Source organism: Microbacterium sp. EYE_78 (assembly GCF_023149035.1).
In the GTDB taxonomy this organism is placed as follows: domain Bacteria; phylum Actinomycetota; class Actinomycetes; order Actinomycetales; family Microbacteriaceae; genus Microbacterium.
Genome location: NZ_JAHXMY010000002.1, coordinates 339,801 through 396,725, shown reverse-complemented (window position 1 = coordinate 396,725; position 56,925 = coordinate 339,801). Strand labels below are relative to the sequence as shown.

Here is a 56,925-nt window from a genome sequence, read left to right as displayed (position 1 = left end):
TCGGCGAGGAGGGCGATCTTCTGGTCGACGCTGACCAGCGCCTCCGGGCACCGGTCGGGGCGCAGCAGCGCCAGCGGATTGCGGTCGAACGTCACCGCGACGACCCGGGCCCCGGCATCCATCGCCGTGACCCGCGCCCTGTCGATCACCGCGCGGTGGCCGGAGTGCACGCCGTCGAACTTGCCGATCGCGACGATGCTCGGCCCGAAGTCCGCCGGGACCTCCGACGGGTCACGGAAGACGATCACGTCGCGACCTCGCGCGGAGCGGTGGGCGTGCGGTGGGTGATCAGCCACCACAGTCCCAGGAAGGGCAGGACGAGCGGGATCAGGAGGTAGCCGATGCCGAACCCCGACCAGACGGTGGGGTGGTCGAACAGCTCGGGGTGCGTGAGCGAGAGCGTCCCCACCACGAGGACGCCGACGAGCTCGAAGACGATCGCGATCCAGGCCAGCCGGTACCAGCGCTCGGACGCGCTGAAGATCAGCGCGAGCGTCGCGAGGATGTAGACGAGCGCAGCCGCCGCCGAGAGGGTGTAGGCGAGCGGGGCCTCGTCGAACTCCCGCACGATCTGCACGAACGAGCGCCCCGTCGCACCGAGCGCCATGATCGCGTAGACGACGACCAGCACGCGCCCGACGCCGGTCATCCGACGCGGCTTCGGGGTGAGGGCCGCCGAGGCGGGCGGGGTCGACGCGGTCTCAGGCATGGCAGACCAATCCTACGTCCGCCCCGGGACGGCGATCGCAGGACTCAGGCGAGCTGCACGGTCCAGATGACCTGCATCCGCCACAGCATGACGGCGATCGCGAAGGCCGCCACCCCCATGACGACGGTGCTCCATCGTCCTCGCTCGATGAGCGCCCAGACGACGGCCGCAGGCGGGATCAGCACGGCCGACACCAGGTAGACCCAGAACTCCAGCAGGTCCCCGGTCGGCGGGTTGCCCGCGAACGGCGCGATGATCGCGATGACGACCTGGACGATGAGCAGGAGGAGCACGAGCGCCTGCGTGCCGACCGACAGATCGCTCGGCCGACGTCCCGCGAGCCCGAGGGCCGTGCACAGCAGGCCGGCCGCGCACGCGACGGCGATCTGCCCGATGGTGAACCACAGGATCACGGCTGCTCCTCGGGCATGTTCATGAGGCTCTTGACGTCGTCGCCTCGGCGACCGAGGATGCCGACGAGCTCGCCGGCCGGGTCGATCGCCGCCGGGGTCTCGGTGCCGAGTCGCGTCGCCGCGCCGACGAGGCGCTTGCCGTGCCGCAGATCGCGGGCCTCGTCCGCGGTGACGTGGAAGGCGCCGAGGAGGGATGCCGCTACCTCCGCCGCGGGCAGGAGCGGGGCATCCGCGGCCACCTCGGCGACCGCATCCGCGACCGAGAAGGGACCGATCCGGGTGCGCCGGAGTGCAGTGAGGTGACCGCCGACGCCGAGGTGCGCACCCAGATCGCGCGCCAGCGCGCGGATGTACGTGCCGCTCGAGCAGTCGACGACGACGTCCACGTCGATCGTGCGGTCGCCGCGTCGGATGCCGAGCACGTCGAACCTGCTGACGACGACGTCGCGCGCCTGCAGCTCCACCTGCTCCCCCGCCCGCGCGAGGTCGTAGGCCCGTCGTCCCGCGACCTTGATCGCCGAGACCGTGCTCGGCACCTGCGAGATGGGTCCCGTGAGCGGCCGGATGCCGTCGAGGATGGCGTCGTCCGAGGTCGCCGACGCGTCCGTCCGGGAGGTCTCCGTGCCATCGGCATCGTCGGAATCGGTCGTCACGCCGAGGCGGATCGTCGCCTCGTACGTCTTGTCGAGTCCGACGACGTAGGTCAGCAGTCGGGTCGAGTGGCCCACGCCGAGCACGAGGAGGCCGGTCGCCATCGGGTCCAGCGTCCCGGCGTGGCCGATCTTGCGGGTGTGCAATGCCCGGCGGGCGCGTGCGACGACATCGTGGCTGGTGAGTCCGCCCGGCTTGTCGACGAGGAGGATCCCGCCCCGCGCACTCGCCCCGTGGTCCTGCTGCATGACCTCCAGCCTAGGCTGGACGCCGTGCCCGACCTCGCCCCGCCCCTCATCGCGTGGTACCGCGAGCACGCCCGGGACCTGCCGTGGCGGCGGGAGGGCTTCGGCGCCTGGGGCACGCTCGTGAGCGAGTTCATGCTCCAGCAGACGCAGGTGGCGCGTGTCATCCCCCGCCTCGAGGAATGGCTCGCACGCTGGCCGACGCCCGCCGACCTGGCGGCGGCTCCTCCCGCCGATGCGGTGCGCCTCTGGGCGAACCTCGGCTACCCCCGGCGCGCCCTGTGGCTGCACCGCGCGGCGACCGAGATCCGCGATCGGCACGACGGGGCGGTGCCGCGGGACGTCGATGCGCTCCTGGCGCTGACGGGGATCGGCGACTACACCGCGCGGGCCGTCGCCGTGTTCGCCTTCGGGGACCGGCATCCCGTCGTCGACACCAACACGCGGCGCGTGCTGGCGCGCGCCGTCGACGGCAGGTCCCAGCCGGGAGCGCCCGGGAAGCGCGACCTGGCGGCGATGACGGCCGTCCTCCCCGAGGACGACGGGGACGCCGCGGTCATCAACGCCGCCGCGATGGAGCTGGGGGCCGTCGTCTGCACCGCCCGGTCACCCCGATGCGACGCCTGCCCGATCGCGCAGGCATGCGCGTGGCGGGCGGCGGGCTACCCCGACACGGGCGACGAGCGTCGCAAGCAGGCGCGGTTCGAGGGCAGTGACCGTCAGGCGCGCGGCGCCGTCATGAAGGTGCTGCGGGATGCCGTCGGTCACGTCGCCGTCGCCGACGACGTGCTGGCCGACTGGCCCGACCCGGGTCAGCGCGACCGGGCCATCGACTCGCTCATCGCCGACGGCCTCGTGGAGGCCGCCGACGGAGCGCTGCACCTGCCGCGTTGAGGCGGCTCAGTCCTCGTCGTCCTCGCGGGGCTTGACGTAAGGATCCGCTTCTCCGGCGTAGCTGCCGGATGCCGCGATCCCCGCCACCGCCGCGTCGCGCTCGCGGGCCTCGCGGAGAAGGTCCTCGATGTGACCGGCGTTCTCGGGGAGGCCGTCGAGGATGAACTCGAGGGTCGGCGTCAGCCGCGTGCCGAGCTGTCGCCCGACCTCGCTGCGCAGCATCCCCGTCGCGGCCTTCAGCGCCGCGGCCGAGTCGGCACGGGCGGCGTCGTCGCCGTAGACGGTGTAGAACACGGACGCGTGCTGCAGGTCACCGGTGACGCGGACGTCGGTGATGGTGACGAAACCGAGCCGCGGGTCGCGCAGCCCCTTCTCGAGGCGCTCCGCGATGAGCACGCGGATGCGGTCCGCCAGCCGTGCCTGCCGTTCCCCGGCCATAGTCCTTCTCCTTCTGTTCTCCCCCGCCCGCGATCAGCTGACGGAGGAAGTGCGGAGGCGATGGATGCCGCCGGGATAGTCGGGGTCTTGGGGGTCCCGTTATCCCGGCGGCATCCATCGCCGTAGCAACGCCGTGGATCAGCCGCGCGGCTTCTCCACCATTTCGGTCGTCTCGATCTCGTCGCCGACCTGGATGTCGTTGTACTTGCCGAGACCGATACCGGCCTCGAAGTCCGTACGGACCTCGGTGACGTCGTCCTTGAAGCGGCGCAGCGACTCGATGGCCAGGCCGTCGGCGAGCACGACACCGTCGCGGATGACCCGCGCCTTGGCGTTTCGCGTGATCGTTCCCGAGCGGACGATGACACCGGCGATGTTGCCGAACTTCGAGGAGCGGAACACCTCGCGGATCTCGGCGACACCCGACTGGACCTCTTCGAACTCCGGCTTGAGCATGCCCTGGAGGGACTGCTCGACGTCGTCGATCGCGTTGTAGATGACCGAGTAGAACCGGACGTCCACACCCTCGCGGGCGGCACGCTCGCGGGCCTTCGTGTCGGGCCGGACGTTGAAGCCGATGACGATCGCGTTGTCGATCGTCGCCAGGTTGATGTCCGACTCGGTGACGGCACCCACACCGCGGTGGATGATGCGCAGCTGCACGCTGTCGTCGACCTCGATCTTGAGGAGCGACTCCTCGAGGGCCTCGACGGCACCCGAGACGTCACCCTTGATGATGAGGTTGAGCGACTCGACCTTGCCCTCTTCGAGCGCGCGGGTGAAGTCCTCGAGCGAGATGCGCTTGCGGGCCTTGGCCAGCTGGGCATTGCGCTCGACCGCTTCACGCTTCTCAGCGATCTGGCGGGCCATGCGGTCCTCTTCGGTGACGATGAAGACGTCACCGGCGCGGGGCACGGAGTTCAGACCCTGCACCTGCACGGGACGCGACGGGTAGGCCTCGTCCACGGCGTCGCCGTTCTCGTCGATCATGGCGCGGACGCGGCCGTAGGCCGTTCCTGCGACGATCGCGTCACCGACGCGGAGCGTTCCGGACTGGATCAGCACCGTGGCGACCGAACCGCGACCCTTGTCGAGCTTGGCTTCGATCGCGACACCACGAGCCGCCTTGTTCGGGTTGGCCGTGAGGTCCAGACCCGCATCGGCGGTGAGGAGGACGGCATCCAGCAGTTCCTGGATGTTGGTGCCCTGGCGAGCCGACACGTCGACGAACATGACGTCGCCGCCGTACTCCTCGGCGACCAGGCCGTACTCGGTGAGCTGCTGACGGACCTTCGCGGGGTTCGCGTCGGGCTTGTCGACCTTGTTGACCGCGACCACGATCGGGACATTCGCCGCCTGCGCGTGGTTCAGTGCCTCGACCGTCTGCGGCATGATGCCGTCGTCGGCCGCGACCACGAGGATCGCGAGGTCGGTCACCTGCGCACCACGGGCACGCATGGCGGTGAACGCCTCGTGACCCGGGGTGTCGATGAAGGTGATCGCACGCTCGATGCCCTCGTGCTCGGTCCACACCTGGTAGGCACCGATGTGCTGGGTGATGCCACCCGCCTCACCGGCGACGACGTTGGTCTGACGGATCGCGTCGAGCAGTCGCGTCTTACCGTGGTCGACGTGGCCCATGACGGTGACCACGGGAGGACGGATCTCGAGGTCGTCCTCGCTCTCCGCCTCCAGCTCGGCCTCGAGGTCGAGGCCGAAGCCCTCGAGGAGCTCTTTGTCCTCGTCCTCGGGAGACACCATCTGGATCTTGTAGCCGAGCTCCTCACCGAGGATCTCGAACGTCGCCTCATCCAGCGACTCGGTGGCCGTGGCCATCTCGCCGAGGTTGAAGAGGATCGTCACGAGCGTGCCGGGCTGCACGTTGTAGCCGCGCAGGGCCTCGAGCTTATCGGCGAAGTCCGAGATCGACGCGCCGCGACGCAGGCGGATGATCTCGCCGTTGCCCTTGGAGACGTTGACGCCGCCGACGACCGGCGCCGACCGCATCTCGAATTCCTGCCGCTTCGCCCGACGCGACTTGCGCTGCTTGGACTTGCCGCCGCCCTTGCCGAAGGCTCCTGCGGTACCGCCGCCGGGTCCACGGCCGCGGCCGCCGCCGCCACCGGGACGACCGGCGAAACCGCCGCCGGGCGCGCCACCGGGGCGCGCAGCACCGAAGCCACCGGCGCCGCCGGGACGTCCGGGACCGCCGGGACGCTGCTGGAACGGAGCACCGGGACGACCGCCGCCACCGGGACGACCCGCGCCACCGGGACGCGGTGCACCCGGACGGGGTGCGCCGGGACGCGGAGCCTGCGGCCGCGGGATGTTGCCGGGCGTGGGACGCTGGCCCATGCCCTGCGCCGAGGCGAAGGGGTTGTTGCCCGGACGCGGGCCGGCGGGACGCTGGCCCATGCCCTGCGAGCTGGCGAAGGGGTTGTTGCCGGGGCGCGGAGCGCCGCCCGGACGAGGCGGCTGGGAGCCGGGCTTGCCGGGTGCCGGCGCGGGCGACGGGGCGCCCGGCTTCGGCGCGCCGGAGTCTGCTGCGGCCGGCGCGGCCGGAGCAGGCGTCTGCGCGACCGGCTCAGCCGCGGCGGCGGGCGCCGCCGGCTCGGGAGCCGGAGCGGGCTTGGGAGCCGACGGACGAGGGCCGGGGGTGGCACCGGATGCCGGTGCCTTGGCGGCGGGCTTCGCGGGCGCGACGGCAGACGCCTTCACACCTTCCGCCTCGAGGGCGGCACGGAGCTTGCGAGCCACGGGGGGCTCGATGGTGGACGAAGGGCTCTTGACGAATTCGCCGAGCTCCTTCAGCTTCGCGAGGGCGATCTTGCTGTCGACGCCGAGCTCGGAAGCGATCTCATGCACGCGTGGTTTTGCCACAATTCTCCTGTCTGGGGCCCGCCCCGGACAGGGCGGACCGTCATTCGCGGACGGGTCTCATTTCGAGCCGTTCACTTTGTGTCCATAGCCGTTCAGCCGTTTCGCTGGAGGGATTCTCTGGTGGTCCGCGCATCCACGGCCGCTGTCGCCAGCGGAGCGGATACCCGTAGTGCTCGTCCGAATGCGCGCCGCTTGAGGGCGGTGCTCACGCATGTGTCCGTGTCATGCACCCACGCGCCCCGACCCGGCAGGACGGCCTTCTCGTCGATGACGAGGGCACCGTCCCTGGCCACGATGCGGAGCAACGAGGACCGGGGGGCACGCGCGCGGCATCCCACGCACGTTCGAACAGGTTCCATCCTACCGCGTCAGGACTCGTCGAGAATGCTGTCGGGCTGGATGTCGATCTTCGCGCCGGTCAATTTCGCGGCCAGCCGGGCGTTCTGCCCTTCCTTGCCGATCGCGAGCGACAGCTGGTAGTCCGGAACCAGCGCCCGGACGGCCTTGGTCGCCTGGTCGAGGACGAAGCTCGAGGTCACCTTGGCCGGCGACAGCGCGTTCGCGACGAACTTCGGCAGCGTCTCGTCGTAGTCGACGATGTCGATCTTCTCGCCGCCGAGTTCCTCCGTCACGGCGCGCACCCGACGGCCGAGCTCGCCGATGCAGGCGCCCTTGGCGTTGATGGACGGGTCGTTCGCCTTCACGGCGATCTTGGTGCGGTGCCCCGCCTCACGTGCGAGCGAGACGATCTCGACGACGCCGGACGCGATCTCGGGCACCTCGAGGGCGAAGAGCTTGCGGACGAGGCCCGGGTGGGTGCGCGAGACGGTGATCTGCGGTCCCTTCAGACCCTTGGACACGGAGGTCACGTAGACGCGGACACGCGAGCCGTGGGCATAGGTCTCGCCGGGAACCTGCTCCTCCGGCGGGAGGATCGCCTCCACCGTCCCGAGGTCGACGTGCACCATTCGCGGGTTCGGTCCCTGCTGGACGACGCCCGCGACGATGTCGCCTTCCTTGCCCTTGAACTCGCCGAGCACCGCGTCGTCGGCGATGTCGCGGAGGCGCTGGCTGATGACCTGCTTCGCGGCGAAGGCCGCGATGCGGCCGAAGTCGTCGGGCGTGGACTCCTCCTCGCCGATGACGACGTCGTCCTCATCGCGCAGGGGGACGTAGACGGCGACGTGGCCGGTCTTGCGGTCCAGGTGGGCGCGGGCGCCCTCGGGGAGTTCGCCGTCGGGAGACGTGTGCTTCGCGTACGCGGTCAGGATGGCCTGCTCGATGATCCGGATCAGTTCATCGAACGGGATCTCCCGCTCTCGCTCGACAGTCCGCAGCAGCCCCAGGTCGATGTCCATAGGTGCCTCCCTTGTTCAGTTGCTCAACACGTCGCCGCGAACGCGTCCGGTCATCCGGTGCGTCGCGGCATCCCATCAACGTTACTCGATCCGGCGTGGCGCGACCTGAGAAGATCGACGGATGACGGATGCCGCCGAAGACGCCGCCCGGACGGTGCAGCGCTCGCCCGTGGCGAAGGGACTCGCCCGAGGCGGGTACGCGGCCAACGGCGTCGTGCACCTGCTGTTCGGCGTGCTCGTCATCGTGATCGCCTTCGGCGGCCGCGGCGAGTCGGACCAGGCGGGGGTGTTCAAGGCGCTCGTCGCCGCCCCGCTCGGCCTCGCCGCCGTCTGGATCCTGGGGCTGCTCCTCGCCGCCCTGGGGCTGTACCAACTGCTGCGCGGGGTGCTCGCGCGAGGCACGGACGGTGCGGCCTGGGGCCGGCGGCTGAGCGCGCTCGGGCAGGCGGTCGTGTACACCGGTCTCGCCGCGATCGCCGTCACGGTCGCGCTCGGCGCGCGGCCCGACGGCGACCGCAGCGCGCAGGAGGTGACCCGGGGACTGCTCGCCACGCCAGGCGGCGTCTTCGTCGTCGCGGCGGCGGGCGTCGGCCTCGGCGTCGGCGGCCTCGTGTTCGCCTCGATCGGCGTCAGGCGCTCGTTCGACAAGCAGGTCCGCATTCCTCCCGGGCCCATGGGCGCGGTGGTGACGTGGACCGGTGTCGTCGGCTACCTCGGCAAAGGTGCGTCGGTGACGATCGTCGGCGTGCTCCTCGTCGTGGCCGCGGTCAAGCAGGAACCCGCCGCGGCGGGTGGCTTCGACGCCGCCATCCAGGCACTGCTCGAACAGATGCTGGGACCGTTCCTCGTCTTCCTGATCGGTCTCGGGCTGGTGGTCTACGCCGCCTTCTGCTTCCTGCGCTCCCGCTACGCCAAACTCTGAGCGTCAGCGACCGAAGCCGCAGACCTCGGCGACCCAGCTGAGGATGCGTCCGCGGCCCCGCTCCCCCGCCGCGACCTCGATCTCGCCGGCACGGCCGGCCAGCTCCACCTCGACGGTGAAGACAGTCCCCCGCTTGTCCTCCGCGACGACGTGCGGGTCGCAGCGCTGCGGCACGAGCGGCACGTCCACGACCGACGCGCCCTGCGGCACGGGGAACCGGGAGACGCCGGGCCCGAACTGCAGCAGATTCGTCGACTGCACGGCCACGATCCGCGCGGCGTCCGCACCGCCGACGCGCTCGATCCGGAGCGGGAGGACCGCACGGTCGTCGCCCGCGACGCGGAGCTCGCCCCACGCCACCCGCACCGACCGCTGCACGTCGGCGGCGAGACACTCGCGCTCGTGCAGTCGACCCAGGAAGCCGAGCGAGTCGTGCAGGTCGCCCCGGAGCACCGTGCCGTCGGTCAGGGTGAGCTCCCACAGGCGAGCGCGGTCAGCCTCCCCGCACGCGACCCCGGGCAGCAGCACCGCGAAGTCGTAGGACTCACCCTCCCCCAGCGGTCGCGCGTCGCGCGTGATCTCGTCGCGGAGCCGGTCGTCGACGAGGCGCAGTCGGGCGATGTCGAGCGTCGCATCGGAGTCGTTCGCCACGCGCAGCTGCGCTTTGCGCTGCGGCTCGTCCGACCGGTTCTGGTGCAGGAAGACGGTCACGGCGGCACCGGTCGACGGCACGGGCGCGGGTTCGCCCGGCCCGCACGACGCGAGCATCAGCGCACCGGCCGCGACGGCCGCTGCGACGAGGGTGGGACGCGGCGTCCGTGGCATGCGCTCAGGCTACGGTGTGAGGCTCCGTCGGCGGGGTGGCGACCGGAGCCGATTCGAGCGCGTTGATCGCGCGGATGAGGTGGTGGAGCTCGCCGATGCGGCGGCGGTCGAAGTCCATCATCAGGCGCGGCAGATGCAGGCGGTCCTTGTCCTGGCGCTCCCGGCGCAGCGGCGACGTGCGTTCGATGCGACCGCCGGCCAGGAGGTGCGAGAAGCGTTCGCTGAGCTCCGCGACCTCGGCGTCGGTGGGCTCTGCGCAGAGTCGGAGGATGAGGCGGGAACCGATCCAGCGCAGCGAGTCGTAGTTGCGCCAGAAGCCGGTGATCTCCGATGCCGCGGTCTCCACCGAGTCCGTGACGAGGACGCGGTCGAGATCGTCGGGCGAGATCACACCGGACGGGATCAGGTGGTCGTCGGCGAACCGTTCGAGCCCGCTCCAGAACGTCCCGCCCGGGGCATCCAGGAGCACGATCGGGGTCGGCTCGGCTTTGCCCGTCTGCTGGAGGGTGAGCAGCTCGAACAGCTCGTCGAGCGTGCCGAATCCGCCCGGAACGCAGACGAACCCGCGCGACTCCTTCACGAGCATGAGCTTGCGCGTGAAGAAGTACTTCATCGCGACGACCCGGTCGGCCTCGGCGATGACGGCGTTCGGCTTCTCCTCGAACGGCAGGCGGATCGACACCCCCAGCGAGTGGTCGGGACCGGCGCCCTCCGCGGCGGCCTGCATGATGCCGGGTCCGGCGCCGGTGACGACCATCCAGCCCTGCGCCGCCAGGGCCGAGGCGACCTCGGCCGCGGCACGGTAGAGCGGATCGTTCGCCCGCGTCCGGGCAGACCCGAAGATCGTGACCTTCGGCGAGGACCGGTAGGGGGCGAAGAGTCCGAACGCGGAGCGCATCTCGCCGAGCGCCGCCGACGCGATCTTCAGGTCGAGACGGTCGGTGGCGTCCACACCGAGCCCGACGCCCGTCGCGATGATGCGCGCGACGAGGTCGGCGTTCTCCTCGACGCCGGCATCGGTGAGGAGGGTGCGGATGGCGTCCGTGACGTCACCGTCGAGAGAGGATGCGGAACTCGGCGACATCCACCCAGGCTGTCACGATCCGGGAGCCCGCGGGTGAACGGAGGCCCTGTGTCCGGTGACGGAAGGTCAGCGCGTGAGGGCGGAGACCGCCTCGTCGGCGGCGACCGAGGTGCGCTCGCCCGTCCGGCGGTCCCAGAGCTCGACCTGACCCTCGGCAGCGCCGCGGCCGACGATGACGATGTGCGGCACGCCGACCAGCTCGGCGTCGCCGAACTTCACGCCCGGAGACACCTTCGGGCGGTCGTCGAGGAGCACGTCCTTGCCGGCTGCCTCGAGGTCCGCACTGAGCTTCTCCGCCAGGTCGAACGCCACGGCGTCTCGCCCGGTGGCGACGACGTGCACGTCGAAGGGGGCGACCGACTCGGGCCAGACGAGACCGCGGTCGTCGTTGTTCAGCTCAGCGAGGATCGCGAGGATGCGGGTCACGCCGATGCCGTAGGAGCCCATCGTGACCGTCACGAGCTTGCCGTTCTCGTCGAGCACCTTGAGTCCGAGCGCCTCGGCGAAGAAGCGGCCGAGCTGGAAGACGTGACCGATCTCCATGCCGCGGGCGAGCTCGACCGGGCCCGAACCGTCCGGCGCGGGGTCCCCCGCGCGCACCGAGGCGATGTCGATGACGCCGTCAGCGGTGAAGTCGCGGCCGAACACGACCGAGTGCGCGTGCTGCTCGTGCACGTTCGCACCGGTGACCCAGGCGGTGCCCACGGCGACGCGGGGATCGACGAGATAGCGGATGCCGGTGGCCGATTCCTCGCCGAGCACGGCGCCCTCGGTCGACCACGGTCCGATGTACCCCTTGACCAGGCCGGGGTGCTTCGCGAAGTCCGCCTCGGTGGCGGCTTCGACGGCTGCGGGGGCGAAGGCGACCTCGGCGCGCTTGTCGTCGACGTCGCGATCGCCGGGCAGCCCCACGACGACCAGCTGGCGCGTGCCGTCCAGGTGGGTCAGGGCGAGGACGACGTTCTTCAGCGTGTGCGCCGCCGTCCACGCGGTGGCGCCGTCGGTGGCGGGACCGGCGACACCCGGGGCGGGGGCGTCGAGGTGCGCGTTGCTGTGGGCGACGAGGGTCTCGATCGTCGGCGTGTTCGGCGAGTCGAAGACGACGGGCTGTCCGTCGGGCACCGGCAGCGCCTCCGGAGCGACGGTCACGAAGGCCTCGACGTTGGCCGCGTATCCACCGGCGGAACGCACGAACGTGTCCTCGCCGACGGGGATGGGGTGAAGGAACTCCTCGCTCCGCGCACCGCCCATGAGGCCGTTGTCGGCCGCGACGATGACGTACTCCATCCCGAGGCGCTGGAAGATGCGCTCGTAGGCGTCGCGCTGCGACTGGTACGAGGCATCCTGCCCCTCGTCGGTGTAGTCGAACGAGTAGGCGTCCTTCATCGTGAACTCGCGTCCACGCAGGAGGCCCGCGCGGGGACGGGCTTCGTCGCGGTACTTGTCCTGGATCTGGAAGATCGTCAGCGGCAGATCCTTGTACGACGAGTACAGGTCCTTCACGAGGAGGGTGAACATCTCCTCGTGGGTCGGCGCGAGCAGGTAGTCGGCGCCCCTGCGGTCCTGCAGGCGGAAGATGCCGTCGCCGTACGAGGTCCAGCGGCCCGACGCCTCGTAGGGCTCTCGGGGCAGCAGCGCCGGGAAGTGGACTTCGAAGGCTCCCGCTGCCGCCATCTCGTCACGGATGATCTGCTCGAGCTTGGCCTTCACACGCAGGCCCAGCGGCAGCCACGTGAAGATGCCTGGCGCGGCGCGACGGATGTATCCGGCGCGGACCAGCAGGCGGTGGCTGGTGACCTCGGCGTCGGCCGGGTCGTCGCGGAGCGTGCGGAGGAAGTATGTCGAGAGACGGGTGACCACGAGGGTCAAGTCTAGATGCGCGGGGACTGCGCACGTGGCGACGGGACGCCTAGCCTGGAGGGATGCGGACCGTCCTGCTGACCGGATTCGAGCCCTTCGCCGGCGATGCCGTGAACCCGTCCGGGGACGCGGTCCGTGCGGTCGCCGAACGTTGGGCCGGGCCGGAGCGTCTGGTCGTCGAGGTCCTGCCGGTGACCTTCGACGGCGCGACGGCACGGCTGGCCGCACTCCTCGAGGAGCAGCGACCCGAGATCGTCATCGCCACCGGACTGGCGGGCGGGCGGCACGCGGTGACCCCCGAGCGCGTCGCGGTCAACCTCGCCGACGCGTGGCTCCCGGACAACGCCGGCGCCCGCCCGCAGGATGCGCCGGTCGTCGAGGGCGGCCCGACGGCCTACTTCGCGACCCTCCCCGTCAAGGCGATCCGGGCCGCGATCGGCGCTGCCGACATCCCCGCGTCGGTCTCGCACACCGCCGGCACGTTCGTCTGCAACGCGACGATGTACGCCGCGCTCCACGCGACCGCGGGTACGTCCGTCCGCGCGGGCTTCGTCCACGTGCCGTGGGCCGCGGAGACGGCGCCTGAGGGGATGCCGTCGCTCCCCTTCGACGAGATCGTCGACGCCGTCACGATCGCCGTCCGCGTGTCCCTCGACGTCGAGGTCGACGCGGCCGCACCCGGCGGGGCGGTGTTCTGACGAGACGCCGCGCTCAGCGCCCGAAGATGTCGCCGAGGCCCGCGATCTCGAAGCCGCCGAGGTTCTCACCGAATCCCGACACCTGCTCGCCGAGACCCGAGACCTGGTCGCCGACGCCGGAGAGCGCATCCCCCGCGAGACCCTCCAGATCGGCTCCCTGTGCGAGTGCATCGAGGTCGACACCCTGCGCGAGCGCGTCGAAGTCGACCCCGAGCCCGGCGGCCTGGGCGAGCAGCGGTCCTGCGACGGCGGTGACGATCGCACCGCCCGCGACCGCGCCGAGGATGCCTGCGCCTGCACCGAGCGCGGCGCCGCCGGCGACGCGTCCCATACCGGAACCGGTGCCCCCTCGGCCGCTCGCATGGGCCAACAGCCCTTTCAGCATCCCGGGCCGGGAGGCCTCGGTCCGCGCGGCGGCGCGCGCCAGATCAGCCGGGTCGGCGGAACGCGGCTGCTCGTGCGCCGGGAGCTCCGCCGCCATCCGCGCCTGTACGTGCGCCCGCTGCTCAGGGGTCAGCCGCCCGAAGGCCTCGTGGTGGATCTGCTCGACCTGATGCGGGTCAGCGGTCTGCATGAGGTAGTCGTACCGCGCGATCGCCTGACGGTCCGCCGGCGCGAGGGCACCGGCCGAACCGGACGCGGGCGGGGGTGCGTAGCGGCCGTGCGAGGCGGATGCCGCCGGCGCAGGCGGCGGGGTGTATGCGCCCCGCGAGCCGGGCGACGTGTGCCCCTGCGCCGGCGGCGCACCCTGGGAGCGGCTGTCACCCGTGATGGCGTCTGCGGCGGATCGGACGACCGACCGCCAATCTCCGGACGCACCGGACGTGCGGCCGGCTTCGGACGAGCCGGACGTCTTGTCGAGGGCCTTCGAGGCCATGCCGATCAGTCGAGAGAGCTTGCTCATGCCGACGACGGTATGCGTCCGCGTTATGCACCCGCTGGACAGACGACCTCAATCGCCTCCGATCGCATCCCGAGTCCTACACTGGCCGCGTGCCCCACCGTCGTGCTCGCCTCGTCTCCCCGGCCCAATCGGAGCTCAAGGATGCGCTCGGCGCCCTCCGCGACGAGCTCGCGCTGCCGGACGCATTCCCCGCAGACGTGCAGGCCGAGGCCGAGCACGCCGCGACCGCCGTGCCGACCGATCCGGCGGCGGCGGGGCTCGTCGACCTGCGCGGCATCCCGTTCCTGACGATCGACCCGGAGGGCTCGACCGACCTCGACCAGGCGATGCACATCGAGCGCACGGGCGACGGCGCGGTCCTGCACTACGCGATCGCCGACGTCCCCGCCTACGTCACCCTCGGGGGCGCGGTGGATGCCGAGGCCCGCCGACGGGGGCAGACGATCTACGCCCCGGACGGTCGCGTGCCCCTGCATCCCGCCGTCCTGAGCGAGGACGCGGCCTCCCTGCTGCCGGACCGCGACCGCCGCGCCTTCGTCTGGCGCTTCGAGATGGATGCCGGTGCCCGCCCCACATCGACGACCCTTACTCGAGCGATCATCCGCTCTCGGGCGCAGTGGTCGTACGTCGACGCCCAGCGCGCAGTGGAGGACGGGACCGCGCCAGACACGTTGCGACACCTCGTCTGGTTCGGGGAGGAGCGAGCGCGTCGCGAGAGCGAGCGGGGCGGGGCGAGTCTGAACCTCCCCGAGACCCGCATCGCCCCGTCGGCGGACGGCTACACGCTCGAAGTCGACGATGGGGTGGCCCTCGAGGACGCGAACGCGCAGGTCTCGCTCATGACCGGCATGGCGGCCGCCGAGCTGATGATCGCGGGGCGGGTGGGGATCCTCCGGACGATGCCCCCGGCATCCGATGAGGACGTCGCGGCCTTCCGTGCGCAGACCGTGGGATTCGGCCTCCCGTGGGTTGAGGGCGTCTCGTACGGCGACTACCTCCGGGACCTGCCGCGGACGCCGCTCGGCCGCGTCGTCCGCGAGCACGCCGCGGGGTTGTTCCGAGGCGCCGGCTACGCCGCGTTCGACGGCGAGCTGCCCGAGCTCACGGTGCAGGCGGCGATCGCCGCCCCGTACGCGCACGTGACGGCACCACTGCGACGCCTCGTCGATCGCTGGGCGCTGCTGGTCTGCGAGGCGCTCGCGAACGGGCGGGAGGTCCCGAACGAGGTGCGGTCGACGCTCGATGAGCTGCCCTCGATCATGGGGCGGTCGTCGCAGCTCGCCGGGCGTCTGGACGCCGGCGCCGTCGATCGTGTCGAGGCCGCGCTCCTGCACGGCCGAGAGGGCGAGGTCTTCGAGGCCGTGGTGCTCCGGCGCCTCGACGACGGTGCGCGCATCGCCCTGACGCAACCGCCCGTCGAGGCGACTGTGGCACAAGGTCATGGCGCACCGGGGAGCCTGGTGCGAGTGCGCCTGACGCGGACCGACATCGCCACGGGGACGACGGAGTTCACGGCGGTCTGAGGCGGCAGGATTTGCATCGCGGCGTCGAACCCGCTGCAATATATTGCATGCCGGTTCCCGCCACAGCCTCGCCGCCGCGCCCGCTGCTGCGCGATGAGGTCCGCACGCGCCTCCGCGACGCCATCGTCGACGGGACGCTGGCGCCCGGCGAGCAGCTCCGCGACGCCGAGCTCGCCGTCTGGCTCGGCGTCTCCCGCACCCCCGTCCGCGAGGCGCTCCTCGACCTCGCCCGCTCCGGGCTCGTCCAGGCGCTCCCCGGGCGGTCGACCGTCGTCTCCCCTGTCGAGGGTCGGGACGTGCAGGACGCCGCCGCGGTCGTCGCCGCCATGCATCGCGTCGCGGTCGTCGAGGCGACCCCGTTGCTCACCGACGGCGACATCCAGCGGATGCGGGAGGCCAACGACGCCTTCGTCGCTGCGCACGCCGCCGGTGACACCGACGCAGCCCTCGCTGCGGACCGTGCGTTCCACGCCGTCGCGGTGGAGCGTGCCTCGAACGCAGCGGTGCGCACCGTCCTCGCCCTTTACGGTCCCGTCCTCGAACGCGCCGAGCGTCTGCGCTTCGGATCTCATGACGCGTCAGCATCCGCGTCCCGACATGCCGACCTCATCCGACACTGCACTGCCCGTGACGCGCACGCCGCGGCATCCGTCGCCGAAGGCCTCTGGCTCGACCTGCTCACCGACACCACACCCCAGGAGACCCCGTGATCCTCGACCAGTTCCCCCGCCACCCGCTGACCTTCGGGCCGAGCCCCCTGCAGCACCTGAAGCGACTGACGCAGCACCTCGGCGGCGCGCAGGTGTGGGCCAAGCGCGAGGACGTCTCGAGCGGCCTCGCTTTCGGCGGCAACAAGACGCGCAAGCTCGAGTACATCGTCCCGGACGTGCTCGCGAGCGGTGCCGACACGATCGTCTCGATCGGCGGCTACCAGTCGAACCACACCCGACAGGTCGCGGCCGTCGCCGCGCACCTCGGACTCAAGGCGCGCCTCGTGCAGGAGAAGTGGGTGCCGTGGGACGAGCCAGTCAACGACAAGGTCGGCAACATCCTGCTCTCGCGCATGATGGGCGCTGACTCGCGCCTCGACGACGCCGGGTTCGACATCGGCATCCGGGACTCCTGGAAGCAGGCACTGCAGGACGTGGAGGATGCCGGTGGCACCCCCTACCCGATCCCTGCCGGCGCATCCGAGCACCGCCTCGGCGGCCTCGGCTTCGCGAACTGGGCCTTCGAGGTCGCTGAGCAGGAGCAGCAGTTCGGCGTCTTCTTCGACACGATCGTCGTCTGCACAGTCACCGGATCCACCCACGCCGGGATGATCGCCGGGTTCGCGGCACTCGAGGAGCTCACCGGCGTCCGGCGTCGTGTCATCGGCATCGACGCATCCGCCACCCTGCAGAAGACCCGCGACCAGGTGGCCCGCATCGCGCGGAACACCGCAGAGCTCATCGAACTCGGGCGGGACCTGCGCGACGACGAGATCCAGGTGCTCGAGGGCTGGGCGGGCGAGCTGTACGGTCTCCCGGTCGAATCGACCTTGGATGCCATGGCCCTCGGCGCGCAGCTCGAAGCGATGATCACCGACCCGGTCTACGAGGGCAAGTCGCTCGCCGGGCTCATCGACCTCGTGCAGAGCGGCGACATCCCGAAGGACTCCACGGTCCTATACGCGCACCTCGGCGGACAGCCGGCGATCAACGCGTACCACTCCCTCTGGAGCTGACGAGCGCGGCGAGTGGAGTCGGCGCTACTCGACTGAGCGCGCGAGGACCCGTTCTGCAACGTCGATGTTGAAGGCGACGTCTGCACCTCCGACGATGAGGATGTTCACGCCGTCGGTCACGTACAGGTCGCCCGCCTCGTCGTCGGCCGTCGCGAAGGATGCGGCCGCGGCGGCGCCGTCGACCTCGACCGCGGTCGCGCCGTCGACGAGATCGGACCACATCCACTGCCCGCCGGGGTAGGACGACACCGTGAAGATCCGGAACGTCTCATCCTCGGGAATGGTCTCGCTGTCGCTGTACATAGGGCAGTCCTGCGCGACCCCGGCTTCGGCGAACAGCGTCTGCTCGGGTTGCTCGGACCCTTCCCAGTACCCCGCGGAGAAGGTGCCGTCGGTCAGATCCGCCACAGCGCCGCCGACCTCGTCGCACGTCCCGTTCGTCGACCACGCGTCAGTGGGCGTGACGGGCTCAGCCGTGACGCCCTGTTCGCGAGCCGACGCCGCCACCGCGTCGATCCCGCGGGTCAGCGCGTCGCCGTGGCGCTCTTCTTCGCTCGCTGCGAGCGTCGCGGCGAGGATCGCGACGCCGTCCTCCACGCGGACGAGTCGGCAGACGAGCGAGTCGTACGAGGCATCGCACGCGGGAGTCGCGAACGCCTGCACGAAGGACGCCGGCATGGCCCCTGCCGGCAGCGCCAGCACGCGGAGGTCGAACAGCCCCGACGCGGATTCGTCGGGCGCCTTCCATCGGCATTCGACGCCACCGAGGGTTCCCTCGGGCGCCGCGGCGACGCGGTCGGGGATACCTGGACCATCCTCGGCCAGCCACTGGTCGTAGTCCTTCCATCCGTCGCCGAGGAGCGCGTCGAGGGTCTCGGACGCGATCACCGAGCCGCAGTCACCGTCGAACAGGCGGATCGGTTCCGTCCGAGGCGTGGCCGTCGGCGTCGGAGACGGCTGTTCGGGGGATGCCGCCACCGACGCAGGAGACGACGGCTGCGGCGCGACCTCATCTGCGGGTGCGCACCCCGTCAGCAGAGCCAAGGCGACGAGCGGAACGACGATGCGAGCGATTCGGGGCACATGTCGAGCATGGCACCCGCCGGAATCGCATCGCGATCCCGGCATGCAACGATCCGATATCGCCCGGGACGGATCCTCAGGAGGTGACGACCTGCGCCGTCCCGACGGGGGCATCCGGCCCCATCGCGTCGGCGATGCGGTTCGCCTCCTCGATGAGCGTCTGCACGATCTCGGCCTCGGGGACGGTCTTGATGACCTCGCCCTTGACGAAGATCTGCCCCTTGCCGTTGCCGGACGCGACGCCGAGGTCCGCTTCGCGGGCTTCACCCGGGCCATTCACGACGCAGCCCATGACGGCGACGCGCAGCGGCACGGTCATGTCCTTCAGGCCCTCCGTCACGTTGTCGGCGAGCGTGTAGACGTCGACCTGCGCGCGGCCGCACGACGGGCACGAGACGATCTCGAGCTTGCGCTCGCGGAGGTTCAGCGACTGCAGGATCTGGTGACCGACCTTGACCTCTTCCGCGGGCGGCGCAGACAGCGAGACACGGATGGTGTCGCCGATCCCCTCGCCGAGGAGGATGCCGAATGCCGTCGCGCTCTTGATCGTGCCCTGGAACGCGGGCCCGGCCTCGGTCACGCCGAGGTGCAGCGGCCAGTCGCCCCGCTCAGCGAGCATGCGGTACGCCTTGACCATGACGACGGGGTCGTTGTGCTTGACCGAGATCTTGAAGTCGTGGAAGTCGTGCTCCTCGAAGAGGGATGCCTCCCAGACGGCGCTCTCGACGAGAGCCTCCGCCGTCGCCTTGCCGTACTTCTCGAGCAGTCGTTTGTCGAGCGAACCGGCGTTGACGCCGATGCGCAGCGACACCCCCGCGGCCTTGGCGGCAGCGGCGATCTGGCCGACGTTGCCGTCGAACTCGCGGATGTTGCCCGGGTTGACCCGGACGGCACCGCAGCCCGCGTCGATCGCGGTGTAGATGTAGCGCGGCTGGAAGTGGATGTCGGCGATCACGGGGATCTGACTCTTCGCCGCGATGATGTGGAGCACGTCGGCGTCGGCCTGATGCGGCACCGCGACGCGGACGATCTCGCAGCCCGATGCCGTCAGCTCGGCGATCTGCTGCAGCGTGGCGTTGATGTTCGTCGTGGGCGTCGTCGTCATCGACTGCACGCTGACGGGGGCGTCGCCGCCGACGAGGACCTTGCCGACCTTGATCTGACGACTCTTGCGGCGAGGCGCGAGGGTCTCCGGCACGCGGGGCATCCCGATGTTGACTGCTGGCACGACACCAGCCTAGGCCGCGCCGGCTGACCCGGCGCTGTGGGTGCGCGCGGCGGGTCCAGGGCCGGGTCGCTGTGGTAGGTTCGCCCCATGTTCGCGAACCGCACGTGGTGGCGCCCCGCCTGAGGCGGACGCCATGTGCACCCGACGACCGCCCGAGCTGACAGCCGGCGGTCGTTTCTCTTTGCGGCGACCGCCCCGAACGGAAGATCCCCCATGACCGGCACCGCCCCGATCATCCTCGCCGACCTCGCCGCGCGCGGCGTCCCCTTCGCCCTCCTCGCCCGCGACGGCGCGACGGTCGAGGTGCTCACCGGTGACGTCGTCGACGTCGAGCTGCTCGCGGACATCCCCCTGACCGACGCGACCGGCACGCCCCGCGAGGTGCTGGCCCTCGTGCCGTTCCGCCAGGTCGTCGAACGCGGCTTCGCGTGCCACGACGATCGTGCACCGCTGCGCTGTCTCATCATCGGGGAGCGCGTCGCGCTCCCCCTCGCCGAGGCACTCGCGCAGCTCCCCACCGACCGCGTGCCGCTCGCCGACGCCGGGTTCGACGTCGACGACGAGGACTACGCCGAGATCGTCCGGCAGGTCATCGCCGACGAGATCGGTCGCGGCGAGGGTGCGAACTTCGTCATCCGGCGCGACTACACCGCGGCGGTGGGCGGTGACCCGGTGACGGCCGCCCTCACGTGGTTCCGCGCGCTCCTCGAGCACGAGCGCGGTGCGTACTGGACCTTCCTCGTGTCGACGCCCGACCACCTCGCTGTCGGCGCGAGCCCCGAGGCGCACGTGAGCGCCAGGGACGGCGTCGTGACGATGAACCCGATCTCGGGCACCTTCCGGCATCCCGCCGGCGGCGCGACGGCCGAGACGCTGACCGAGTTCCTCTCCTCCACGAAGGAGACCGAGGAGCTGTTCATGGTCGTCGACGAGGAGCTGAAGATGATGTCGGCCGTCTGCAGCGACGGCGGACGCATCACCGGGCCCCACCTCAAGGAGATGTCGCGGCTCACCCACACCGAGTACATGCTCCGCGGGTCGAGCACGATGGACCCCCGGGACATCCTCCGCGAGACGATGTTCGCTCCGACCGTGACGGGCTCCCCCATGCAGAACGCCTGCACCGTCATCGCCCGCCACGAGCAGCACCCGCGCGGCTACTACTCGGGCGTCGCGGCCCTGTTCACCCCGCGTCCGGACGGCGGGCACGACCTCGACGCCCCGATCCTCATCCGCACGGCGTACCTGGTGGACGGTCGCGTCCGCGTCCCCGTCGGAGCGACGCTCGTGCGTCACTCCGACCCCTACGGCGAGGTGGGCGAGACCCACGGCAAGGCGGCGGGCGTGCTGGGCGCCATCGGGGCGATCGAGCGCGACCGGGTCGCCGAGGCGGTCGATGAGGATGCCCCGACCGCCGAGCGACGCAGGCTCGCCGACGATCCCGCGATCGCCGAGCTGCTCTCCTCGCGCAACGCCCGCCTCGCGGCCTTCTGGCTGAATCCGCAGGGCGACGCCGGCGACGGCCCCTACGCCGGCCGGACCGCACTCGTCGTCGACGCCGAGGACCGGTTCACGACGATGCTCGCCCACCAGCTTCGTCACCTCGGCTTCGAGGTGGCCATCGCCCACTGGTCCGAGGCCTCGAGCGAGCGGGTCGCCGCGGCGGATCTCGTCGTCTCGGGCCCGGGACCCGGCGATCCGCGCGACGCGACGAGCGCACGCATCTCGCGCGTGCGCGACGTCGTGGCGGCCCGAGTGGGCGCCGGCGCTCCGCTGCTCGCGGTCTGCCTCAGCCACCAGGTCCTGGCGGACTTTCAGGGCATCGACCTCGCCCCGCTCGCGAGCCCGCACCAGGGACTGCAGAAGACCGTCGACGTGTTCGGGACCCCGGCATCCATCGGCTTCTACAACACCTTCACCGCGCGCGTCGCGCCGGGGACGGTGCGCGTCGGCGGCACGGACGTGGCCGCCGACGGGACCACCGGCGACGTGTACGCGCTCCGCGGTCCCGCCTACGCGTCGGTGCAGGGACACCTCGAGTCGATCCTGTCCCGCGACGGCCTGACGACGCTCGAGCGCCTCGTGGCGCACGCCCTCGCCCCTGTGGAGGTGTGACCCTCAGGTCAGCCCAGCAGCTGCACCGGGTTGACGATGTCGGCGAGGATGAGCGTCCCACCCATGATGATGAGGCCGATCACGACGACGTAGGTGATCGGGACGAGTTTCGTCGCGTCGACCGGGCGCGGCGCGCGACGGCCCGTCAGCCTCGCCCACGCCCGCTTCACGCCGTCCCACAGTGCGACGACCACGTGCCCGCCATCGAGCGGCAGCAGCGGGATGAGGTTGAAGACGAAGAGGGCGATGTTGAGCGAGCCGAGGAGCGCCAGGATGCCGGACACCCGGTTGACGATCGGCGCCTCGGTCGCGGCGACCTCTCCGGCGAGACGTCCTGCGCCGACGACCGACAGCGGTCCGTTCGGGTCGCGACCCGCGCCGGTGACCGTGTCGACGGCGGTCTGGTAGACCCGCGCGGGGAGCTGCCAGATGATGCCGACCACCCGGCCGGTCTGATCGATCGCGGCCTCCGGACCCTCCCAGATCGGCTGCGGGACGAACGCGACCGTCGCCGACATCCCGACGAACCCGACCTCGGCCGTCGCGGTCGACCCGTCCTCCCGGGCGATCTCGCGTTCGGCCAGGACCGGCGTCACCTCGAGGGTCTGCTCGGCACCGTCCCGCGACACGACGATGGGCACCGCCTCGCCGGGCGACTCCTGGATGATCGAGGACGCCTGCGCGAACGTGTCGACGGGGGTCCCGTCCACCGAGAGGATCACATCACCGGGGCGGATGCCGGCGGCCGCCGCCGGTGCGACGGTGTCGCCCGGCGCGCACTCGGTCTGCGACGAGCCGGCGGGCAGGACGCATTCGTTGACGGACGCGACGGTGGTCGTGGCGGTCTGGACGCCGATCCCCGAGAACATGATCGCGAAGAGCACGATCGCCAGGATGAGGTTCATGGCAGGCCCGCCGAGCATGATGACCACGCGCTTCCAGACGGACAGCTGATAGAAGGCCCGCCCGGCGCCGTCGCCCTCGAGGGTCTGATCGTTCACGGTCCGCGCATCCTGGATGAGTGTCTCGAACAGACGGCGACGGCGAGGCGGGCGTCCCTTGCGGGCGTCCGCGGCGTCGCGCGACGGAGGGTACATGCCGGCCATCGAGATGTATCCACCCAGCGGCAGGAGCTTGAATCCGTATTCGGTCTCGCCGATCCGGCGCGACCAGACGGTCGGTCCGAACCCGATCATGTACTGCCCCACGCGGACCCCGAAGGCCTTGGCCGGAGCGAGATGCCCGATCTCGTGCAGCGCGATGGACACGGCGAGGCCGACCACCAGCACGAGGACGCCGATGACGAATGCGAGAACGGTCACGAGCCGACACGCTACCCCCGCCCGCTATGAATGCGCCGCTGGGACAGGCGCGCGAGACGCCGCGAGCGTCGCCGGAAACTAGTGTGGAGTGCGTGACCCCCGGAGCGCGCGACACCCGACGCGGCCGGGCGATCCGCGCCGGCGCGGCGGCCGCCGTCGCGACCGTGGCCGCAGCGGCCGCGCACACGGTGGCCGGCGGATCCGCACCGCCGCCGTGGCTCGTCGCGGCGGTCATCCTCCTGGCCTGGCCCGTCGCGCTCGTGATCGTCGGCCGCGCCGCCTCGGCACCCCGGACGGGTCTGGCCGTCGTCGCGGCGCAGGCGATGCTGCACGGCGCCTTCGCGATGGTCGGCGACGCCGCACCGAGCGCCGCCGGCGCGCACGGACACCTCCACGCACCGCTCCTGCTCGCGCCCGGTGCCGCCTCGCCCGCCCCGGACGCAGCCATGCTCGGCGGACACGCGATCGCAGCGGTCGTGACCGTCCTGGCCGTCTGCCACGGCGAACGGATGCTGCGAGCCGTCGCCGCGGGCATCCGGAGCCTCCTGCGACGAACGCTCCCCACCTCGCCCCACCCGGCCGTCCCGCTCGCCGTCCCGGCGACCGTCGCACCGGCTCCGGTCCCGGCACTCTTCGTCTCCGATCTCTCCCGGCGCGGACCGCCCTGCTGAGCGCGTCGCCGACCGGCGACGAACCGCTCATCACCCCCGGCGGCACCCCGCCGCCCCGCTCTGGAGAGAAACCCATGACCACTCGTGCCCCGCGCCGTTCGGCGCTCGCCCTCACCGGTGCCGCCATCGGCGGTGCCCTCGTCCTCGCTGCACCACTCGCGGCATCCGCCCACGTCCACGTCCACGCCGATGGCGCGGCGGCGGGCGCCACCAGCAGACTCGACTTCACCTTCAGCCACGGCTGCGACGGCGCGGCGACGACCGCCCTGGTGTTCGACATCCCGGACGCCGTCGACAACGCGACCCCCATCGTCGACGGCGCGTGGACCATCGACCGCGAGCTGGGTGAGAACGGTGTCCCGACCCGGATCACCTACACCGCCGTCACGCCGGTCGAGGACGGGCTGTCGGCCACGGTCGCGTTCGACGCGCTGTTCTCGTCGGATGCCGGCGGTACGGACGTCGCATTCCCCGTCGTCCAGCAATGCGGCACCGCGGAGACCGCGTGGAGCGAGATCGCCGAGGACGGGCAGGATCCCGACGAGCTCGAGTCCCCCGCACCGCTCGTCGCCGTCGGCGCCGCGTCCGAGACCGGATCCTCGGACCACGGCGAGGACCACGGCGACGCCGCAGCCGACGCCGAGCCCGCCGCAGCCACCGCTCCGGCGGCCGATGCGACGGCGACCTGGCTCGCCGGAGGCGCGCTGGTCCTCGGCGCGGCCGCTCTCGTCGTCGCGCTGCTGAACCGTCGACGCGTCTGAGACCCGACCGGTCGGAGGCCGGGTGGGATGATGGGAGGACCATGACGAACGCCTCCCCGATGCCGCCCGTCCTCCGTCCCTCGGCGCCGCCGACCCGGCCGCTCGCCGATCTCGCCGCACACGTCGGGGCGTCGAGCACCCATGACCTGTCGGGACTCACCGTGCGCGGCGTCACGCTCGCGACCGCGGACCTCCGCTCGGGAGAGCTGTTCGTCGCCGTGCAGGGCGCCAACCGGCACGGTGCCGAGCTCGCGTCCCACGCGGTGGAGCAGGGCGCGGTCGCGATCCTCACCGATGATGCCGGCGCTGACCTCATCGCAGACGCCGTCGTCCCCGTGCTCGTCGTGGACGATCCGCGCGCCGTCCTCGGCGAGGTGTCCGCCTGGATCTACGGCACCGGCGCAGACAGCGCCCTGCCCCCGATGCTCGCCGTCACGGGGACCAACGGCAAGACGAGCGTCACCCATCTGATGGAGGGGATGCTGCACGGCCTCGGCGTCGTGACGGGCATGTCGTCCACCGCCGAGCGCCACATCGCGGGCCACGTCGTCCCGTCCCGGCTCACGACACCCGAGGCGTCCGAGATGCACGCGCTCATCGCCCTCATGCGGGAACGCGATGTGGAGGCGATCCTCGTGGAGGTGAGCGCCCAGGCGCTCACGCGGCACCGCGTCGACGGGCTCGTCTTCGACGTGGCCGGCTTCACGAACCTCTCGCACGATCACCTCGACGACTACCGCGACATGGCGGAGTACCTCGACGCGAAGGCCGCCCTGTTCGAGCCCCTCCGGGCTCGGCGCGCCGTCGTCTGCGTCGACCAGCCAGCGGGGTCGGCGATCGCCGAGCGTGCCGGCATCCCCGTCACCACGGTCCTCACGCCCGCCATCGCCGAGGATCCGGGCCTCGCCGCCGACTGGCGCGTCGACATCGTCGGCGAGCGCCATGACGGCACGACCTTCACCCTGACGGGACCCGCCGGCGCGCTCACGACGACCGTGCCCGTCATCGGACCCCACATGGCCTCGAACGCCGCGCTCGCCATCGTCATGCTGCTGACCGCCGGATGGGAGTGGTCCGCTCTCGTCGACCTGGTCGGTGGGCGCCGGATCGAGGCGAACCTGCCCGGTCGCATCCAGCGTCTGTCGGGTCCGACGGGACCAGCCCTCTTCCTCGACTTCGGGCACTCCCCCGACGCGTTCGCGAAGACCCTCGAAGCGGTCCGTCGCGTCACCGCCGGGAAGGTCATCATGGTGTGCGGCGCGAACGGCGACCGCGACACGACCAAGCGCGCCGACATGGGGCGCGCAGCGGCCCTCGGGAGCGACGTGCTGTTCATCACGGATCAGCACCCCCGCTCCGAGGATCCGGCGACCATCCGGAGGGCGCTCATCGACGGAGCCCTTGCCGCGCGACCCGACGCCGTCATCCACGAGGTGACACCGCCCGAAGACGCGGTCGCGGCCGCCGTCGCCCTCGCCGGCGACGAGGACGCCATCCTCTGGGCGGGGCCGGGACACCAGCACTACCGCGAGATCGCCGGGGTGCGCACGCCCTTCGACGCCGAAGCGGCGGGACGCGCGGCGCTCCAGGCGTCGGGCTGGCCGACGCCCGAGTGATGCGGGCGGGGTCCGCGATCAGCCGATGAGGCGGTCGGCGCGCTCGCGCGCCCAGCGCTCGGCGTCGGCGAGGGTGTCCCGCGTCAACTGCGCGGGGGCATCGTGCGCCTCGATGACACGGGCGATCGTCTCCACGATGCCGAGGAACGGGAGCCTCCCCTCGTGGAAGGCGTCGACGGCCTGCTCGTTGGCCGCGTTGAAGACCGCCGGGTAGGTGCCGCCGGCGCGGCCGACCTGCTTGGCGAGGTCCACGCTCGGGAACGCCTCGGCATCCAGCGGCTCGAACGTCCACGACGAGGAGGTCGTCCAGTCGAGCGGAGCCCCGACCCCCGCGACCCGTCGCGGCCAGTCCAGCGACAGCGAGATCGGCAGCCGCATGTCGGGCGGCGAGGCCTGGACGATCGTCGATCCGTCGACGAACTCCACCATGGAGTGGACGATCGACTGCGGGTGGACGGTGACGTCGATGCGATCGAGAGGGACGTCGAACAGCAGGTGCGCCTCGATGACCTCGAGGCCCTTGTTCACGAGCGTCGCGGAGTTCGTCGTGACGACGCGTCCCATGTCCCAGGTGGGGTGGGCGAGCGCCTGCGCGGGCGTCACGTCCACCAGCTCGGCGCGCGCGCGTCCACGGAACGGACCGCCCGACGCGGTCAGGACCAGTCGGCGCACCTCGTCGTGCGTCCCCGACCGCAGCGCCTGCGCGATCGCGGAGTGCTCCGAGTCGACCGGCACGATCTGACCGGGCGCCGCGATCTCGGTGACGAGCGGCCCGCCGACGATGAGGGATTCCTTGTTCGCGAGCGCGAGCACCGCGCCCGTCTCCAGCGCGGCGAGCGTGGGCCCGAGCCCCACCGATCCGGTGATGCCGTTGAGGACCACATCGGCCGCCACGCCGCGGACGAGCTGCTCCGCCTCGTCGGCGCCGAGCGCCGTCTCGGCCACGCCGAACTCCTCCGCCTGGGCGAGCATGCCCTCGCGGTCGGTCCCTGCGGCGAGCCCGACGACCTCGAAGCGGTCACGGTTGGCGCGGATGACATCGAGCGCCTGTGTCCCGATCGAACCGGTGGAACCCAGGATCAGGATGCGTCGCATGCTCCTCACCCTATCGGCGGCGTCGCGGCGGGAGCGGTCACTCGGTGGCGGCCCCGGCGGTCGCGGACTGCGCGCCCAGGATGTCGACGACGAAGACGATCGTCTCGCCCTTCAGGTCGGTCTCGTTGATCTCGCCCTCGCCGTAGCCCTCGGCGGGCGGGATGACGACGAGCACCTGCGAACCGACCTTCTGGCCCTCGAGCGCCTTCTGGAACCCCTCGACGTAGTTCGTCGTCGGGTACGCGATCGGTGCGCCGTTCTGCCAGGTCGAGTCGAAGGTCTCACCGTTCGACCAGCGGACGCCGGTGTACTGGATGAGGGCGTAGTCGCCTTCCTGCACCTCGTATCCGTCGCCCTGCTTGATGGTCGCAATCTCGGTCTCGCTCGGCGGCTCCTCGCCCTCGGGGATGGCGACCGACGGCGCGCCGTCGTCGCCCAGGGTGACCGCCGGGAATCCTTCGGGTGCGTCCTGCGGCTCGCCCCACGCGGCCGTCGGCACGGTCGCGAGCAGGTCGAGGACGTACACCTCGGCGCGCGCACTGTCGGTCGCCGGGAAGGTGGCGACGACGCGCTGGCCGACGCGGCCGCATCCGAAGACCTGCCCCAGGACGGTGTCGGCCGACAGCTGGGACGGCAGGAACTCACCGGGCTCGTAGCCGATCGTCGCGAGCTCCTCCCCGGTCTCGGCGTTGTACGCGGTCATCGCGTAGGAGACGAACGTGCCCGCCTCGATCGCATCGCCGGATCCGTCGTCGAGGACGGTGACCTCCAGCTCCTTCGGCTCGAGCGGCTGCTCGAACGTCGCCTTCGAGGGTGTCCCGACGTCACCGTCCACCGTCACGGAGTCCGACGCCGCTCCCGAAGGCGCCGCCGCACTGCAGAGGTCAGCCGCCGCCGCGGTCTCCGTCGGTTCGGGCGCCGCCTGCCCGGTGGCGCAGCCGGCGAGCAGCAGGGCCGTCGCTGCGGCGGCGGAGAGAGCGGCGAGGGGACGAAGACGCACGGAAAGACCTCACATACAGAGAGCAGGGATGCCCCCATCCTCCCCCATGTTCTTTTGTCCGGGGTGTGAGGTCTGTGGGCACCCGCCATGTCCGGCTCCGCATGGGAGAAGCAGTACCCTCTTCTGGTGACCGAAGCGACCGCGCCCGAGCCCCCCGCCGAGGACGCCGACGACGAACTCGCGCGCGCCGGCGCCCTGTACTACCTGGTGCGTTGGGGCTTCGGACCGCTCGCGCGGCTCATCTACCGCCCGCGCATCGAGGGCGCGCATCACATCCCGCGCACGGGCCCGATCATCCTCGCGAGCAATCATTTGAGCTTCATCGACTCGTTCGTGCTGCCGCTGTTCGCACCGCGTCCGGTCTACTTCCTGGCGAAGTCGAGCTACTTCGAGGGTGGCGGCCTGAAGGGATGGATCAGCAACCGCTTCTTCCGCGCCCTGGGGGCGACGCCGGTCCGTCGCGGCGCCGGCCAGGCGGCGCTGGACGCCCTCGACCAGCAGCGACGCATCCTGCAGTCGGGCAAGGCGATCGCCCTGTACCCCGAGGGGACGCGTTCCCTCGACGGCCGCCTCTACAAGGGGCGCACAGGCGTCGCCTTCCTCGCGCTGGAGACCGGAGCCCGCGTGGTGCCGGTCGGCATCGTCGGGACCAACGAGGCCATGCCGGTGGGTGCGAAGTGGCCGCGACTCTCGCCTCGCGTGACGATCCGCTACGGCGACGCGATCGACCTCTCGCCGCACGGTCCCGCGTCGTCCGGACGCGCCCGACGTCTCGCGACCGACGAGATCATGACGGCGATCCATTCCCTGTCGGGGCAGGAGCTCGCCGGGGCCTACAACGAGGTCCCCGCGCAGAATCCGGTCGAGCGACTCAAGCAGGTACTCCCCCACGAGCGCCGCTGAGCGTCGGCGTCACCCTGCGACGGTGACGACGGCCTCGTGCCGGACCGGAAAATTCACCGAGTTCGCGATGAAGCACCACTCGTGGGCCTGGGCGTGCGCCGCCTCGGCTGCGGCCCGCATCGATTCGTCGGCGACGGTGACCCGCGGACGCAGGAGGACCTCCTGGAACGCCCCGCCGCCCCGGCCGTCCAGCTGCAGGACACCCGATGCGTCGTCCTCGTACGCGACGACGACGACACCCGCGGTGACGCACGCGTGCAGGTACGACAGGAGGTGGCACTCGGACAGCGCGGCGAGCAGGAGATCCTCGGGGTTCCACCGCGCAGGGTCGCCCCTGAATGGCCGGTCGCTCGACGCGAGCAGGTCGGGCTTGCCCGCGACGGCCACGGTGACCGCGCGATCGTAGTCCCGGTAGCCGCTCGTGCCGGTGCCCCGATTGCCGGTCCAGGTGCTGGTCACGCGGTAGTGGTGTTCGTCGTGCACCCGGTCAGTCTGGCACGCAGCCGCACCCCGGCGGGCCGTGCTCACGGGAGCAACCGGCGGGGTGGCCTGGCTAGGCTGGGTGGGTGCCAGAGACCTTCGCCGTGACGGATGCCGCCGAACTCGCCGTCGTGGAGCGGAGCGGCTTCGTCGAATCGCGGCACAGCGGCTCGGCCGTCGTCCTCGACCCCGACGGGGCCGTGATCACCTCCCTCGGATCGCCGGACGCCGTCATCCTCCCCCGATCGACGATGAAGCCGATGCAGGCCCTCGCGAGCGTGACCGCAGGTGCAGCGCTCGAGGGACCGCACCTCGCGGTGGCGACGGCGAGCCACTCGGGCACCGACCGCCACGTGGCACTCGTCACCGACATCCTCACCCGGGCCGGTCTCGGCGAGGACGATCTGCTGTGCCCGCCTGCGTGGCCGAGCGACGCGGCGACCCGCGACGAGATGACGCGCGAGCTCATCGGGCCGCAGCGCGTGCGGATGAACTGCTCGGGAAAGCACGCCGCCATGCTGCTCGCCTGCCAGGCGAACGGCTGGGACACCGCGACCTACCTCGATGCGTCGCATCCCCTGCAGATCCACACGCGCGAGGTCGTCGAACGCCTCACCGGGACGAAGGTCAGCGCGACCGCGATCGACGGATGCGGCGCGCCGGTCCACGCCATGAGCCTGTCGGCACTCGCGCGCGCGATCCATCGGATCGGCGCGTCGTCGGAGCGGTCGCCGTTCGCCCTGCACCGGAGTGCCGGGGCCCTCGTGCGCGCCGTCCGGGAGCACCCGTGGGTCATCCAGGGGCCGGGCCAGCCCGATTCCGTCGTCACCGAACGCCTCGGCGTGTTCGCCAAGCACGGCGCGGAGGGCGTCATGGCGATGGTCGCCCCCGACGGGACGACGGTCGCCATGAAGGTGCTCGACGGCAGCAATCGCGTGTCGGCCGTGACCGCGCTCACCCTCCTCGTCCGAGCCGGCGCCCTGCAGGCCGCGGACGTCGCGCGGACCCTTGCGGAACTGCCCCTGACGGTCACCGGCGGGGGACGCGACGTCGGCGTCATCCGTCCGACGGTCTGACCGGAAGCCTCACCGCTCCGCCTCGAGCAGCACCCGACGCACGGGACGATCAGGGGCGTGCACCCAGGCCCGTCCCGCACCGGCGAGCGCGAACGGCGGGAGTTCGCGGGCACCGACGACGGCACGGTACTCGACCGCGCATGCGGTGTCGACGATGAGGTCCGCCTCCGCACGAGCCTCGGCGAGCAGCCGCCATTGACCGAGCCACGCGTCCGGCGCGCCGATGAGCACTCCCCCACGGGCCAGCGCCGCACCGGCCCCGACCGCCTGGACGTGGACGCCGAGCCGCTCCCACGCGGTCTGCAGCCGGCGCTGGCGCGGACCGTCGGGAATGACGACGGCGGCGGGTCGTCGACCCGGCTGCCACACTGGCGGAGGAGGCAGGGCTGTCGTCTCCTCGGCGTCGGTCCAGGGGGTCTGGACGAGGAGCCGGCCGTACCGCCCCCGCCCGGGTGGCACGTCGGGAAGATGATCGGCAGCCTCGCCGCCCGCGGCGACGTGGTCGGCGCGGGCGGCGGTGCCGAGGATGAGGCGACGCGATGCGAGGTCGGCCAGGCGGGCGGCGCCCCCCGTCATCCGCTGCGATGCGAACACCACCCGGATGCCGCGGGTCCGAGCGCCGCGGATCGCGCGCTCGAGCGCAGCTGCTGCGGCCGCGCCGTGGTCGCCGGGCAGGGCGGCGAGCAACGCGTCCACGTCGTCGACGAGGACGGTCGTCCCTGCGGGGACGTCGTCGAGACCTGCGAGGGCGTCCCACGCGTGTTCCGGCTGCGGCGGCACGAGGATTGCCGTCGTCTGTGCGGCGATCGCCCGGAGGACGCTCGTGCGGCCGCTGCCGGGACCGCCCACCACCGCGAGGGCTCCCTCCCCCTCCGGCCATCGGAGCGGCGCCTGGCGCTGGTGCTCGGGCTCGTCCGCGATGCCGAGGACGAGCTGCCCCTCCTCGCGGACGGCATCCAGCGGGATGTGCGGCGGAAGTGCGGGCAGCCAGGGCGCGCGCGCGGCGTCACCGGCATGGCGGACAGCCGCGTCGCGGACGATCGCCGAGTCGCAGCGGGCCACGCGCACGACCCACGGGGCCGTGTCGGCGCTGCGCCGGACGAGGGCTGTCCCCCGGGCTTCGGGGCGTCCCGAAAGGCGCGCCGCGTCGTCGACCCCGAGTACAGCTCGGGAGTCGGATCCGTCGGCCACGCGCAGCGCGATGCGCAAGGGTGCGTTCGCGAGTACGGCGTCGCGGAACACCCCGGTGGCGCGCTGCGCAGCCAGGATGAGGTGGATGCCGAGGGCGCGTCCTCGGGCGGCGAGATCGGCGAACACATCGTGGAGGGCGGGGTGCGCGGCGACCAGCGCCGCATACTCGTCCACGACGATCACGAGCCTGCCGAGTGCGCCGGCAGCCTCCGCCACGTCGCGGGCTCCGAGGTCGGCGAGTCGGCGTTCGCGGTGGCGGACCTCTGCGCGCAGGCTCTTGATGGCCCTGAGCGCCGCAGGCTCGTCGAGATCGGTGAGCACCCCGGTCACGTGCGGCAGCGGCTCGAGATGATCGAAGGTGCGGCCGCCTTTGAAGTCGACGAGCAGGAAGGCGACCTGCGCCGGCGCGTGACGCGACGACAGGGCGACGATCCACGACGTGAGCAGTTCGCTCTTGCCGGCTCCTGTCATCCCGACGACGACGGCATGCGGCCCGTCAGCCACGAGGTCCACGGCGAACGGTTCGCCGGAGGCACTCGAGAAGACGGCGTCCAGACCGCTTCCCGTTCCCGCGACGGACGCCTCGACGAGGTCTCGCAGACTCCGCGCTGCCGTCGTCGAACCGCCCAACGCCCGGTCCGCACGCTCGGTGAGCATGTGGGAGATCTGCGTCGCCTGTGCGGTCGAGAGAGCATCGATCGACAGCGTCCGTCGCCGACCGCCGACGTCGAGCACGCCGACTGCGGGCCCGGTGAGCCGCAGGACGGCACCGCAGCGCGGCGGAGGCGGCGCACCGTCGGGGACCGCGACGATCGGGATGTCGGCGTCGCCCCCGACCAGACCTCCGCGTTCGAGCAGACGGAGCAGCGCCCCCGACGGGGCCGCGCGGTGCGGGGCGGCGTCGGCCCACGCGGGCGCGTCGTCATCGAGGCGGACCTCACCGGGCGGACGCGACAACAGCACCTGGACGGCGAGCGCCCGGGAGACCGCAGCCGCGAGGGGAAGGGGTCCCACGACCGCGACGCCGACACCGATCGGGACGAGGATGGGGACGTCCTCGATGCGGGCGGACCGCCGCCGCAGATCGGTCGCGTCATCGTCCCCGTCACCGCCGTTGACGCGCAGCACGCTGTCGTCGTCACCGCTGCCGACGACCAGCATCCCGTCGCGCTCGGGCACGGGCCGCCAGATCGCCTCGGGTCGGCTGAGGTAGCGCGCGACGTCGGGGTGCAGACTCCACCGCTCATCCCGCTCCGCCTGATGACGTCGCGAGATCTCGACGCGCGCGGCATCCAGTCGACGCGACATCGATGCGCCGTCCTTCCGGCGGGCTCGGCGCGAGCTGCGCGCCGCGTCGGCGACGGAGGCCAGCGCGATCAGCGGTCCGAGGACGGCGAACAGCAGCGCATAGGCCGATCCGGTCACCGCCCAGAGGACCACGGCTCCCACCACCGGGACGATCGCCGTCAGCAGCGGCAACGGGGCGCGGGCGGCAGGCGGCGCCGAGCGCGGCAGCTCGACGGCTTCATGTGCGGGTGCAGAGGTGGACACGCACCCACCGTGCGCCCGCGGACCGCGGCCGCGGATTCGTCCCGTCGCGTCTGTGGACGGTGACCGTCAGCCGGCAGTCGGGGAGGAGATCTCGACGGTCGCCGTGTCCTCGTCGGCGGAGGGACGCGAGGCGCTCACGACGATGATCGACACGTTGTCGCGCCCGCCGTTCTCGAGCGCCGCCTCCAGCATCGCGGCGACGGCCTCGGCCGGGTCGGCGTGCTGGAGGAGGAAATGGAGGATGCCGTAATCGGTGAGCTCCTTCGTGAGCCCGTCGCTGCACACCACGAAGCGGTCGCCGTCGACGACTTCGAGACGCACGTAGTCGGGCACGACCCCGTCGCTCGGTCCGACCGCGCGTGTGATCACGTTGCCGTATGGGTGGTTCTCCGCCTCTTCGGGGCTGAGCCGGCCCGCGGCGATGAGCTCCTGCACGACGGAGTGGTCGGTGGTGACCTGGGCGAGCGCGCCGTCGCGGAAGAGATACACCCGCGAATCGCCGATGTTGAGCGTGACCCACGTCGGCTCGTCGCCGGTGAGATCGAGCCAGACGCCGGTCACGGTCGTGCCCGTGCCGTCGTCGGTGGTGTCGGCGTGGGAGGCGATGTCCCCGACTGCGCGCTCCAGCGCGGCCTCGATCGCCGCCGCGCTCACCTCGCCGGCCTGCACGACGTCGGCCAGCCGCTCGACGGTGCGGGAACTCGCGATCTCGCCGCCGATGTGACCGCCCATGCCGTCCGCGACGACGAACAGCGGGAACGCCGAGAGCACGGCATCCTGATTGTTCTCGCGCCGACGGCCGCGGTCCGTGATCTCGGCCCAGCGCACCTCGATCGGCCCTGCGCCGGAGGGGACGACGCGGGAGGAGGTGACGATGTCGGGCACGCGGCCACCCTTCCTGATCGGTGCAGCGTCCTCACACTCTAGTGGAATCGCGGCTTCAGCCCGGCGCGGCGAGCCGTTGCCACGACGCGTCCCGCACCACTACCGTGACGCTCAGCACCGCGATGCACCGCCGCGCCGTCCGCTCGGCGCGCTCGAACAGAAGGGGCACGAGCAATGACCGACCCGAACACGCCGCCGCCCGCCGACGGGACCCCGACTCCCCCGCCGGGAGCCCCGGCGTCCCCGCCCGCCGGATACACGTCGCCGCCTCCCGGCGGGTACACGACCCCGCCCCCGGGCGCAGCACCGCAGCAGCCGTACGGCCAGCCCGGCTACGCAGCGGCGCCCGGCGCTCCGCTCACGCAGGAACAGGACAAGCAGTGGGCGATGTGGGCCCACCTCGGCGGCATCCTGTTCGTCCTGCCGCCGCTGATCATCTGGCTCGTCTTCAAGGACCGCGGGCCCCGGGTGAACGGCGAGGGCAAGGAGTCCGTGAACTGGCAGATCACATTCCTGATCATCTACGTCGCAGCGATCATCCTCACGAGCATCCTGTCGATCATCCCCTTCGCCGGACTGGTCACCTGGATCCTGCCGTTCGGCGTGTGGGTCGCGAACGTGATCTTCTGCGTGCAGGGCGGGATGAAGGCGAACGCCGGCGGCAGCTACCGCTACCCGTTCAACTTCCGCTTCATCAAGTAGCGGGCACGACCAGCTGCAGCTCGCCGGCTGCGGTGGGGCGCAGGTCGACACCGTCGGCCGCGGCCCACCGCAGCAGCGCGGCGAGACCGCTCACCCGAGGCCTGCTGAGCGCCAGACGACGCACCAGGTCGCCCTTCGCATGCTTGTTGAAGTGGTTGAGTGCGCGGACCGCACCGCCGTCCGACTCGGTCACCACGCGGACGTAGGCGTGCGGCACCGCGGATGGCACCGGCCCGAGTCCGACGTACGCCTCGGAGCGGAGGTCGAGGACGAAGGAGGGTGAGGATGCCGCGATCGCGGAGCCGGCGGCATCCGCCCACATCCGGCGCGGCGTCGGCAGCCCCGGCAGGCGTGTGCCCGCTGCGAGACGGTAGGCCGGGATCGGATCCAACGCGCGGACGGGGCCGAACGGCGCGGAATGGATCGCGACGTGCGCGCCGAGCCAGCGGCGTGCCGCCGCGGGGAGTGTCGACGCGTCCAGCGCATCGAAGAGCACCCCCGTGTAGCGATCGACGGCGGGCATCGTCGGCGCGGTGCGCAGTGCCGCGTTCGCGGCGACCTCACCCAGCTGCCGGGATGAGAGCTTCAGGACGCGGGCGGCCTCGTCCGGGTCGCGGCTGAGCGCGACGAGGGCGTCGAGCGTGGCCTCGCGCGCGGCGCCGAGCTCGGGGAAACCGAGCGCCTCGGCGGCCCAGGCCGGTCCCTCACCACCCGCGCGTTTGGTCTCGGACGGCGGCAGCAGGATCAGCACGATGGGCCTCCGGGAACAGCACAGCGCCGCCCGACGGTGCGGGCGGCGCTGTGGAAGGGGTGTCTCAGGACTGCAGTGCGGCGTTGCCTGCGACGATGGTGAGCTCGTCGCCCTCCATCGAGAGGAAGCCGTCCTGGGCCGTGGCGACGATCTTGGACCCGTCGGTCTGCGTGATGCGGACCTGACCCTCCGCGAGGATCGCGAGGACGGGCTCGTGACCGGACATGAAGCCGATCTCGCCCTCGACCGTCTTGGCGACGACGAGGTTCGCCTCGCCGTGCCAGACCTCCGCCTCAGCGGAGACGAGGGTGACGGTCAGCGCCATGTCAGCCGTTCTCCTTCTGGATCTGCGCCCACTTCTCTTCGACGTCGGAGATGCCGCCGACGTTGAAGAACGCCTGCTCGGCGACGTGGTCGAAGTCGCCCTTGACGATGGCGTCGAACGACTCGATGGTCTCCTTGATCGGGACAGTGGAGCCCTCGACGCCGGTGAACTTCTTCGCCATGTAGGTGTTCTGCGAGAGGAACTGCTGGATGCGGCGTGCGCGCGACACGACGATCTTGTCCTCTTCGGAGAGCTCGTCGACACCGAGGATCGCGATGATCTCCTGCAGTTCCTTGTTCTTCTGCAGGATCTGCTTCACCGAGGTGGCCACGCGGTAGTGGTCCTCACCGATGTAGCGCGGGTCCAGGATGCGGCTCGTCGAGGTCAGCGGGTCGATCGCAGGGTACAGACCCTTCGATGCGATCTCACGCGAGAGCTCGGTGGTCGCGTCGAGGTGGGCGAACGTCGTCGCCGGAGCCGGGTCGGTGTAGTCGTCGGCGGGGACGTAGATCGCCTGCAGCGAGGTGATCGAGTGACCGCGGGTCGACGTGATGCGCTCCTGGAGGACACCCATCTCGTCGGCGAGGTTCGGCTGGTACCCCACCGCGGAGGGCATGCGACCCAGCAGCGTGGAGACCTCGGAACCGGCCTGCGTGAACCGGAAGATGTTGTCGATGAACAGGAGGACGTCCTGCTTCTGCACGTCGCGGAAGTACTCCGCCATCGTCAGGGCCGACAGTGCGACGCGCAGGCGCGTCCCCGGCGGCTCGTCCATCTGGCCGAAGACGAGGGCCGTCTTGTCGAAGACGCCCGCCTCCTCCATCTCGCCGATGAGGTCGTTGCCCTCACGGGTGCGCTCACCGACACCGGCGAACACCGAGACACCACCGTGGTCCTGCGCGACGCGCTGGATCATCTCCTGGATGAGGACGGTCTTGCCGACGCCGGCACCGCCGAACAGGCCGATCTTGCCACCCTGGACGTACGGGGTGAGCAGGTCGATGCTCTTGATGCCGGTCTCGAACATCTCGGTCTTGGACTCGAGCTGGTCGAAATTCGGCGCCTGGCGGTGGATGCCCCAACGCTCGGTGACCTCGATGGTCTCACCCTCGGCGGCGTTGAGCACGTCCCCGGTCACGTTGAAGACCTTGCCCTTGGTGACGTCGCCGACGGGGACCGTGATGGGGCCGCCGGTGTCGCGCACCTCCTGGCCGCGGACCATGCCGTCGGTGGGCTTCAGCGAGATGGCGCGGACGAGGTCGTCGCCGAGGTGCTGGGCGACCTCGAGGGTGATCTCGCTCGACTCGTCGCCGATCGTGATGGTGGTCTTGAGGGCGTTGTAGACCTCGGGGATCGAGTCGTGCGGGAACTCGATGTCGACGACCGGGCCGGTGACGCGCGCGACGCGACCGACGACGGGGGTCTCCGTCTTCTCAGCGATGAGGCTCATGGCTTCTCTTCTTTCGTGTGGTCTATTTGCCCGACGCCAGAGCGTCGGCGCCGCCGACGATCTCGGCGATCTGCTGCGTGATCTCCGCCTGACGCGCGTTGTTGCGCAGACGGGTGTAGTCGGTGATGAGCTTGTCGGCGTTGTCGCTAGCGGACTTCATCGCCTTCTGCGTCGCCGCCTGCTTCGCGGCGGACGACTGCAGCAGCGCGTTGAACACGCGGCTCTGCACGTACACCGGGAGCAGCGCGTCGAGCACCGTCTCGGGGCCGGGTTCGAACTCGTACAGCGGGTAGATCTGGCTGGATGCCTCGTCCTCCGCCTCGACGACCTCGAGCGGCAGCAGACGAACCGTCTCGGGCGTCTGCGTCATCATGCTCACGAAGCGGTTGTAGACGAGGTGGATCTCGTCCACGCCGCCCTCGTCGCCACCGAGCTCGTACGCCTCGATGAGGGCCCCCGAGATCTCCTCCGCGGTCGAGAACTGAGGGGTGTCGGTGTCACCGATCCACTCCCCTGCGGTCGCGATGCGACGGAACTGGAAGAAGCCCACCGGCTTGCGGCCGACGAGGTAGTACACCGGCTCGCGACCCTCGCTGCGCAGTAGCTCGCCGAGCTGCAGCGCCTCGCGGATGACCTGCGAGTTGAACGCGCCGGCGAGGCCTCGGTCGGAACCGAAGACGACGACGGCGGAACGGCGGATCTGTTCGCGCTCGGTGGTCAGCGGGTGCTGCACGTTGGAGTGCGTCGCCACGGCGGAGACGGCCCTCGTCACGGCCCGCGCGAAGGGGTTCGACGCGCGCACGCGCGCCATCGCCTTCTGGATGCGCGAAGCCGCGATGAGTTCCATCGCCTTCGTGATCTTCTTGGTCGTCTGAGCAGAAGAGATCTTCTGCTTGTAGACCCTGAGTTGTGCGCCCATTGGTTTCTGAGTCTCCCGTCGGCGTCAGCCGCGGCGGCCCTTGACGATCTTCTCCTGGTTCACGTCGTCGACCTCCGCTGCAGCGACCTCTTCGTGACCGGGCTTGTTGATGGCCTGGCCCTTGCCGCCCTGGAACTCGAGGACGAACGCGTCGGTCGCCTTGTCGAGCTCCGCGACGGTCGCGTCGTCGAGGACGTTGCTGTCGCGCAGGGTGTCGAGGATCGACGTGTTCCGCTTCAGGTGGTCGAGCAGCTCGCGCTCGAAGCGGAGGACGTCCTCCACCTCGATGGTGTCGAGCTTGCCGTTGGTGCCGGCCCAGATCGAGACGACCTGCTCCTCGACGGGGTACGGCGAGTACTGCGGCTGCTTGAGCAGCTCGGTCAGACGAGCACCGCGGGCGAGCTGACGGCGCGAGGCCGCGTCGAGGTCGGACGCGAACATCGCGAAGGCCTCGAGCGAGCGGTACTGGGCGAGCTCGAGCTTGAGCGTTCCCGAGACCTTCTTGATGGACTTCACCTGGGCGTCGCCGCCGACTCGCGAGACCGAGATGCCCACGTCGACCGCCGGACGCTGGTTGGCGTTGAAGAGGTCGGACTGCAGGAAGATCTGGCCGTCGGTGATCGAGATGACGTTGGTCGGGATGTACGCCGAGACGTCGTTGGCCTTGGTCTCGATGATGGGCAGACCCGTCATCGAGCCGGCGCCGAGCTCGTCGGACAGCTTCGCGCAACGCTCGAGCAGACGCGAGTGCAGGTAGAAGACGTCGCCGGGGTATGCCTCGCGGCCCGGCGGGCGGCGCAGCAGGAGCGACACGGCACGGTAGGCCTCGGCCTGCTTCGAGAGGTCGTCGAAGATGATCAGGACGTGCTTGCCCTCGTACATCCACTGCTGGCCGATGGCCGAGCCGGTGTAGGGGGCGAGGTACTTGAAGCCGGCGGGGTCGGATGCCGGGGCCGCGACTATGGTCGTGTACTCCATGGCACCGGCGTCCTCGAGCGCGCCCTTCACCGAGGCGATGGTCGAGCCCTTCTGGCCGATCGCGACATAGATGCAGCGGACCTGCTTGTTGACGTCGCCCGACTCCCAGTTGGCCTTCTGGTTGATGATCGTGTCGATCGCGATCGCCGTCTTGCCGGTCTGGCGGTCGCCGATGATCAGCTGACGCTGGCCGCGGCCGACGGGGATCATGGCGTCGATCGCCTTGATGCCGGTCTGCATCGGCTCGTGGACCGACTTGCGCTGCATGACGCCCGGAGCCTGCAGCTCGAGGGCGCGGCGACCGGTCGTGGCGATCTCACCGAGACCGTCGATCGGGTTGCCGAGCGGGTCGACCACGCGGCCGAGGTAGCCCTCGCCGACACCGACCGAGAGGACCTCGCCGGTGCGGGTGACCTTCTGACCGGCTTCGATGCCGGCGAAGTCGCCGAGGACGACGACACCGATCTCGTGCTCGTCGAGGTTCTGGGCGAGGCCCTCGACGCCGTTCGCGAAGCGGACGAGCTCGTTCGCCATCACGCCGGGCAGGCCCTCGACGTGGGCGATGCCGTCCGCGGCGTCGACGACGGTGCCGACCTCGGTCGCCGCGGCCCCGGTGGGCTCGTAGGCGGCGACGAAGTCTTTCAGCGCGTCACGGATGACGTCGGGGCTGATGGACAGTTCTGCCATGGTCTTCCTTCTTGTGAGATCTTGTGGCGGGCATCGGGCCTGCCGGGTCCGCTCCGAGGTGGAGCGGGAAAGTCAGCCCGCCAGACGCTGGCGGAGGTCGCCCAGTCGGGACGAGACGGTGGCGTCGATCACGTCGTCGCCGATCTCGATGCGGACGCCGCCGACGACCGAGGGGTCGATGACGACGTTCAGCGAGACCTCGTGGCCGTACCGCGCCGCGAGCGTGCGCTGCAGGCGGTCGGTCTGCTCGGCCGTCAGCGTCGCCGCGGCGAACACCGTCGCGACCGAGCGGCCGCGCTGGTCCGCCACGACGCGCAGCGCGCGGCTGAGCATGGAGCGCACGCGACGCTCGCGCGGGAGCTGGACGAGCGACGAGACGACGATGACCGTCGGCTCCGCCGCGCGTCCGCCCAACAGCGTCTCGATGAGCGCGCCCTTCGCCGATGCGTCGCCGAGTCGGCTGCCGAGCGCGAGCTCGAGCTCGGGGTTCGCGGCGATCGTGCGGGCGACCGAGAAGAGCTCGGCCTCCAGGTCGACCTGCGGCGCCGAGATGGCCGCGGCACGGATGCCGGCCTCCTCGATGCCCGAGATCAGGTCGTCCGCGGACGACCAGCGCTGCGCGACGGCTGCGTCGAGGACCGAGACGGTCGCGGCCGAGTACCCGCCGAAGACGCTCGAGACGACCTTGCGTCGGGCCTCGGCGGGCACCGACGCGTCGGAGAGCGCGCCGCTCAGCTGCGACGAGCCGGCCAGGGCGCGCACCGCGGCGAAGAGCTCGCGGGCGACACCGAGGTCGACGCCCGGCGCGGCCGTGAGGGCCGACGTCGTCGCCGCAAGGGCCTGAGTGGTCGCGCTGCCCATTACTTGGCCGCCTTCTCGGATGCCTCGAGGTCGGCGAGGAAGCGGTCGACCACGGCCTTCGCCTTGGCGTCGTCCGAGAGGGTCTCACCGATGACACCGCCGGCGAGGTCGAGGGCGAGCGTGCCCACCTCGCTGCGCAGCGACACGAGTGCGGTCTGGCGCTCGGCCTCGATCTGCGTGTGCGCCGCGGAGGTGAGGCGTGCCGCCTCGGCCGACGCCGAGTCCTTCGCCTCGGCGACGATCTTCTTGCCGTCCTCGCGGGCGGCGTCACGGATCTCGCCGGCCTCCTTGCGGGCCTCGGCCAGCTGCGCGGTGTACTCCTCGAGCGCGGCCTCGGCCTTGCGCTGCGCCTCGTCGGCCTTCGCGATGTTGCCCTCGATGGCGGCAGCACGCTGGTCGAGGAGGTCCTTCATCTTCGGGAGGGCGACCCGCCAGAAGACAAAGAGGATGACGACGAAGCAGACTGCCGACCAGATGATGTCGTACCAGGCCGGGAGGAGCGGGTTGTGCGCCTCGCCCTCTTCGGCGGCAATGACAAGAGCGTTCAGCATCCTGTCTCCTTAGGAATCTGTGTCGAGATCAGACGAAGATGAAGTAGGTCGCGATGCCGATGAAGGCGAGCGCCTCGGTGAAGGCGATACCGATGAACATCAGGACCTGCAGGCGACCGGCCAGCTCGGGCTGACGGGCCACGCCTTCGATCGTCTTGCCGACGACGATGCCCACACCGATGGCGGGGCCGATGGCGGCGAGGCCGTAGCCCATCGTCGCGACGTTGCCGTCGAGGGCTGCGAGAACCGTAGTTGCGTCCACGGAGGTGTTTCCTTTCGGTTGGATGGCTCGGCGTGCGCCGGACCGCTTAGTGCTCTTCTGCCACCGCGAGCTGGATGTAGACCGCGGTGAGGATGGCGAAGACGTAGGCCTGGAGGAAGGCGACGAAGATCTCGAACAGCGTGAAGGCGAACCCGAAGGCGAGCGTGCCTGCCGCGAGCGCCGAGAACCAGCCGCCCAGGGTGATGAGGAAGAACTGGGTCGCCGCGAAGAACAGGACCAGCATGAGGTGCCCGACGATCATGTTCATCAGCAGACGCAGCGTCAGCGTGACGGGTCGGATGATGAAGGTCGAGAGGAACTCGAGCGGGATGATCAGGATGTACAGGAACCAGGGCAGCCCGGGAGGCATGAGCGAGTTCCGGAAGAAGTTGCCTGGGCTCGCCTTCAGGCCCGCGTAGATGAACGTCGCGTAGGCGACGAGCGCGAGCAGCAGCGGCACGGCGACGATCGAGGATCCGGCGATGTTCAGGAACGGGATGACACCCGTGATGTTCATGAACAGGACCATGAAGAAGATCGTGGTGAGGATCGGCAGGAACCGCTGGCCGTCCTTCTTTCCCAGGAGGTCCTCGGCGATGTTGACGCGGACGAAGTCCAGGCCCATCTCGACGATGCTCTGGAACCGGCCGGGGACGACGGTCATGCGACGCGTGCCGAGCCAGAAGATGAGGACGACCGCGATCGTCGAGAGGAACTGGATCAGGTGGATCCGGTTGATGACGAGATCGCCGATCTGGAAGACCGCCTCGGGGAAGAACTCCGAGATGGACGGCCCGTGGAATTCAGGGGCTTCTTCGGCGGCAGTAGCGATCAGGGTCGCAGCTTGAGTAAACAGCGCTGGCTCCAGCTTCGGGGCGTCGATCAAAGGATCGGGCGACGATGGTCGGTGAGCTGACTCCGCAGACGTTCCCGTCGGGATTCAGGCGGGCTCGAGAACAGCCTATCAGCCCTGGGGACCGCTCGAGTCCCCGCCTCGACGCTCCCCCGCCTCGACGTCGGCGGCGGTGGGGAGGGTGGTGTCGCTGACGGCGGAGACCCGCATCCGCATCATCACCAGCACGTCGATCGCCAGCGAGACGAGGATGCTGACCACGAGGGCGATGAGGAACACCATCGGGGCGAGCCACGGCTGGTCACGGAGCAGGAACAGCACGACGAGGAACACGACGAACTTCAGGATCCAGCCGCCCATCACCGACCCGAAGAAGATCGGGACGAACAGCGGATCCCCGTACCAGCGGTTGGCGATGAGGATGGATGCCGCGGTGAACCCCAGGAAGACGGCCGCCATGAGGACGGCGACCAGCGCGCTCCACAGTCCGGACGGACCGGCGACGATCAGCCCCAGGACGCCGCCGACGACCGCCAGGGCCGCGGTGGCGATGCCCGACCAGACGAGCGTCGTCCGGAACAGACGGGTGGACGAGAGAGCGGGGGTGGTCATGAGAGCACCTTCGGGTCGGGCGCGACGACGCGGCGCCGGCGGGCGGGCGGGAGGGTGACGAGGACGCAGGCGATGCCGCCGACGACGAGGAAGGCGACGGCGGGCCAGTAGCGCCCCGGCCAGTCCTTCGTGGTGCCGATGTACATGAGGAGGACCGACAGCGACACGACCGCGGTCCAGGCATAGAAGACGAACACGGCGTTGCGGTCGGTGTGGCCCATGTCGAGCATGCGGTGGTGGAGGTGCTTGCGATCGGGCGAGAACGGGGACTTCCCCTGGGCCATGCGGCGGATGACGGCCAGGCCGAAGTCGAGGAGGGGCAGCAGCACGACGACGACGGGCAGGATGACCGGGATGAAGGCACCGAGCAGCTGCGAGCGGCCGAACAGGTCGTTGTCGGCGAGGAGGTTCGGCGCCAGGTTGCCGGTCACGACGACCGCCGATGAGGCCATCATCAGGCCGAGCACCAGGGCACCGGCATCCCCCATGAACATCCGCGCCGGGTTCCAATTGAATGGCAGGAAGCCCGCGCACATGCCGAGGAGCATGACGGCGATGAAGACCCCGGTGTTGCTCTGCGCGCTGTTGTCGAAGTCGCGCACGAGCATCGCCGAGTACGCGAAGAAGACGGCGTTGGCGATGAGGCAGACGCCGGCGACCAGACCGTCGAGGCCGTCGATGAAGTTGACCGCGTTCATCACGATGACGATCAGCAGGATCGGAAGGCTGATGCTGACCCAGCTCGAGACGACCACCTGCTGCCCGAACGGCAGGAAGAAGATCTGCAGACCGCCGAGGCCCACGACGATCCACGCGGCGACGAACTGCGCGCCGAGCTTGATCATCCAGTCGAGGTCCCAGAGGTCATCGGCCACGCCGACGACGACCATGAGCGCCGCCGCTCCCAGCAGCGACCACACCATCTCCGGCTCCTGCCAGACGATGGCGAACGCCGGCAGCTGCGACGACACGGCGAAGAAGCCGAGCATGCCGATGAACATCGCCACGCCCCCGAGGCGCGGGGTCGGGTTCTTGTGGACGTCCCGCTCGCGCACGGCCGGGTGCAGACCGAATCGCATCGCCACACGCCAGACCACCCACGAGAACACGAAGGTGAGTGCGCCGGTGACGGCGAAGGCGAGCAGGTAGTCCCTCACGCGACGTCGTCTTCGTCGGCAGCGTCGTCGGGTTCGAGGAGGTCGCCCAGCACGTCCCGCAGCTCCACCCGGGAGACGGCACCCTCCCGCAACACGCGCACCGGGCGCCGCTCGGCGCCGACGAGCCCGGTGGCGTCGACGATGGTCGAGGCGACGCCGGTGCGGACGATGCCGCCGTCGAGGTACACCGAGACGCTGTCGCGCAGCATCTCCACGGCGGAGTCGATGTCGAGGGCCGCCGGCTTGCCCGTGAGGTTCGCGCTCGAGACCGCCAGCGGACCCGTCTCCTCGAGGAGTTCGAGGGCGAACGCGTCGTCGGGCATCCGGACGGCGACGGTGCCGCGGGTCTCCCCCAGATCCCAGCTGAGCGAGGGCTGGGACGGCAGCACGATCGTGAGGCCGCCGGGCCAGAACCGCTCCATCAGCCGCTCGACCGCCTCGGGCACCTCGGCGACCAGGGCGCGCATCGTCGTCGGCCCCGAGACGAGGACGGGCGGCGGGGACTGACGCCCGCGTCCCTTCGCCGCCAGCAGACGGGCGACGGCCGAAGCGTTGAACGCGTCGGCCGCGACGCCGTACACGGTGTCGGTGGGCATGACGATCACTTCACCGCGGCCGATGGCCTGACGTGCCTGGCGGAGCGCGGGGAGCAGCTGGCCGGCATCGCGGCAGTCGAGGACGGGAGACATATCCGCAGCATTCTACGAGGACGAGCCCGCCGGCGCCTGGGAGGGGCGCGGCGGAGACGCGCGAACGCTCAGGGACGGATGGCCGTGGTGGCCCGGTCGCGCAGGGTCAGGTCGCGGTGCGTCGAGGCGGCGCGCCAGCCGTCGGCGGCGAGGAGGTCGCGGATCGGCTCCCCCTGCCATTCGCCGTGCTCGATCACGAGGGTGCCGCCCGGGTGGAGGAGCCGCAGCGCGACGCCCGAGAGGACCCGGACGACGTCGAGCCCGTCCGCACCGCCGTAGAGCGCGGCCGGCGGGTCCCAGTGGCGCACCTCGGGGTCGCGCGGGATCGCGTCGTCGGGGACGTACGGCGGGTTCGAGACCACGACCGAGACGGCGCCGTCGAGGTCGGGGAAGGCCCGCGCGAGGTCGATGAACGCCAGCCGGGCCTGCGGCGCGAGACGGGCGAAGTTCTCCTTGGCCCAGATGAACGCATCGACCGAGTTCTCGGCGGCGTGCACGAGCGCGTGCGGGACCTCCGTCGCCATCGCGAGGGCGAGCGCACCGCTGCCGGTCCCGAGGTCGACTGCGATCGGCGAGCCGGACGCCGCCGAGCGCAGCGCGTCGATGGCGAGCTGCGCGACCATCTCGGTCTCGGGCCGCGGGACGAAGACGCCGGGGCCGACGCGCAGCTCAAGGTGTCGGAAGGGGGCGTGCCCGGTGAGGTGCTGGAGGGGCTCCCGAGCGGCGCGACGCTCGACGAGGGCGGCGAAGCGCGTGGCGGCCTGCTCCGGCATCCGATCCCCTCGGAGGGACGCAGCCGCCAGCTCGCCACGGCCGATGTCCAGGACGTGCGCGGCGAGGAGTTCGGCGTCGACGTCGGGCGTCGCCACGCCCGCCGCGGCCAGGCGGGCGGCGGCATCGCGCAGCAGCTGCGCCACAGCGCTGCCGGCGGGCGCGTCGGAGGTCCGGGAAGTCGACATGGGAGCTGCCAGGATACCGCGGCGCCGCGACGGCGGCGGGCGGCGACGATCGGTGACGAGCGACGACGGTCGTGCGGCGTCACAGTCGGGCCCCGGCCTCCCCGCCGCCGTAGGCTGGAAGACGGCATCCACCCGCCCCACGACCGCCCACGGAAGGCATCCCATGACCGGCATCCACTCCGACATCACGAGCGCATTCGGCAACACCCCCCTCGTCCGACTGAACCGCGTGTCCGAGGGCCTGCCCGGCACCGTGCTGGCCAAGCTCGAGTTCTACAACCCGGCCTCCTCGGTGAAGGACCGCCTTGGTGTCGCGATCGTCGACGCTGCCGAGGCCTCCGGAGAGCTCCAGCCCGGCGGGACGATCGTCGAGGGCACGAGCGGCAACACCGGCATCGCCCTCGCGATGGTCGGCGCCGCGCGCGGCTACAAGGTCATCCTGACGATGCCCTCGTCGATGTCGATCGAGCGCCGGATGCTGCTGCGCGCCTACGGCGCCGAGCTCGTCCTGACCGATCCCTCCCTCGGCATGAAGGGCGCCGTCGGCGAGGCCGAGCGCATCGCGTCCGAGACGCCGGGAGCGGTGCTCGCGAAGCAGTTCGCGAACCAGGCGAACGTCGAGATCCACCGCAAGACCACCGCCGAGGAGATCCTGCGCGACACCGACGGCGCGGTCGACTACTTCGTCGCCGGCATCGGCACGGGCGGCACCATCACGGGCGTCGGCCAGGTGCTCAAGGAGCGCGTGCCGTCGGCGAAGGTGGTCGCGGTCGAACCGAAGGACTCCCCGCTGCTGACCGAGGGCAAGCCCGGCCCGCACAAGATCCAGGGCATCGGCCCGAACTTCGTCCCCCCGATCCTCGACCAGGGTGTGATCGACGAGGTGCAGGACGTCGAGTTCGACGACGCCATCGCCACGGCCCGCGAGGTCGCGCAGAATGAGGGCATCCTCGTCGGGATCTCCTCCGGTGCAGCCGTCTGGGCGGCGCTGCAGGTCGCGGCGCGTCCTGAGGCCGAGGGCAAGAACATCGTCGTCATCATCCCGTCCTTCGGGGAGCGCTACCTGTCGACGGCGCTGTTCGAGAACCTGCGCGACTGAGCTCCCGCCAGAAAGGCCCGCCGTGCCCGGCATCCTCCCCGACATCACCCACGCCTTCGGCCGCACGCCGCTGGTGCGCCTGCACACGCTCACGCGCGGTCTGCACGCCGAGGTCCTCGCGAAGCTGGAGTTCTACAACCCCGGCGCGAGCGTGAAGGACAGGCTCGGGTTTGCCCTCGTGGAGGCTGCCGAGGCGGCGGGCAAACTGCCGCCCGGTGGGACGATCGTGGAGTCCACGAGCGGGAACACCGGCATCGCGCTGGCGCTGATCGGGGCCGCGCGCGGCTACCGCGTCATCCTGACGATGCCCGCCTCGATGTCGAAGGAACGTCGGACGCTGCTGAAGGCCTACGGGGCCGAACTCGTGCTCACCGATCCGCACAAGGGCATGACCGAGGCGGTCGACACCGCGAAGCGAATCGTGGCGGAGACCCCCGGGGCGATCCTCGCCCGCCAGTTCGAGCACCAGGCGAACGCCGAGATCCACCGCCGGACGACGGCCGAGGAGATCTGGGCGGACACCGAGGGCCGGGTCGACTGGTTCGTCGCGGGATCCGGCACCGGCGGCACCGTGACGGGCGTCGGCCAGGCCTTGAAGTCGAAGGATGCCGCGGTCCGGGTCGCGCTCGTCGAGCCGAAGGACTCCCCCGTCCTCACCGAAGGACGCGCGGGCGGACACCGCATCCAGGGCATCGGGCCGAACTTCGTGCCGGATGTCCTCGACCGGAGCGTCGTCGACGAGATCTTCGACGCCGAGTTCGACGACGCGATCCGCGTCGCGCGTGCGCTCGCCACGGATGAGGGCATCCTCGCGGGCATGTCGGCGGGAGCCGCGGTCTGGGCGGCGCTGGAGATCGCCCGACGGCCCGAGTCGGCGGGCGCGCGCATCGTCGTCGTGATCCCGGATGCCGGTGAGCGCTACCTCTCGACGGCGCTCTACGCCGACCTCCGCGAGGAGGTCGCCTCGTGAGCGCGGGCGACATGCTGCGGGCGGCGCGCGAGGACATCGCCGCTGCCAAGCTCCGCGACCCGGCCGCCCGCGGCGGCGTCGAGATCGCCCTCCTCTACCCCGGTCTCCACGCCGTGTGGAGTCACCGGATCGCCCACACGTTGTGGACGCGCGGGTGGCGCTTCCCCGCTCGCGCGATCTCCCAGGTGTCCCGCTGGCTCACCGGGATCGAGATCCACCCGGGCGCGACGATCGGTCGCCGATTCTTCATCGACCACGGCATGGGCGTCGTCATCGGCGAGACGGCCGAGGTCGGCGACGACGTGATGCTCTACCACGGGGTCACCCTCGGCGGGCGCACCCGCGACGGGGGCAAGCGGCATCCCACCCTCGAAGACGGCGTCGCCGTCGGCGCCGGGGCGAAGATCCTCGGCCCCGTCGTCATCGGTGCGCACTCGGTGATCGGCGCCAACGCCGTCGTGACGAAGGACGCCCCCGCCGACTCGGTGCTCGTCGGCGTCCCCGCACGGGCGCGTCGACGCGCGGCGGGCGAGGACACGCGGACGATCCTGATGGCGCCCGAGTACCACATCTGAGGCTCAGTCGCCCAGCGCGGCGAGCCGAGCCTCCTCGTCCGCGGCGATCGCGGACTCGATGATCGGGCCGAGCGCCCCGTCCATCACCTGGTCGAGGTTGTAGGCCTTATAGCCGGTGCGGTGGTCGGCGATCCGGTTCTCGGGGAAGTTGTAGGTGCGGATGCGCTCGGAGCGGTCCATGCCGCGGATCTGCGACCTGCGGGCATCGGATGCCGCGGCGTCCCGCTCCTCCTGCTGCTTCGCGAGCAGGCGGGCGCGGAGCACCCGCATCCCCGCCTCACGGTTCTGCAGCTGACTTTTCTCGTTCTGCATCGACACCACGATGCCGGTCGGCACGTGCGTGATGCGGACGGCGGAGTCCGTGGTGTTCACGGATTGCCCGCCAGGCCCCGACGACCGGAAGACATCGATCTTCAGGTCGTTCGCGTCGATCTGGATCTCTTCGGGCTCGTCGACCTCGGGGAAGACGAGGACGCCGGTCGTGGACGTGTGGATGCGGCCCTGCGACTCGGTCGCGGGCACACGCTGCACGCGGTGCACCCCGCCCTCGTACTTCAGGTGCGCCCAGACGCCCTGCGCCGGGTCGGTCGAGCCGCCCTTGATCGCGATCTGGACGTCCTTATAGCCCCCGAGGTCGGACTCGTTGCGTTCGAGCAGCTCGGTCTTCCACCCCCGCGATGCCGCGTACTGCAGGTACATGCGGAGCAGGTCCGCAGCGAACAGCGCCGACTCGGCGCCGCCCTCCCCCGCTTTGATCTCGAGGATCACGTCGCGCGCGTCGTCGGGGTCGCGCGGGATCAGCAGGCGCCGCAGTCGCTCCTGCGACTCGGCGAGGCGTTGCTCGAGTGCCGGCACCTCCTCGCCGAAGGCCGCATCCTCCTTCGCGAGCTCGCGTGCGGCGTCGAGGTCGTCCGAGGCCGCGCGCCACGCGTCGTGGGCCGCCACGATGCGCGACAGTTCGGCGTAGCGCCGGTTGACGCGTTTCGCGCGCGCCGCATCGGCGTGCACCGCGGGGTCGGAGAGTTCCTCCTGGACCGCGCGGTGCTCGTCGATCAGCGTCTGGACGGACTCGAACACCGGTCGATCAGCGGATGCTGTTCTCGTGTCCGTGGCCGTGGCCACCGCCGTTGCCGTGCGCGGGAGCCGGGATCGACTTCTGCATCTGCACGAGGAACTCGACGTTGGACTGGGTCTCCTTGAGCTTGCCCAGCACGACCTCGAGGGCCTGCTGCGGGTCGAGCCCGGCGAGGGCGCGGCGCAGCTTCCACGTGATCTTGACCTCGTCCGCCGACATCAGCATCTCCTCGCGGCGCGTGGAGGACGCGTTGACGTCGACCGCCGGGAAGATGCGCTTGTCCGCCAGCTGGCGCGACAGGCGCAGCTCGCTGTTGCCGGTGCCCTTGAACTCCTCGAAGATGACGTCGTCCATCTTGGAGCCGGTCTCGACGAGCGCAGTCGCGAGGATCGTGAGCGAGCCGCCGTTCTCGATGTTGCGCGCCGCTCCGAAGAACCGCTTGGGCGGGTAGAGCGCGGACGCGTCGACACCACCGGTGAGCACGCGGCCCGAGGTCGGCGCCGAGATGTTGTAGGCGCGGCCGAGGCGGGTGATCGAGTCGAGGAGGACGACGACGTCGCGACCGAGTTCGACGAGGCGCTTGGCACGCTCGATGGCGAGCTCCGCGACCGTGGTGTGGTCCTCGGCAGGACGGTCGAAGGTCGAGGCGATGACCTCGCCCTTGACCGTGCGCTGCATGTCGGTGACCTCTTCGGGCCGCTCGTCGACGAGGACGACCATCAGGTGGACCTCGGGGTTGTTCGTCGCGATGGCGTTCGCGATCTGCTGCAGCACGATCGTCTTGCCCGCCTTCGGCGGCGCGACGATGAGACCGCGCTGCCCCTTGCCGATGGGCGCCACGAGGTCGATGATGCGCTGCGTGAGCTTCTCGGGCGCCGTCTCGAGGCGCAGGCGCTCCTGCGGGTACAGCGGGGTCAGCTTGCCGAACTCGACACGCGTCGCGGCGTCGTCGACCGAGAGGCCGTTGATGGCGTCGACCTTCACGAGTGCGTTGTACTTCTGGCGGCTGGACTGCTCGCCCTCGCGGGGCTGCTTGATCGCACCGACGACGGCGTCGCCCTTGCGCAGGTTGTACTTCTTGACCTGCCCGAGCGAGACGTAGACGTCGTTCTGACCGGGGAGGTATCCGGTGGTGCGGACGAAGGCGTAGTTGTCCAGGACGTCGAGGATGCCGGCGATCGGGATGAGGACGTCGTCTTCGTTGATCTCGGTCTCGAACTCGTCGTTCGTGTTCTGTCCGCGGCGCTTGTTGCGCTGGCGGCCTCGACCCTGACCCTGCCCCTGGTCGTCGTCGGACGTCGACTCGACGGCGGGCTTGTCGGCCGGCGTCTGCGCGTTGCCGTTCTGCGCGTTGCCGTTCTGCGCGTTGCCGCTCTCGCCCTTGTTGCGGTTGCGGTTGCGGCTGCGGGACCGGCTGCGGCTGCGGCCCGACCCCTCGCCGTCGGCGGGCGCCTCCTCGGCGGATGCGGGCGCGTCCTGCGCCTCAGTGGCGGTCGCCTCGTCCGATGCGGGCGCGGAGGCCTCGTCGGCTGCCGACTCGTGCTCGACGGCGGGAGCCTCAGCGGCATCCGCAGCCGGAGCGGCATCCGCAGCCGGGACGGCGTCTGCAGCCGGTGCGGCGTCGGCGGCGGCGGCGTCAGCGGTGGACTCCTCGACGGGAGCGCTCTTCGCGCGGCGGGGCGCGCGCTTGCGGGGCGCCTTCGCCGGCTTCTCGGGCGCGGCCGCTGCGGCGGGGACCTCCGCGTCGGTCGACTCCGCGGCCGGGGTCTCCTCCGCGGCCGGGGTCTCCTCGGCGGAGGTCGACTCCGCGGCCGGGGTCTCCTCGGCGGCCGGGGTCTCCTCGGCTGCGGTCTCCTCGGCTGCGGTCTCCTCGGCGGCGGGCGCGTCCGCGTCGACGGCTTCGTCGGCAGCCGTCTCCTCGGCGGCGACGGCGTCGTCGGCGACCGGCGTCGCGTCGGCGGCCGGAGCCTCGACGGGGGCCTGCGCGTCGGTGGTGGTGTTCTCGTCGGCGACGGCGCCGCCGGTGGCGACGTCGTCGCCGGTCTGGATCTCGGAGATGGACTCCACGAGTGCTCCCTTTCAGATGTGGAACGTCATAACCGCAGATGGTCCCGTCCACGACGGGGACCGATCCTCAGAGGGGTGTTCGCGCGAACACGGGTGATGCGCAGGCCCGTCGAGAGGGGGTGTGCGGTGCTTCGCAGATTGCGATGGAGGGCAGATTCACGTGATCACGTGGCATCCTCCGTATGGTCCCTCACTGTACCACCCTTGACATCGACGGCCAGCAGCAGCGGCTGCCACCGCGTGTCGGTGATGGCGGCCGCGTGGGCGACCGCCTCGAGGCGCCGACCCGGACCGTCGGCGAGGACGAGGACGCTCGGCCCCGCCCCCGAGACGACCGCGGCGAAGCCTGCGGCGCGAAGACCGCGCACGAGCGCGTCCGTCTCGGGCATCGCCTGTGCGCGGTACGACTGGTGGAGCTTGTCCTCCGTCGCAGCCATCAGCAGCTCGGGGCTCTGCGTGAGCGCCGCGATGAGCAGCGCCGACCGCGACACGTTGAAGACCGCGTCCTCGCGTGTCACCTGCAGCGGCGCGAGACCGCGGGCCACCGACGTCGACATCGTGAATTCCGGCACGAAGACGAGCGGGGACACCCCGCGGTGCACCGCGAGCTTCTTGTGCTGCGGTCCGCCCTCGTCCATCCACGCGATCGTGAGCCCGCCGAACAGCGCCGGTGCCACGTTGTCGGGGTGGCCTTCGAGCTCGGTCGCCAGGCGCAGCAGCGTCTCGGGTCCCAGCTCGACGTCGCCGGTGAGCAGTCCCTTCGCGGCCAGGAGCCCGGCGACCACGGCCGCGCCCGATGAGCCCATGCCCCGCCCGTGCGGGATCGTGTTGTGCGCCGTGAGGCGGATGCCGGGCATCGGCCGGCCGGCCGCCTCGAAGGCGTAGGCGATGCAGCGGACGACGAGGTGCGAGGCATCCGTCGGCACGTCGGCGGCGCCCTCGCCGGAGACCTCGATCTCGAGACCCGGCTCGGGCAGGGCGGTCACCACGAGCTCGTCGTGCACGCTCAGCGCGAGTCCGAGCGTGTCGAACCCGGGGCCGAGGTTGGCGCTCGTCGCCGGCACGCGGACCGCGACGCTGCGCCCGGCGATCGTCATCCCGCGACGCGGGTGAGGTCGAGCGCCGACGCGACCTCGCTCGTGGTCGCGTCCACGACGAGTGGCTCGACCTGCGAGCCGTCGGCGTTGCGGAGCGCCCACTGCGGATCCTTCAGCCCGTGGCCGGTGACGGTCAGTACGACCTTGGCGCCGTTCGGGATGACCCCGGCCTCGGCACGGTCGAGCAGACCCGCGACGCTGATCGCCGAGGCGGGCTCGACGAACACGCCGACCGTTCCGGCGAGGAGCTTCTGCGCGGCCAGGATGCGCTCGTCGTCGATCGCGCCGAACCAGCCGTCGGTGGCTGCGCGGGCCTCGAGGGCGAGGTCCCACGACGCGGGGTTGCCGATGCGGATGGCCGAGGCGATCGTCTCGGGGTTCTTCACGACCTCGCCGCGCACGAGCGGCGCGGAGCCCTCGGCCTGGAAGCCGAACATCCGGGGCACGCGCGTCGCGACGCCGCGCTCGGCCTCTTCGCGGTAGCCGCGCGAGTAGGCCGTGTAGTTGCCGGCGTTCCCGACGGGGATGAAGTGGAAGTCGGGGGCGTCGCCGAGCTGGCTGACGACCTCGTAGGCGGCCGTCTTCTGGCCCTCGATGCGGTCGGGGTTGACCGAGTTGACGAGGTGCACCTTGTAGCCCACGGCGAGCTCGCGAGCGATCTCGAGGCAGTCGTCGAAGTTGCCGCGGATCTGGATGAGCGTGCCGTTGTGGGCGACGGCCTGGCTCAGCTTGCCCATCGCGATCTTACCCTCGGGGACCAGGACGGCCGCGGTGATGCCGGCGTGGGCCGCATAGGCGGCAGCGGATGCCGACGTGTTGCCCGTCGAGGCGCAGATGACCGCTTCGGCGCCGTGCTCGACGGCGCGCGAGAGCGCCACCGTCATGCCGCGGTCCTTGAACGAGCCGGTCGGGTTCATGCCCTCGAACTTGATGTAGACATCGGCACCGGTGATGCGCGACAGCGACGCCGCCGGGATGAGCGGTGTGCCGCCCTCGCCGAGGGTCACGACGGTCGAGGCGTCGGTGACGCCCAGTCGGTCGGCGAACTCGCGGAGGACTCCGCGCCAGACATGTGCCATGTCAGTCTCCTTCTACGCGCAGGACCGAGACCACCCGGCGCACGGCGGCGGTGGCCGCCAGACGCTCGACGGTGTCGGCCAGGTCCTGCTCCCGGGCCGTGTGGGTTCCGATGACGAGGTGCGCGACGGCATCCTCGCCCTCCTCGGCGGCGGCGCCGCCAGAGGTGGTCTGCTCGACGGTCGCGATGGACACGTTGCCGTCGCTGAGGATGCCGGCCACCGTGGCGAGGACGCCGGGTCGGTCGTCGACCTCGAGGGTGATCTGGCAGCTCGTCGTGATGCGGCCGATCGGGACGATGGGCAGGCCCGCGCGGGTCGACTCCCCCACTCCGGGGCCGCCCGCGACGTGCCGGCGAGCGGCCGAGACGACGTCGCCGAGGACCGCGGAGGCGGTCTGCACGCCGCCGGCGCCCGCGCCGTAGAACATCAGGTCGCCGGCAGCCTCCGCCTCGACGAAGACGGCGTTGTTGGCGCCGTGGACCGAGGCGAGCGGGTGCTCGCGCGGGACGAGCGCCGGGTAGACCCGGACCGAGATCGCCTCTCCGGAGGGGGCTGCGTCGGGCTGATCGACCAGGCGCTCGCAGACCGCGAGGAGTTTGACGACGTAGCCGGCCTTGCGGGCGGCGTCGATGACGCCCGCGTCGATCCCCGTGATGCCCTCGCGGTGGACGGCGTCGAGCGGGACGGAGGTGTGGAAGGCGAGACTCGCCAGGATCGCGGCCTTCTGCGCCGCGTCGAACGCCTCGACGTCGGCCGTCGGGTCGGCCTCCGCGTACCCGAGGCGCTGCGCCTCGTCGAGGACCTCGTCGAAGCCGAGGCCCTCGCGGTCCATTCGGTCGAGGATGTAGTTCGTCGTGCCGTTGACGATGCCCATGATGCGCCGCACCCGGTCACCGGCGAGCGAGTCGCGCAGCGGACGGATGATCGGGATCGCGCCGGCGACGGCGGCCTCGTACGCGACGGTGGCACCCACCTGGTCGGCGGCCTCGAAGATCTCGGTGCCGTGGGTCGCCAGGAGCGCCTTGTTGGCCGTGACGACGTCGGCACCCGAGGTCAGGGCGTGCAGGATGCGGGTCCGCGCGGGCTCCAGCCCCCCGGTGACCTCGATGACGATGTCGGCGCCCGCGATCAGCGTGTCGGCGTCGGTCGTGAAGAGCTCGCGCGGCAGGTCCGCCTCGCGAGGCGCGTCGACGTCGCGGACGGCGATGCCCACCAGGTCCAGCGGAGCGCCGGCGCGGTCGGCGAGCTCGTCGGCATGGGTCAGGAGCAGGCGTGCCACCTGGGATCCGACGGCGCCCGCTCCGAGGAGCGCGACGCGCAGGCGACGGGGTTCGATCATGCGGACTCCTCCGAGGTGCGGGATGCCGATGCGACGCCGGGGGCTTCCGCGTGGGGAGCGCCGAGGTCGCGGGCCAGCAGGTCGTCCACGGTCTCGCCGCGGACGATGAGTCGCGCCGCGCCGCCGGAGACCGCGGCGACGGGCGGACGGGGCACGTAGTTGTAGTTGCTCGCGAGCGAGAAGCAGTACGCCCCGGTCGCCGCCACGGCGAGCAGGTCGCCGGGTGCGACGTCGGCGGGGAGGTACTCGGCGTCGACGACGATGTCGCCCGACTCGCAGTGGCGACCGACGACGCGGGCGAGCGCGGGTGCGGCGTCGCTGCGCCTGCCGGCGATGCGGGCCGAGTAGTCCGCGCCGTAGAGCGCCGGGCGGGCGTTGTCGCTCATCCCGCCGTCGACGCTGACGTAGAGCCGCACGAGGTCGTCCGACACCCGCACCGGCTTGACCGTGCCCACGCGGTAGAGCGTCACGCCCGCGCGCCCGACGATCGCCCGACCCGGTTCGAAGGCGAGCTCGGGCAGGGGGATGCCGCGAGCGGCGCACTCGCGCGCGACTGCCGCGACGATCCCGTCGGCGAGCTGCGCGATCGGGGTCGGATCGTCCGTCGACGTGTAGGCGATGCCGAACCCGCCCCCGAGGTTCAGGAGCGGCACCTCGCCCCCGGCGAGGAGGGCGGCGTGGAGCTCGACGACGCGCGCCGCGGACTCCGCGAAGCCGGCCGTCCCGAAGATCTGCGAGCCGATGTGGCAGTGCAGGCCCGCGAAGCGGAGCGAGGGGAGCTCACGGATGCGGGCGACCGCGGCCGCGGCATCCGCCATGGCGAAGCCGAACTTCTGGTCCTCGTGAGCCGTCGCGAGGAAGTCGTGGGTCTCGGCGTGGACGCCGCTGTTCACGCGGACGAGGACCGTCTGCACGCGACCCTCCGCGGCCGCCGTCTCGGCGACGCGCTCGATCTCGATGCGCGAGTCGACGACGATCGTGCCGACGCCGACCCGGACCGCCTCGGCGATCTCGGGCAGCAGCTTGTTGTTGCCGTGCAGGCCGAGCCGTGCAGGGTCCGCCCCGGCGGCGAGTGCGACCGCGAGCTCCCCACCGCTCGCGACGTCGACGCCCAGCCCCTCTTCGGTCACCCAGCGGACCACCTCGGTCGAGAGGAACGCCTTGCCCGCGTAGTAGACGCGTGCCGTGCCGCCGTGGCGAGCTGCGGCGTGGCGGAACGCCGCGAGCACCTCGCGGGCGCGCGAGCGCACCCCGTCCTCGTCGAGGACGTAGAGCGGGGTGCCGAAGCGGGCGGCCAGATCATCCGCAGCCACGCCGCCGACGCGCAGGACGCCGTCATCGCCTCGGTCCGATCCTGCGGGCCAGACGATCGGCGTGAGCGCGTTCGGGTCTTCCGGCGCGGACAGCCACTCGGGCACGGCGGGACGGTCGGAGGCGGTGGACACGCAGGGGCACCAATCGGGCGGGGAACGGGTGTATCCAGGCGGTGTGGCCACACCCGGACGGTGCCCACAGTCTAGGGCACCGGGTGGCTCGCTCCCGGCCCCGTGACGCTACGAGGCGTCGCTGCAGGAACCGGGCTGCTGGGCGGCCTCGTCGCGCAGGATCGCGCTGTCGATGTCGAAGGATGCCACGACCCCCCGGTCCTCGACGACGACGTCCGTGAGCGTGAGCGCCGCCGGCAGGTACTCGGCGAGGCACACGGGCCAGCGTTCGGCGAACGCCCCGACGAGCGGACCTACCTGCTGTCGGAGCGCATCC

56 protein-coding genes (2 of these 56 running past the window's edge) are annotated in these 56,925 nt (G+C 71.2%); 16 read left to right on the top strand and 40 right to left on the bottom strand.

Features of this window, described 5'->3' with window-relative positions:
• The 4 genes in view from KZX17_RS08950 to truB are tightly spaced (at most 44 nt apart) and all read right to left on the bottom strand, a layout consistent with a single transcriptional unit that may run on beyond the window.
• A protein-coding gene (locus KZX17_RS08950) for a bifunctional riboflavin kinase/FAD synthetase (protein ID WP_248172247.1) crosses the window boundary here: on the bottom strand, positions 1-248 show its 5' end (the start). Its footprint begins 718 nt before the window's first position; only the first 248 of its 966 coding nucleotides appear in the window; its start codon is at positions 246-248; its stop codon lies off the left edge, out of view.
• The gene (locus KZX17_RS08945) at positions 245-709 is read right to left on the bottom strand and encodes a hypothetical protein (protein ID WP_248172246.1); all 465 of its coding nucleotides are present in this window, start codon (positions 707-709) and stop codon (positions 245-247) included. Before KZX17_RS08945 ends, KZX17_RS08950 begins: the two co-directional genes overlap by 4 nt.
• Positions 710-753: 44 nt before the next feature.
• A complete protein-coding gene (locus KZX17_RS08940; protein WP_248172244.1) occupies positions 754-1,122 on the bottom strand; it encodes a hypothetical protein in 369 nt (122 codons plus the stop codon).
• A complete protein-coding gene (truB, locus tag KZX17_RS08935; protein WP_248172242.1) occupies positions 1,119-2,021 on the bottom strand; it encodes a tRNA pseudouridine(55) synthase TruB in 903 nt (300 codons plus the stop codon). The genes KZX17_RS08940 and truB overlap by 4 nt, the downstream gene beginning before the upstream one ends.
• 24 nt (positions 2,022-2,045) lie before the next feature.
• Here truB and KZX17_RS08930 point away from each other — a divergent pair, with 24 nt between their 5' ends.
• Entirely contained in the window at positions 2,046-2,912 is an 867-nt protein-coding gene (locus tag KZX17_RS08930) for an A/G-specific adenine glycosylase (RefSeq protein ID WP_248172240.1), read from the top strand.
• 6 nt (positions 2,913-2,918) lie between these two features.
• Here the strand turns inward: KZX17_RS08930 and rbfA are convergent, their stop codons facing one another.
• From rbfA to nusA, 4 genes are all read right to left on the bottom strand, one after another.
• Positions 2,919-3,350, bottom strand: a complete 432-nt coding sequence (gene rbfA, locus KZX17_RS08925) for a 30S ribosome-binding factor RbfA (RefSeq protein ID WP_248172238.1) — start codon at positions 3,348-3,350, stop codon at positions 2,919-2,921.
• 138 nt (positions 3,351-3,488) lie between these two features.
• The gene (infB, locus tag KZX17_RS08920) at positions 3,489-6,230 is read right to left on the bottom strand and encodes a translation initiation factor IF-2 (RefSeq protein WP_248172236.1); all 2,742 of its coding nucleotides are present in this window, start codon (positions 6,228-6,230) and stop codon (positions 3,489-3,491) included.
• Between the two features lie 92 nt (positions 6,231-6,322).
• A complete protein-coding gene (locus KZX17_RS08915) occupies positions 6,323-6,589 on the bottom strand; it encodes a YlxR family protein (RefSeq protein ID WP_248172234.1) in 267 nt (88 codons plus the stop codon).
• Positions 6,590-6,598: 9 nt separating this feature from the next.
• Positions 6,599-7,588: a transcription termination factor NusA gene (gene nusA / locus KZX17_RS08910; RefSeq protein ID WP_248172232.1), complete on the bottom strand. Its 990-nt coding sequence runs from the start codon at positions 7,586-7,588 to the stop codon at positions 6,599-6,601.
• Positions 7,589-7,709: 121 nt separating this feature from the next.
• Between nusA and KZX17_RS08905 the strand changes: the two genes are divergently transcribed.
• On the top strand, positions 7,710-8,510 hold the full coding sequence (locus KZX17_RS08905) for a DUF1206 domain-containing protein (protein WP_248172231.1): 801 nt from the start codon (positions 7,710-7,712) through the stop codon (positions 8,508-8,510).
• Positions 8,511-8,513: 3 nt separating this feature from the next.
• On the opposite strand, the gene KZX17_RS08900 is transcribed toward KZX17_RS08905, so the two are convergent.
• From KZX17_RS08900 to KZX17_RS08890, 3 genes are all read right to left on the bottom strand, one after another.
• Entirely contained in the window at positions 8,514-9,335 is an 822-nt protein-coding gene (locus KZX17_RS08900; protein ID WP_248172229.1) for a hypothetical protein, read from the bottom strand.
• A gap of 4 nt (positions 9,336-9,339) precedes the next feature.
• The gene (locus KZX17_RS08895; RefSeq protein ID WP_248172227.1) at positions 9,340-10,419 is read right to left on the bottom strand and encodes a TIGR00730 family Rossman fold protein; all 1,080 of its coding nucleotides are present in this window, start codon (positions 10,417-10,419) and stop codon (positions 9,340-9,342) included.
• A 66-nt stretch (positions 10,420-10,485) separates the two neighbouring features.
• On the bottom strand, positions 10,486-12,279 hold the full coding sequence (locus KZX17_RS08890; protein ID WP_248172225.1) for a proline--tRNA ligase: 1,794 nt from the start codon (positions 12,277-12,279) through the stop codon (positions 10,486-10,488).
• A 62-nt stretch (positions 12,280-12,341) separates the two neighbouring features.
• Here KZX17_RS08890 and pcp point away from each other — a divergent pair, with 62 nt between their 5' ends.
• Positions 12,342-12,977, top strand: coding sequence for a pyroglutamyl-peptidase I (gene pcp, locus KZX17_RS08885; protein WP_248172223.1), 636 nt, complete (start codon positions 12,342-12,344; stop codon positions 12,975-12,977).
• Positions 12,978-12,990: 13 nt separating this feature from the next.
• Here pcp and KZX17_RS08880 read toward each other — a convergent pair whose 3' ends face one another.
• Positions 12,991-13,881, bottom strand: coding sequence for a DUF3106 domain-containing protein (locus KZX17_RS08880; protein WP_248172221.1), 891 nt, complete (start codon positions 13,879-13,881; stop codon positions 12,991-12,993).
• An 89-nt stretch (positions 13,882-13,970) separates the two neighbouring features.
• On the opposite strand from KZX17_RS08880, the gene KZX17_RS08875 reads away from it, so the two are divergent.
• Genes KZX17_RS08875 through KZX17_RS08865 form a run of 3 tightly spaced genes read left to right on the top strand, consistent with a single transcriptional unit; the run spans position 13,971 to position 17,130 of the window.
• Positions 13,971-15,404 carry an RNB domain-containing ribonuclease gene (locus tag KZX17_RS08875; RefSeq protein ID WP_248172219.1) on the top strand — a complete coding sequence of 478 codons (1,434 nt, stop codon included), beginning with the start codon at positions 13,971-13,973 and terminating at the stop codon, positions 15,402-15,404.
• A gap of 47 nt (positions 15,405-15,451) precedes the next feature.
• Entirely contained in the window at positions 15,452-16,114 is a 663-nt protein-coding gene (locus KZX17_RS08870) for a GntR family transcriptional regulator (protein WP_248172217.1), read from the top strand.
• The gene (locus KZX17_RS08865) at positions 16,111-17,130 is read left to right on the top strand and encodes a 1-aminocyclopropane-1-carboxylate deaminase (RefSeq protein WP_248172215.1); all 1,020 of its coding nucleotides are present in this window, start codon (positions 16,111-16,113) and stop codon (positions 17,128-17,130) included. Before KZX17_RS08870 ends, KZX17_RS08865 begins: the two co-directional genes overlap by 4 nt.
• A gap of 24 nt (positions 17,131-17,154) precedes the next feature.
• On the opposite strand, the gene KZX17_RS08860 is transcribed toward KZX17_RS08865, so the two are convergent.
• Entirely contained in the window at positions 17,155-18,213 is a 1,059-nt protein-coding gene (locus KZX17_RS08860) for a hypothetical protein (RefSeq protein WP_248172213.1), read from the bottom strand.
• A gap of 76 nt (positions 18,214-18,289) precedes the next feature.
• Complete coding sequence (gene ispG / locus KZX17_RS08855) at positions 18,290-19,420, bottom strand: flavodoxin-dependent (E)-4-hydroxy-3-methylbut-2-enyl-diphosphate synthase (protein WP_248174767.1); 1,131 nt, start codon at positions 19,418-19,420, stop codon at positions 18,290-18,292.
• A gap of 234 nt (positions 19,421-19,654) precedes the next feature.
• On the opposite strand from ispG, the gene KZX17_RS08850 reads away from it, so the two are divergent.
• Positions 19,655-21,556, top strand: a complete 1,902-nt coding sequence (locus tag KZX17_RS08850) for an anthranilate synthase family protein (RefSeq protein ID WP_248172211.1) — start codon at positions 19,655-19,657, stop codon at positions 21,554-21,556.
• A gap of 8 nt (positions 21,557-21,564) precedes the next feature.
• Here the strand turns inward: KZX17_RS08850 and KZX17_RS08845 are convergent, their stop codons facing one another.
• Positions 21,565-22,878, bottom strand: coding sequence for a M50 family metallopeptidase (locus KZX17_RS08845; RefSeq protein ID WP_248172209.1), 1,314 nt, complete (start codon positions 22,876-22,878; stop codon positions 21,565-21,567).
• 92 nt (positions 22,879-22,970) lie between these two features.
• Here KZX17_RS08845 and KZX17_RS08840 point away from each other — a divergent pair, with 92 nt between their 5' ends.
• The 3 genes from KZX17_RS08840 (at position 22,971) to KZX17_RS08830 (ending at position 25,926) form a co-directional block, all read left to right on the top strand.
• Complete coding sequence (locus KZX17_RS08840) at positions 22,971-23,549, top strand: hypothetical protein (RefSeq protein ID WP_248172207.1); 579 nt, start codon at positions 22,971-22,973, stop codon at positions 23,547-23,549.
• A 74-nt stretch (positions 23,550-23,623) separates the two neighbouring features.
• On the top strand, positions 23,624-24,310 hold the full coding sequence (locus tag KZX17_RS08835; RefSeq protein ID WP_248172205.1) for a DUF1775 domain-containing protein: 687 nt from the start codon (positions 23,624-23,626) through the stop codon (positions 24,308-24,310).
• 41 nt (positions 24,311-24,351) lie between these two features.
• Complete coding sequence (locus KZX17_RS08830; RefSeq protein WP_248172203.1) at positions 24,352-25,926, top strand: Mur ligase family protein; 1,575 nt, start codon at positions 24,352-24,354, stop codon at positions 25,924-25,926.
• An 18-nt stretch (positions 25,927-25,944) separates the two neighbouring features.
• On the opposite strand, the gene dxr is transcribed toward KZX17_RS08830, so the two are convergent.
• Together dxr and KZX17_RS08820 are read right to left on the bottom strand one after the other, a co-directional pair.
• Positions 25,945-27,021 (bottom strand): 1-deoxy-D-xylulose-5-phosphate reductoisomerase, encoded by a 1,077-nt coding sequence (dxr, locus tag KZX17_RS08825; RefSeq protein ID WP_248172201.1) that lies wholly within the window; start codon positions 27,019-27,021, stop codon positions 25,945-25,947.
• A 37-nt stretch (positions 27,022-27,058) separates the two neighbouring features.
• Positions 27,059-28,021 (bottom strand): FKBP-type peptidyl-prolyl cis-trans isomerase, encoded by a 963-nt coding sequence (locus KZX17_RS08820; protein WP_248172199.1) that lies wholly within the window; start codon positions 28,019-28,021, stop codon positions 27,059-27,061.
• A 126-nt stretch (positions 28,022-28,147) separates the two neighbouring features.
• Here KZX17_RS08820 and KZX17_RS08815 point away from each other — a divergent pair, with 126 nt between their 5' ends.
• The gene (locus KZX17_RS08815) at positions 28,148-28,924 is read left to right on the top strand and encodes a lysophospholipid acyltransferase family protein (protein ID WP_248172197.1); all 777 of its coding nucleotides are present in this window, start codon (positions 28,148-28,150) and stop codon (positions 28,922-28,924) included.
• A gap of 9 nt (positions 28,925-28,933) precedes the next feature.
• On the opposite strand, the gene KZX17_RS08810 is transcribed toward KZX17_RS08815, so the two are convergent.
• The gene (locus KZX17_RS08810; RefSeq protein WP_248172195.1) at positions 28,934-29,407 is read right to left on the bottom strand and encodes an OsmC family protein; all 474 of its coding nucleotides are present in this window, start codon (positions 29,405-29,407) and stop codon (positions 28,934-28,936) included.
• Positions 29,408-29,490: 83 nt separating this feature from the next.
• On the opposite strand from KZX17_RS08810, the gene KZX17_RS08805 reads away from it, so the two are divergent.
• Positions 29,491-30,480 (top strand): asparaginase, encoded by a 990-nt coding sequence (locus KZX17_RS08805; protein WP_248172194.1) that lies wholly within the window; start codon positions 29,491-29,493, stop codon positions 30,478-30,480.
• Positions 30,481-30,489: 9 nt separating this feature from the next.
• Here KZX17_RS08805 and KZX17_RS08800 read toward each other — a convergent pair whose 3' ends face one another.
• Positions 30,490-33,222, bottom strand: a complete 2,733-nt coding sequence (locus KZX17_RS08800) for an FtsK/SpoIIIE domain-containing protein (RefSeq protein WP_248172192.1) — start codon at positions 33,220-33,222, stop codon at positions 30,490-30,492.
• A 66-nt stretch (positions 33,223-33,288) separates the two neighbouring features.
• Positions 33,289-34,107 carry a protein phosphatase 2C domain-containing protein gene (locus KZX17_RS08795; protein ID WP_248172190.1) on the bottom strand — a complete coding sequence of 273 codons (819 nt, stop codon included), beginning with the start codon at positions 34,105-34,107 and terminating at the stop codon, positions 33,289-33,291.
• A 174-nt stretch (positions 34,108-34,281) separates the two neighbouring features.
• Here KZX17_RS08795 and KZX17_RS08790 point away from each other — a divergent pair, with 174 nt between their 5' ends.
• Positions 34,282-34,809 carry a DUF4870 domain-containing protein gene (locus KZX17_RS08790; protein ID WP_248172188.1) on the top strand — a complete coding sequence of 176 codons (528 nt, stop codon included), beginning with the start codon at positions 34,282-34,284 and terminating at the stop codon, positions 34,807-34,809.
• Here KZX17_RS08790 and KZX17_RS08785 read toward each other — a convergent pair.
• The 13 genes from KZX17_RS08785 to prmC form a co-directional block, all read right to left on the bottom strand.
• Entirely contained in the window at positions 34,802-35,560 is a 759-nt protein-coding gene (locus KZX17_RS08785; RefSeq protein WP_248172186.1) for a peroxide stress protein YaaA, read from the bottom strand. The genes KZX17_RS08790 and KZX17_RS08785 overlap by 8 nt on opposite strands.
• A 64-nt stretch (positions 35,561-35,624) precedes the next feature.
• A complete protein-coding gene (locus KZX17_RS08780; protein ID WP_248172184.1) occupies positions 35,625-35,885 on the bottom strand; it encodes a F0F1 ATP synthase subunit epsilon in 261 nt (86 codons plus the stop codon).
• A gap of 1 nt (position 35,886) precedes the next feature.
• The gene (gene atpD / locus KZX17_RS08775; protein WP_248172182.1) at positions 35,887-37,335 is read right to left on the bottom strand and encodes a F0F1 ATP synthase subunit beta; all 1,449 of its coding nucleotides are present in this window, start codon (positions 37,333-37,335) and stop codon (positions 35,887-35,889) included.
• Positions 37,336-37,357: 22 nt separating this feature from the next.
• Positions 37,358-38,254, bottom strand: a complete 897-nt coding sequence (locus KZX17_RS08770) for a F0F1 ATP synthase subunit gamma (protein WP_248172180.1) — start codon at positions 38,252-38,254, stop codon at positions 37,358-37,360.
• Positions 38,255-38,278: 24 nt separating this feature from the next.
• Positions 38,279-39,919: a F0F1 ATP synthase subunit alpha gene (gene atpA / locus KZX17_RS08765; RefSeq protein ID WP_248172178.1), complete on the bottom strand. Its 1,641-nt coding sequence runs from the start codon at positions 39,917-39,919 to the stop codon at positions 38,279-38,281.
• Between the two features lie 72 nt (positions 39,920-39,991).
• On the bottom strand, positions 39,992-40,780 hold the full coding sequence (locus KZX17_RS08760) for a F0F1 ATP synthase subunit delta (protein WP_248172176.1): 789 nt from the start codon (positions 40,778-40,780) through the stop codon (positions 39,992-39,994).
• Complete coding sequence (locus KZX17_RS08755; protein ID WP_248172174.1) at positions 40,780-41,331, bottom strand: F0F1 ATP synthase subunit B; 552 nt, start codon at positions 41,329-41,331, stop codon at positions 40,780-40,782. The genes KZX17_RS08760 and KZX17_RS08755 overlap by 1 nt, the downstream gene beginning before the upstream one ends.
• A gap of 28 nt (positions 41,332-41,359) precedes the next feature.
• The gene (gene atpE / locus KZX17_RS08750; RefSeq protein WP_308194566.1) at positions 41,360-41,593 is read right to left on the bottom strand and encodes an ATP synthase F0 subunit C; all 234 of its coding nucleotides are present in this window, start codon (positions 41,591-41,593) and stop codon (positions 41,360-41,362) included.
• A 46-nt stretch (positions 41,594-41,639) separates the two neighbouring features.
• Positions 41,640-42,428, bottom strand: coding sequence for a F0F1 ATP synthase subunit A (gene atpB / locus KZX17_RS08745; protein WP_248174765.1), 789 nt, complete (start codon positions 42,426-42,428; stop codon positions 41,640-41,642).
• A 129-nt stretch (positions 42,429-42,557) separates the two neighbouring features.
• Positions 42,558-43,058, bottom strand: coding sequence for a hypothetical protein (locus tag KZX17_RS08740; protein WP_248172172.1), 501 nt, complete (start codon positions 43,056-43,058; stop codon positions 42,558-42,560).
• The gene (locus KZX17_RS08735) at positions 43,055-44,215 is read right to left on the bottom strand and encodes an MraY family glycosyltransferase (protein ID WP_248172170.1); all 1,161 of its coding nucleotides are present in this window, start codon (positions 44,213-44,215) and stop codon (positions 43,055-43,057) included. Before KZX17_RS08735 ends, KZX17_RS08740 begins: the two co-directional genes overlap by 4 nt.
• Positions 44,212-44,904: an L-threonylcarbamoyladenylate synthase gene (locus KZX17_RS08730; RefSeq protein ID WP_248172168.1), complete on the bottom strand. Its 693-nt coding sequence runs from the start codon at positions 44,902-44,904 to the stop codon at positions 44,212-44,214. Before KZX17_RS08730 ends, KZX17_RS08735 begins: the two co-directional genes overlap by 4 nt.
• 68 nt (positions 44,905-44,972) lie before the next feature.
• The gene (gene prmC / locus KZX17_RS08725; RefSeq protein ID WP_248172166.1) at positions 44,973-45,863 is read right to left on the bottom strand and encodes a peptide chain release factor N(5)-glutamine methyltransferase; all 891 of its coding nucleotides are present in this window, start codon (positions 45,861-45,863) and stop codon (positions 44,973-44,975) included.
• A gap of 163 nt (positions 45,864-46,026) precedes the next feature.
• Between prmC and cysK (KZX17_RS08720) the strand changes: the two genes are divergently transcribed.
• The 3 genes from cysK (KZX17_RS08720) to epsC are packed head-to-tail and all read left to right on the top strand — an operon-like array spanning position 46,027 to position 48,507.
• A complete protein-coding gene (gene cysK, locus KZX17_RS08720) occupies positions 46,027-46,962 on the top strand; it encodes a cysteine synthase A (RefSeq protein WP_248172164.1) in 936 nt (311 codons plus the stop codon).
• A 22-nt stretch (positions 46,963-46,984) separates the two neighbouring features.
• A complete protein-coding gene (gene cysK / locus KZX17_RS08715) occupies positions 46,985-47,932 on the top strand; it encodes a cysteine synthase A (RefSeq protein WP_248172163.1) in 948 nt (315 codons plus the stop codon).
• Between the two features lie 11 nt (positions 47,933-47,943).
• Positions 47,944-48,507 carry a serine O-acetyltransferase EpsC gene (gene epsC / locus KZX17_RS08710; protein WP_248174763.1) on the top strand — a complete coding sequence of 188 codons (564 nt, stop codon included), beginning with the start codon at positions 47,944-47,946 and terminating at the stop codon, positions 48,505-48,507.
• Positions 48,508-48,510: 3 nt separating this feature from the next.
• On the opposite strand, the gene prfA is transcribed toward epsC, so the two are convergent.
• The 7 genes from prfA to KZX17_RS08675 all read right to left on the bottom strand — a co-directional run.
• Complete coding sequence (gene prfA, locus KZX17_RS08705) at positions 48,511-49,584, bottom strand: peptide chain release factor 1 (protein WP_248172162.1); 1,074 nt, start codon at positions 49,582-49,584, stop codon at positions 48,511-48,513.
• Positions 49,585-49,591: 7 nt separating this feature from the next.
• Positions 49,592-51,649: a transcription termination factor Rho gene (gene rho / locus KZX17_RS08700; protein ID WP_248172161.1), complete on the bottom strand. Its 2,058-nt coding sequence runs from the start codon at positions 51,647-51,649 to the stop codon at positions 49,592-49,594.
• 164 nt (positions 51,650-51,813) lie between these two features.
• Positions 51,814-52,746 (bottom strand): homoserine kinase, encoded by a 933-nt coding sequence (gene thrB / locus KZX17_RS08695; RefSeq protein ID WP_248172160.1) that lies wholly within the window; start codon positions 52,744-52,746, stop codon positions 51,814-51,816.
• Positions 52,743-53,825, bottom strand: coding sequence for a threonine synthase (gene thrC, locus KZX17_RS08690; protein WP_248172159.1), 1,083 nt, complete (start codon positions 53,823-53,825; stop codon positions 52,743-52,745). The genes thrB and thrC overlap by 4 nt, the downstream gene beginning before the upstream one ends.
• Before the next feature lies 1 nt (position 53,826).
• The gene (locus tag KZX17_RS08685; RefSeq protein WP_248172157.1) at positions 53,827-55,164 is read right to left on the bottom strand and encodes a homoserine dehydrogenase; all 1,338 of its coding nucleotides are present in this window, start codon (positions 55,162-55,164) and stop codon (positions 53,827-53,829) included.
• The gene (lysA, locus tag KZX17_RS08680) at positions 55,161-56,609 is read right to left on the bottom strand and encodes a diaminopimelate decarboxylase (protein ID WP_248172155.1); all 1,449 of its coding nucleotides are present in this window, start codon (positions 56,607-56,609) and stop codon (positions 55,161-55,163) included. The genes KZX17_RS08685 and lysA overlap by 4 nt, the downstream gene beginning before the upstream one ends.
• A gap of 108 nt (positions 56,610-56,717) precedes the next feature.
• Positions 56,718-56,925, bottom strand: partial view of an LmeA family phospholipid-binding protein gene (locus tag KZX17_RS08675; protein WP_248172153.1) — the final stretch only. The gene runs 569 nt beyond the window's last position; only the last 208 of its 777 coding nucleotides appear in the window; its start codon lies off the right edge, out of view; its stop codon occupies positions 56,718-56,720.

Coding starts and splice junctions, on each gene's coding strand:
- KZX17_RS08945 (WP_248172246.1), bottom strand. CDS start 709: ATGCCTGAGACCGCGTCGACCCCGCCCGCCTCGGCGGCCCTCACCCCG.
- truB (WP_248172242.1), bottom strand. CDS start 2,021: ATGCAGCAGGACCACGGGGCGAGTGCGCGGGGCGGGATCCTCCTCGTC.
- rbfA (WP_248172238.1), bottom strand. CDS start 3,350: ATGGCCGGGGAACGGCAGGCACGGCTGGCGGACCGCATCCGCGTGCTC.
- KZX17_RS08915 (WP_248172234.1), bottom strand. CDS start 6,589: ATGGAACCTGTTCGAACGTGCGTGGGATGCCGCGCGCGTGCCCCCCGG.
- nusA (WP_248172232.1), bottom strand. CDS start 7,588: ATGGACATCGACCTGGGGCTGCTGCGGACTGTCGAGCGAGAGCGGGAG.
- KZX17_RS08905 (WP_248172231.1), top strand. CDS start 7,710: ATGACGGATGCCGCCGAAGACGCCGCCCGGACGGTGCAGCGCTCGCCC.
- KZX17_RS08900 (WP_248172229.1), bottom strand. CDS start 9,335: ATGCCACGGACGCCGCGTCCCACCCTCGTCGCAGCGGCCGTCGCGGCC.
- KZX17_RS08895 (WP_248172227.1), bottom strand. CDS start 10,419: ATGTCGCCGAGTTCCGCATCCTCTCTCGACGGTGACGTCACGGACGCC.
- pcp (WP_248172223.1), top strand. CDS start 12,342: ATGCGGACCGTCCTGCTGACCGGATTCGAGCCCTTCGCCGGCGATGCC.
- KZX17_RS08880 (WP_248172221.1), bottom strand. CDS start 13,881: ATGAGCAAGCTCTCTCGACTGATCGGCATGGCCTCGAAGGCCCTCGAC.
- KZX17_RS08870 (WP_248172217.1), top strand. CDS start 15,452: ATGCCGGTTCCCGCCACAGCCTCGCCGCCGCGCCCGCTGCTGCGCGAT.
- ispG (WP_248174767.1), bottom strand. CDS start 19,420: ATGCCCCGCGTGCCGGAGACCCTCGCGCCTCGCCGCAAGAGTCGTCAG.
- KZX17_RS08850 (WP_248172211.1), top strand. CDS start 19,655: ATGACCGGCACCGCCCCGATCATCCTCGCCGACCTCGCCGCGCGCGGC.
- KZX17_RS08835 (WP_248172205.1), top strand. CDS start 23,624: ATGACCACTCGTGCCCCGCGCCGTTCGGCGCTCGCCCTCACCGGTGCC.
- KZX17_RS08830 (WP_248172203.1), top strand. CDS start 24,352: ATGACGAACGCCTCCCCGATGCCGCCCGTCCTCCGTCCCTCGGCGCCG.
- dxr (WP_248172201.1), bottom strand. CDS start 27,021: ATGCGACGCATCCTGATCCTGGGTTCCACCGGTTCGATCGGGACACAG.
- KZX17_RS08790 (WP_248172188.1), top strand. CDS start 34,282: ATGACCGACCCGAACACGCCGCCGCCCGCCGACGGGACCCCGACTCCC.
- KZX17_RS08780 (WP_248172184.1), bottom strand. CDS start 35,885: ATGGCGCTGACCGTCACCCTCGTCTCCGCTGAGGCGGAGGTCTGGCAC.
- atpD (WP_248172182.1), bottom strand. CDS start 37,335: ATGAGCCTCATCGCTGAGAAGACGGAGACCCCCGTCGTCGGTCGCGTC.
- KZX17_RS08770 (WP_248172180.1), bottom strand. CDS start 38,254: ATGGGCGCACAACTCAGGGTCTACAAGCAGAAGATCTCTTCTGCTCAG.
- atpA (WP_248172178.1), bottom strand. CDS start 39,919: ATGGCAGAACTGTCCATCAGCCCCGACGTCATCCGTGACGCGCTGAAA.
- KZX17_RS08760 (WP_248172176.1), bottom strand. CDS start 40,780: ATGGGCAGCGCGACCACTCAGGCCCTTGCGGCGACGACGTCGGCCCTC.
- KZX17_RS08755 (WP_248172174.1), bottom strand. CDS start 41,331: ATGCTGAACGCTCTTGTCATTGCCGCCGAAGAGGGCGAGGCGCACAAC.
- KZX17_RS08740 (WP_248172172.1), bottom strand. CDS start 43,058: ATGACCACCCCCGCTCTCTCGTCCACCCGTCTGTTCCGGACGACGCTC.
- KZX17_RS08730 (WP_248172168.1), bottom strand. CDS start 44,904: ATGTCTCCCGTCCTCGACTGCCGCGATGCCGGCCAGCTGCTCCCCGCG.
- prmC (WP_248172166.1), bottom strand. CDS start 45,863: ATGTCGACTTCCCGGACCTCCGACGCGCCCGCCGGCAGCGCTGTGGCG.
- cysK (WP_248172164.1), top strand. CDS start 46,027: ATGACCGGCATCCACTCCGACATCACGAGCGCATTCGGCAACACCCCC.
- epsC (WP_248174763.1), top strand. CDS start 47,944: ATGCTGCGGGCGGCGCGCGAGGACATCGCCGCTGCCAAGCTCCGCGAC.
- thrB (WP_248172160.1), bottom strand. CDS start 52,746: ATGACGATCGCCGGGCGCAGCGTCGCGGTCCGCGTGCCGGCGACGAGC.
- thrC (WP_248172159.1), bottom strand. CDS start 53,825: ATGGCACATGTCTGGCGCGGAGTCCTCCGCGAGTTCGCCGACCGACTG.
- KZX17_RS08685 (WP_248172157.1), bottom strand. CDS start 55,164: ATGATCGAACCCCGTCGCCTGCGCGTCGCGCTCCTCGGAGCGGGCGCC.